We start from the raw sequence: 57,671 nt of genomic DNA, 5'->3' as shown, positions 1-57,671 counted from the left end.
TCATGCCATAACTTGCAGCGTTTCCATTAGCGCCGTACCCTCCCATCATGCCATAACCTCCGCCGTTTTCATTAGCACCGTAGCTCCCCATCATGCCGTAGCCTCCACCGTTTCCATTAGCACCTGGAGAAGTAGTAATATTCGAATTATTATTTGGGGAATGCGGTGTTGTAGTTGCTGGTTGAGGAGTCCCAGGTTGATTATTCTGTTGCGTCGACTGACTTGTTGAAGGAGAACTGGAATTAACTGTGCCTGTTCCAGTGGTATCAACAGAACCTTGATTTTGAGTTGTCGCAGCGATCGGTGCTAATCCGGCAACGGATCCAGATGTTAGTGCAAAAGCCGTACCTGAAAGCGCCATTATACCTGCAATTGAGAGTCCTACAATCCATTTTATCTTATTCATCATTTTTCCTCCTTAAATTCGCTCAATAACATTTTCAAATCTACCTTGTCTTTATGTCTCAAAGTATATCGAATCAATTCGATTTTGCTGTGAATGAGTTGTGAATTTCTCATGAATTTGATACTCTGATTGATCATCGTTTTAACTATTTGAGGAGCACTAGTTTTATCCTTGTCGTATGATAAAACCACCTTACTAGACAACAGATTAACATTGACCTCATTCACGCCTGAAATGCTCCGCAGGGATCTTTCCACTTTAGCCCCACAAGCGGCACAGGTCATACCTTGCACGGGCAAGCTTATCTGAACAAGATTCTTATCTTCCATCTTTGCAACCATAATTCTTCACCGCCCATTATAAATAAAAAACCTTTGCCCCTAGTCGAGAAACAATGAACCGCAGCTTTTGATCCCTTCTATGATCTTTGCATACCTTGTTAGGTGTCTCTCACACAAGCCATAATTATTAAAGAGCAGTGTCTCCTGTGGAGCCACTGCCCTTATCTTCTAATCATTTACCCTCTAAATCCTGTTTTCGACTTTGATATTCAGCGGAATCTATCTCGCCACGCGCATAACGTTCCCGTAAGATGTCTAAACCACTATTTTGTCTGCCAAACCCTCCTGTATGAACTCTCAAATTGTTGTGACGAAAGACATAGATTGCTAGTAGAATTATCCCTATCCCGAAGATAAGCGGCATGATTAACCCCATGATTCCCATCCAACCATAGCCGCCTCCATATCCACCGTATCCATAACCGTTTCCCCAGCCGCCCATCATGTTTCCCCAACCACTCATCATATGAATTCCTCCTTGAAAAAAATATTTAAATCTAAGACCGTGGATTTTGACTTCTACACCACAACATGAACCTATACTACCTCTTTTTAATTGATATTGTCTGTTTTTGCTCCGTCAGTTCACGTTTCCGCTCAAGGTATTCCTCACTATTAATCTCACCACGTGCATATCGTTCATTCAATATATCTAGGGCAGAATCAGAATGAGATTGATGATTTATACAACATGACCCTCTAGTTTTTGAAGAATCAAACATATAATAAATAAGGATGGCTATTAGGATTAACCCAATCATCATAATTAAATCTCCCCTTTAATAATTCGATTTTAAGGACAATGTGCTACCAGCACCCATCATGTTTCTATTCATATTCGTGTTTGAGTTCATTAACGTTTGATGTTGACCTGGTTGAAAAGTTTGCCGCATGAAGTTTTGCATTTGACCCATCCATCCGCCACCTTGTCGATGGGTCTTCCGGCTAGGGTTGGTAAAGTCATAAGCCCTACAACTAAAGTTGCGGTTCCTACGATTGCTATTTATTGAATTTTTTTATTAAATATTCCTCCCACATTTGAATCATTATAGTTCTGCTACATTTGATTTACTGATTTTATGTCCTTAGTGTAACCTAAGGATACGATCTTCTCATGAAAAAGTTGTGAATTTCTCATGAATAATAAGGAAGTAAATTGAAATTAGCCTTTTTCCTACGCTCAACTCCCCTTCATCCTTTTCAACAGCATCTTGTCTGGGTTTGTACATCTCAAAACCAATAACCAATTTGCGCCCCATCACTATAGTGGACATGACAGCACCACTAGCACCACTATGGAACAATGAGTCTTACCTTTGGTGTTTTTCAAGCATTCTGAACAGCTTTTCCTATTGCTCCCGAAGAATTTGTGCCATCTATAGCGACCACCATATATCCGTCAATAGTTCCGTTTTCAAATGTCTTATTCTCAACTGCCATTTTTACTCAGCAGGAACTGAACCATCAAGTGGTCTAACAAATATACACAGTTTCCATTTTTAACTGCCACATCGGCACCTGCCCAATAGTCTTCCTTAGTAAACAATAAAACAGCTACTTTTAGCACATTGTCTCCTCCTTGCAAATCCTTGAATAGTCCATCCCATGGGAATCCTGTACCTGGACAATTTGCTTTGTTCACACTGTCAATCCGATAATGGCCGATGATATTATCCTCATCCAGAAGCTCACAGGATTAGATTTATCTAAATGCCCTAATTGCGGATCAGAAAAACCCAAACGGTTTTTGAGCTTGGGTAAATCTCCCCCTATCGCTGTCCAAACTGCATGTATTTAATAAAGTGCCCTGTTATGGGGGGAAATATTTGATCATTATGCCAATGAAATACCTTGGTGCTAGACCAAAATATTTAGAAGGTACAATTACCATATTGTTCCATTTAACCCGCACTAAACATATTATGGATTGTCTCTTAATAAAGGAGGAAAAGTCAATGGCATTTGGTGGAGCTGGCGTTGATGGTGCTTGTACCCCTAATTTTTTGCCCGGTATATGAGTATATGCTAAAAACTGGTCGTCTTTTGCCTAAGTTCAATTAGTTATAAAGCAAGAATAGTTGACTAAATTAAGGACAGCGCGTTAATGTATTTATAGTTTATTAATATGACTCATATAAAAGGCTACCACCTTAACAAGATGATAGCCTGCCTTGTCAAATCCGTTTTTAGAAAATTACACCTAAAGCAATAAGAATTAAAATAGCAATTGCGATAATTCCTGCACCAACGCAACTACCACCGCTAACTCCCCCCCCATAACCGTACATTGATATTTCCTCCTTTCAAATTAGAATACTAATCCCATTGCGATAAGCAGAAGAATAATTACGACGACTATTGCGATTCCTGCGACAAGGCCATGACCTGTTACGCGAGCCGCTCCATCAACACCACCGAAAGCCATTAGCATTTCCTCCTTTATTCAGAGATAGTACATGATATGCAATAGCTCGGCTATATGGTACAATTTGGGAGAGGCAACTTGACTTTCCTCGGGGAAATAGTTGACTAAACTCATGATTCTTGATCATCAAACTTAGTTCATTAAAGCTTTTTATCCGAAGCAAAAAACCAAAAAGCACAGGTATTATAACTTGACCTGTGCTGTAAGTTGGGTTAACTCTTCAAACGTTTTATAAAAATCATGCTCAACTTCAATAATACTTGTATACCTTGGATTGACACCCATAAGCTTTTTTAAAAATACTAGTTCCTTTGGAAGCAATTGCAATTCGTCATACCAGGGGCGCTTCTTGAATCCTTTGAGTTCAAAAGAAGAGTAATATAGGTGCAGAAGGAAGTCTCCCAAAAATGCGAAATCCATATCTGCCCGGTATTTCTCGTTATTAATCCAACGAGCAAGCCCAAAATCAACAAGGTTAACTTTTTGTCCATCATATAATGTATTTGGTACCCTTATGTCTCTATGGACTATGCTCTTTGAATGCAAGTACTTTAGAATTTCGACAAGCTGGCATCCTATTCTGTATATCTCTTCTCTTTCAAACACGTACTTGTCAAGATATATAATGTCCTCAAACGTTCTACCTTCCTTAAATTCAAGAACATAACCGTAGAAGTCCTCACGCTCAATCTTCTTAATAAACCGGGGAACGCTCTCATGCTGAATGCTCTTTAAGATTTCTTCCTCATACCGGGCCTTTGCACCAGCTTTCTTAAGCATTCCCCTTTTTAGTTGCTTGAGTATATACGATTTCTGACCATCAGAAACCAGATAGCAGATACCAAACCGGCCTTCTCCTATTGTTTTCTCGATAGTATAGTCTTCTGCAATCTGCTCTGACGGCTGATATTGTTTGTTCCCACTCCTATTAACATAATGAATTCCACAATTCCTTGCTAAACTTTTACTGTGATTAAATCTAATTACTAAAATACACTTCTGAGATTCCACTTTAAATAGTTGCGCACAATGGATTGATGTCATCAAACGCTAGCCATTAATGCAAAAAAATCAGAGTGCTTTGTACAATGCTTGTATTTACTCCCTGGAAGTAGCTACATAAGAAATAAAATAAGTCAAGAATGAATACTTTTAAAAAATGCATATTTAATAAACTCAAGGGAATTATGGTGCTGATATGTCTCAACGGGTCCATGAGGCATAGACAATGACAGCAAAGAAAATATTAAAAGCACTATTATAACAAGCAATTTATTTTTATGTATGATACTCAAGCAACATAAATTCATAAAATAACATCTCCAATTTATAAAGAAAACTTGGCTAACGCCAAGCCTCAGCGAAGGCGGTCGCCTTAGTTGCCCTGATATGATCGAGGCTGTCAAGTAGCCCCTGTCTATTTGAAATTTGATGGTTCAGAAGTTCGATCTACCTTCGCCAGCCTTAGTAGTAGTAGTATGGACAAAATCATAATTCATCAGTGGTGCCGCGTAGCGGCATGGGGTTTCTGACTAGTACAAAAATACCTGTGGGACTATAATTTAAAAGAATTAGTCCCACAGGTATTTTATCCTGCTGCCAGCTCTTTTGCCAGCCCAGCCCCACACACTTCAAGAAAGTGTATCGCTTGCTCTATTTATAATATATATAATTGCTGTAATTTTTAAGACTATATGTTAAAAAAATCAGTTTGTCAATATTCCTTTGACTTCACAAATTCAAAGGAATGACGTCTTTTTTTGAAAAGTGTCATACTTTTGCCATAATTTCATGACATGCTATAGCCATCTGGCTAACATACTAAAGTAAAAGGACCTCGGCCATAATCAATGGAATAATAGCAGTAGTAGGTATAGCCGGTGCATCTTACGCTAAAATTTGAACTCTACGGTGGAGAAATTATCAGTTCTCAAGGAGAGATATGCCAGTGGAAAATTGAGTTCGATTGAGTCTACAAAATTTGAGGCGGAGTGTTTATTTTGAAAAATGCAAAAACAGGTGTGATTCTATCATTTCTTGCTACAGTTACTCTAATTCTTGTCTTATCTTTTTTTGTTACGCAGATTTTCGGTGGTCATTCTGAAAAAGCGCCCGTTCCAAAGTCTGTTTCGGTGGGTTTAACTATGACTATTTCGGAAATATCAGCAATCAATAACCTGAATCCTGAAACTGTGATGGATGCCCTTAAAGTTAAAGATCCTTCTAATTCCTCAAAAACACTGAAGGAACTCAGTATAAGTGAAAAAGATGCTAATGATCTGATTATTAAAGAACTAAATTTTGAGGGTGAAGAAGCCTCAAAAAATGCGGTACTTATTGGTACGAAGTTTATTTTTTGGGCTGTGTTTATGGCAGTTGCTTTCGTGCTTCTAAGGCGTGGTAAGATAACGCCTACCGTCAGGAAATATATGTTATTTGCATCCTTTATTATTTTCGGAGTAATTTTAGGTCCAGAACCTAATTCAATGTCAACGGTAAAGGATATAGTCTCTGCTTATGCAATCAAAGGGATCTTCTTTCCGCCTAGGTTAATTGCCCTTTTAGTCTTCCTGCTTGTTGTTTTTTTAGCAAACAAATTCATTTGTGCTTGGGCATGCCAGTTTGGTACCCTCCAGGATTTCATTTTCCGATTAAATAGGAATTCAAATGATAAGACTGGTGTATTTAAGCAATATAAAATTCCCTTCGCAGTTTCAAATACGATTAGAGTGGTCTTCTTTTCTGTATTTATAGTCATCGCTTTTATCTGGCCTCTAGACATTATTGAACTAATCAATCCCTTTAATATATTTAATCCTGCTGTCCTTACAATAATTGGAATAGTATTTATCGCCGTTATTTTAATAGGAAGTCTCTTCATTTATAGACCCTGGTGCCACTTCTTCTGTCCCTTCGGACTCGTTGGGTGGATGGTTGAAAAATTTAGCTTCTATAAGATTAGGGTTAATTATAAGACCTGTATAGCCTGTGGAGAATGTTCAAAAGCTTGTCCCTCAGAAGTTATGGAAGCGATCCTGAAGCAGAATAAAATAACTCCAGACTGTTTCTCCTGTGGGAGTTGCATAACTGCTTGCCCGACAAAATCAATAGAATTTAACAAGGGTCATAGAATACCAATACCGAACGGGAAGTTTAAGGCCACTAACCATTGAGGACATTGATTATTTAGAGACTAAGATGGTTGAATAAAACTAAAGGAGTTGCTTTTTGTGAAGAGAAATAAAATGATCAAGTTTTTGAGATGGGGTTTAATGGCCATATTTGTTGTGCTTATAAGCATTGCGGCCTATCTTCATCAAGTATTAGGAGGAGCAAAGGCACCCTCAATCCATGCATTATGTCCCTTCGGAGGTCTTGAGAGCCTCTATCAGGTCTTCACAACCGGAAGCTTCATCAGCAAAATATTTGCAGGAACCCTGACGTTGTTCATCATCACGCTAATTGTTGCAGTTCTCTTCAGACGAAGTTTTTGCGGCTTAATTTGTCCCTTTGGTGCAATTCAGGAATTCTTCGCAAAACTGGGCCATAAACTCTTCAAGAGAAAATTGATCATGCCTGCTTCTATCGATAAGCCTTTAAGATATCTCAAATACATAGTGCTTGTGGTTACTGTTTTTTATGCGTGGAAGACAGCAGGCTTATGGATGGCACCCTATGATCCATGGTCCGCTTATGCGCATCTTCCTGAAGGATTGGAAAGTGTGTGGAAGGAATCGGCAGTAGGGTTAATAATTCTGGTTATTACTGTCCTTGGTTCCTTGATTTATGACCGTTTTTTTTGCAAATATCTTTGTCCCATGGGGGCATTTTACGGAATTATAGGTAAAATAAGCCCCATTAAAGTAGTAAGGAACGAAAGTCTGTGTATTGACTGTGGACAATGCACTAAGAGTTGTCCGATGAATATTGATGTCCAGCACAGTTTGAAGGTTACGACGGCAGAGTGTCTGAATTGTCAGACCTGTGTTCTAAATTGCCCCAAGGCAGGCGCTCTAGCTCACCAGATTGGTAATAAGACACTAAAGCCATTGACGGTAATCATTCTTGTGGTGGTGCTGTTCTTCGGTTCAATAGTTGCTTCACAAGCTTTAGGCATATATCAACTCACTCCAGCATCACTAAAAACGGGTGAGTCCATTAATTATGACGAAATCAAAGGGTTTATGAGTATCAAGGAAGCTGCCGAGTCAACCAAAACAGATCTAAAAGAATTTTATGTGAAATTCAAAATTCCTGAGAACGTTCCCGCAGAAACTAAGATGAAAGAAATATCCAAAGTCTCTGAAGGGTATGATTTCGATCAAGTTAAAGCATCTCTAAACACTCAATAACCCACATTTCCTATAAAAGCCCTTCCATTGTAACTAATTTATTTTAGTATGGGAGGGTTTTTCTCAGTTATTCCGTAATTATTAGATTAGGCTTAATAAATCGATTATAAAGTATTAATTATTAATGACCAGCTAAGAGTTCTTTCAATAAAACGATTTAATGAGCGCTTTATTGAAAGAAATTAAGCCCAGCGAAAACATCAGTTCAAGTACGCCTCGAAATGCTGATAATCATGCTATGGCTAAAACTACGGATAATTCAAGTAATGCTGAAAGGAGTAGAGTTAGTGGAAAAAGGCAAAATTCTAATTGTGGATGATGATCAGAACATTTGTAAATTAATGAACCTATATTTAAAAAAAGTTGGATATGAAACTTCCATCTGTCATGATGGTAGCACTGCGATGGACCTGATCCAAAAAATTAAGGTGGATTTAGTTTTACTGGATTTAATGATTCCTGTGATTAATGGATGGGAAGTTTGTAAGCTTATTAAGCTTGAACAAAATATTCCTGTGATTATGGTCAGTGCCAAAGATATGGTGAAGGATAAGCTTACCGGATTTGACGCTGGAGCGGATGATTATATTGTTAAGCCCTTTGATCCGGAGGAATTGGTGGCTAGAGTGAAGGTTAGGTTAAAGTCACGGTCTCCTGAAGAAAGAGACATAATGGAACGTATTATTACGATTCACAATCTGGTGATTGACATGAATCAGTATCAAGTCAGTATCGATGGGCAGTTGGTTGACTTTAAACCTAAAGAGATTCAATTACTTTGCTTTTTGGCTAAAAATAAGAATATCGTCTTTACAAGAGAACAACTTCTGGAAAAAATATGGGACTATATGTATGCGGGAGATACCAGAACTGTGGACGTCCACATCAAATGCCTCAGAGAAAAGCTCAAGAATGCCTCAGGCGGCTGGGAAATCAAAACTGTCTGGGGGGTTGGCTATAAACTGGAGGTCAAATCGGATGTTTAAAAGTATATTTAGACGTCTGTTGTTTACATATCTCCTGATTACTATTTTCGTGATAACCTCAATGACGTTAATAGTTGCTTCCATCTATAAAACCACCGTTTTCGAACAAAAGAGAGATAACCTCGAGTCGGTAGCGCAAAGAGCCAACCGTTTAACCCAGGATTTATATGCCCAAAATATTTCTGAGAAAGAACTCGATTCTGCTATTAATGCTATGGGATACAGCACAGAATCTGTCATATATATCCTGAAAATTGATAAGCAACTATTTGAAAAGCAGGAAGAACTTTTACTGAGTGGTTTAAATGAGGAATTTATTGTACAGGACCTGATGTTGGTGCTGGAGGGCCAGAGAGTTTATAGAGAAAAACTGTATTCAGAGGGATTTGGCACCTATGTTTTGTTAATAGGGTATCCGTTGATAATCAACAGAACGATAGAAGGAGCGATCCTCTTACTTTGTCCTATCAGCAACATCAATCAAAATATTGCCCATATGAACCTGATCATCTGGAGTGTAGCTGTCGCTATGATCCTTGTGAGTGTACCGTTTATCTATTTAAACTCTATGAGAATCTCTAATCCGATCAAAGAAATGGAAGCGGCAGCTCGAAAAATGGCAACCGGAGAATTAGTCGATCACACGTTGATTGCATCCAACGATGAAATTGGCAGGCTCTCCATCTCATTTAATGATATGAAAGATCAGCTTGAAAAGACTGAGATAATGAGGCGTGAGTTGGTTGCCGATGTTTCCCATGAACTCAGAACGCCCTTGACCTCGATTAATGGATTTGTTCAGGGAATTATCGACGGCATTATTGAACCGGAAGACCATCGTGAGTATATGCTCCTGGTTCAGGAAGAAACAAAGCGTCTAATTCGTTTAACATCTGATCTTTTGGATTTGGCCAAGCTTCAATCCGGTGGAATAGAACTACATAAAGAACACTTACACTTATTCACGCTAGTCGAAGGTGTTTTGACTGAGTTCGGTAATCAAGCTACGAATAAGAAGCTACAAATGACAAATCAAGTTTCCTCACAGCTTTATGTAACGGCTGATCCCTCCGCTTTAAAACAGGTGTTGATCAATATCATTAGTAATGCTATCAAATATTCATCAGAAGAGGGACAAATTTCCATTGACTCTGAGCACGATATCAACAATGTCCGATTAGTTGTTTCTGATAATGGCATCGGTATTTCAGAGCAAGATTTACCTTATATCTTTGAAAAGTTTTATCGTTCCGACAGAGTTCGGAACACAGACGATAAAAGTACAGGACTGGGATTATCCATTGCTAAAAATTTAGTTGAATTGAACGGAGGAACCATATGGACTGAAAGCATAGAAGGAAAAGGAACTTCAATCATATTCACTCTGCCAGTGTAAATTAAAGTGCTTGGAAAACTGAAGTTTTACAGTTCGTTTACAATTGATCCATTGGGATTTTACAACTTGCTAATAGACTACAATTAATGAATTGATCAACCAACCTGCAGAGAGTCTGCTAAAAAATTATGAATCTGGGGGTGGATTATGAAGAGATGGATTACCCTACCGAGTGTTATCCTGGCGTTAGTCCTTTTCGGCTGTGTGGCTTGCGCTAAAACTACAGCCCTTCCCTTATCAAAAGTAGTGTCAGAAGACCAGTCGAAGATTTCTGAACGTGAGAAGGCAACCGGAGATAGTTTAGCTGAGGACATTAACCATTCTGAAGATTCGCGGCCACTTGCCGTTGTTGAGCAGCAAGCGAATGAAATGAACGAAAGTTCCGCCATTATCCCAAAGTCTAACAATATTAATACAGATACTCCTAAACAGCAGACATTAAATGAATCAAACGGAGGCATCACCATCATTACAAAGTCAGACAATGTTTATACAGATGCACAAAAAATCCAGACGCTAAATGAATTGACGGGAGAAATTGATAAATTAATTGAGAGTCTTAAATCTTTAGAGGATGTGCAGTATTTAGAATTAACGTTTGACTGACAAAGGAGAGATTAGAATGTTTAAACTAAAAAATATCTTAATAATTTTAATATCATGTATGCTCATGTTAGGGGCAGGTAGAATAACCTTCGCAGTCGGACAGTCAGGCAGTGGATCTCAGAGTGATTCCTTACAGAATAAAAGTAGTAGCAGCGGACAGTCAACTGAAAAGGTAAGCGGGCAGACAAATGATCAGGGTAACGGACAGACAACACAAAAAGGCAGCGAGACTGAACAGGTGAAAGGCAATTCAGAAGCATTGCAGGCTGGAAAACAGGAATTCAATCGCAACAGAGAACTGATTAGATTGACTACGGAGGAAACCACAAGGGTTAAAGCACAAATCGAAGATTGTTCGGAAGATTTGAAACTGCACATTCAAAACAGGCTACTCGATCGAGGTAATATAAGTGCGGGGGAAATGACAAGGTATAAAGCGATGATTCAAATTCTCAGTCAAGAACGAGAAATCTTGAGTGTGCATCAAGGTAAGATTCAGGAACAGTTAGCTTTACTGTGTCAGGCAAGGCTTCAGGGGGATATTGAGGCAGCAAATACATCGATGAATAACATTCGGGCAGAGCAACAACTCAGACTACTCGAACTGGCAAAGATCTTGCAGAATTTGAAAAACTTTTCGGTAAGTAATTGATGAGTTCGTCTGAAGCTTTCTTGAAAATCAATGTTTAGAGTTAGTTTCAGTACTTGTATCTCCAACTTGTTCATGGGTTAGTAAATTAGTAGGAATTTCTTTAGTCATGTGTTGGTTATTGAGCTGTGCTTTGCGTTTGAGTCTTAGCACTCTCCATAAGGCTAATAACAACATAATTAAAGCCCCTATAAAAGCAGAACCTAAAATAATAAGAACCAGAGGAACGTCTTTAGTAAGCCAAAAAAGTTGAATTGCCACTGGAGATGCATTTTGCAGGGCGAAAATTGCGATAAGTAAGGCAAATATAAGGGCTAAGATGAGTATGAACATATTTGGTAATCCCCTTTTCTTTTTTTGGACAATTTCGACAGCTGTGTAATAAATTCCTGCTTTTACTTAACGGAAGTGCAGAGGGGTTGTAAAGAATCATGCTCCACGCTAAACTCATCCCGCTCCTCTTCCGGGATCCCATGAAGGATGAGCGCCTGGGTGTAAGTCAAATTCGTCACCAGTGACGAATTTGGATTGCCGAAGAGCTGCATCAGCCTGTCGGCCGTTCGCTGGGAGTAACTGACCGATTCCCGCAACCACTTGCCCCATTGTCCATGGGGAAGCAGGTCCTTGGCCTTCTTTACAGCTAGAGAAACTCCTTCCACAGTTATTGCTAGCAGAGTGCGTGGTGCACAAGAAAATGACCCGGCGGCTTAATGGACCACCGTGCCTTTGCACTTTATACTATACCTTGCATGTAGAAACAGGTGTTCAGGCCAGCCTGGGTGACCTTCATGTCCTGACCAGCGCCGGTCCAGTGTACCGATTGGGTAGGTATTCCCTCTACATTGATGCTTAGGTCGTACTTTAAGCTATCGGCGATGCTATCGGAGATGGCGGCTACCACGATTTGGGTGACTGCTTCTCCGATGGGGGTTAAAAACCAGAAATACCAAGGAATGTCGGCATCGTGTTCGCCGTGTGGGGACGGATCAGGATTGAAGCGAACGTTTTGGGTGTTGGGATCAAAGCTCATTGTGTTTTTAATGTCCAGGGTAAAGGTCATGGAAATACCTGCATAGAGATCACAGTCTCCCTGGATGGCCGTTCTCAGTTCTCCTCCTTCGATGGATACCTTTAGATGTTTAATCTTAGGATAATACCAGATAGCCCCTGATTTAACCTTCTCGGTAGGAAACTTGGCGGTGTTTTGAATTTGATGATCAGTGTCCGAGAATGCGAAGATGTCGGGCGAGGTTCCGGGATACATCTGCGGCATCAGAGGGAGGATAACGTTTTGCAGGAAAAGGTCCCCTGAGATCAGATAACCTGCGTTTAACTGAGTAGAAACGGGGAGGATAGCCGGGTCGATCTTTCTTTCCAGCTTACTGATGTCACGGTTGTTATTCACCGCAAGAATGCCCAGGTAACCGGGTTTGGTCTTGTCTTCACGGTCTGCGTAGACAAAAGTACATTGCGCCGGGGTCAACCAACTGTTCGAATCGGGTTTGGCAAAGTTGATCTCGGCAAATACGTACGTGATCTGGTTAGCATTGGCGACCATCCAGCGAGCCATCCCCTCCAAAAAAAGACTGCTGTAGGTTTGACCCAGCTTACCTTGCGGGTCGACTACAGTAATGGGTACGACCAGCCCCTCTCCCCCCGGAGTGCCTGATTTGACCGCTTGCTTGAGGTTCATTCTAAGTTCTTGGGTCGTTGTTTTAGTGGTAGAGGGTAAAAGGTGCATATCTACCTCCACCACCACCGCTACCCCGGCCAAATCTGCCGGTTTGGAGGATTCCAGGGCAATTGCGCCACTAGTCACGGGCAGTTTGAGGTGCAAAAGGCTGCCCGTCCCCCCATTCACCACCATCCAGGGGCTGAATTGACCGCTCATATGGCAACCATCCTCACTGTAGTCAAAGTTCTGAGGCAGTTGGTTCCAGGAATTGCTGAGCGTCTTGTTGACCTGGTCGCTATTCAGCGCAAAAGCGGTATCCCACCCGAAGTTATTCATATCTTAACCCGCTTTTTGCATTATGGCTTGCAGTTGGGCAGGACTGTCAGCAAAATTGGGGTCACCCAATAGTTGGAAAGTCCCGTTTATCCGCGCGTCGGTTAGTGTAAAGTCAGCCGAGGTAGGCCATTTAATAGGATTGGTGGCCGCGGAGACGAGCGGATCGATAGGCGGCATAGACTCAGCCGCACCTTTGGCAATGACCTGTTCAATGATAACCGATATGGAGGAAATCACCCCGGCTACAATAATGACAATGATGGCGGTGATAATGCGGGGAAGCAGGTCGTCTAAGACGGCACCGACCGCGACACCGATAACCGCTACAATAATTGCGGCGATGGCCTCGGTAATAATGACCCAGTCATCAGTATGGGTATAACTGCTCACTTCCGGATCTTTGACCTGTTTGTAATCCAGGTATTGTTTTGTGACACCATTAGCCGTTGTGGTATGCAGCTGAATGGTGTCATGGGTAATTGTATCCACATAAGCATTGATACCGGGGGATATATTGATGGTGGTTTTCATAGTGGTCTTGATTTCTGACGCTTCCAGAATGAGTTCAAAGCTGGTTACATAAGGAGTATAGGTGATGGCTCCTTCTTTAACCCCCTCCATCTCCAGCTTAACGCCTGATTTATTTACGATACTGGTATTGTTATTAGCCATTTCAAAGTCGCTGGCCTGAGCGTTTACGAAGGCGCCAGGCAGGCCGGGCAGGACGATGTATTGCATAAACATCGGAGTGCTGATCATAAAGGAGGAACGTTGATCAGTGGGTATGGCCGCTGATGACAGTTGATGGGCCAAACCCGAGGGATCATGGTTATCGATCATGCATAGTACACCGAAGAAGCTGCTTTCCTCGTCCGGGCCACTGCTGCAAGCATAGCTGCTCCAGGTGGGCTGCAGCCATTGGAAAGAGCCGTCAGATCCGTCGGCCAGGAGGTTTAAATTAGCAACCGCAAAGACCTGGTTAAAACTGGACAGATTGAGATTAAACCATATTTCGAGAACACCTTTCATAATAGATTCGATGACCATGCCGGGATTCTTACTGGCGAAGTTCAGACCGGTCACTGATACCGGGGGAGTTAGGAGATCGTCGCTGGTAGTTCTCAATTTCAGATCATGTAAGGTTCCGTCTTTGCTGGGCGTTATGCCTTTGACTGGGGGAGGTACAAAATCACAGTTTACTTCAATGGTCGCCACATCTCCGGCCATATCATAAGGCTTGCCATTGCGAGTCATGGTCCCTGTTTTGATGGGAACAGACATGTGTAGGTTTTTTCCGTCGCCACTGGTGGTAAGCTGCCAATCACCGAATACGCCAGTAATCGTAATATCATCATCGGTTTCCGGATCGAGATAATGCTGGCTGAAGTCGGCAGGCGATGATTTCTGCAGTCGGATAGCGCTATTTACATCCTTGATGCGGATGGCAAATACTGTGTCCCAGCCGTTGGTATCGGCGGGAATCACCGCAGTGGCGTTGGCGGCCAGAAGACCATCATTTTTGGAATACTTTCTGATTAGTCTTTCATCTAGCTCAGGAAAGCGAATAATCGCTCTTTTGTGCAGGTTTATATTTGTATCTATCATGTTCGACCTCCTGTTATCATAAAAAATCATTTAAGAAAAAGATAAGGTATCTTGATAACGCTTAAGTCAAGCCCTGGGATTAACTAGCCTTTGAATGGGTGACGGCTAGTTGCTCGAGCTGATCAGCAAAGTGCGGGTCGCCGGTGAGCACAAAAACCCCGTTAATGTGCGCATCGGTTAGTGTAAAGTCAGAGGTCTGGGTGGGCCACTGAATGGGATGGGTGGCCGCATAGATCAGCGGATCCACCGGGGGCATGGCTTCAGCCGCACCTTCGGCGATGACCTTATCGATAATCACCTGGATAGCTGCTACGACCGCTACCACCAGAGCGACGATAATGCCGATAATGACCCGGGCAACTACTTTATCGATGAGTTCTCCCACCACGATGCCTACCACGGCTGCGATTAGCCCGGCAAGGGCTTCGGTAATATAAATCCAGGCCGCAGTTTCGCAATAGGTGGTGATTTCAGTTTCTTTGCCGGGCGCGTCAGCATAATCGAGGTACTGCTTGGTGATGGTTTGTCCCGGGTGATCAGGGTCATCGACCGTTACATTGTTTAATACAATAATCTGATGGGTGATCATATTTGAATGAAGCACTTGCAGAGGAATATTTTGAAAAAGCCCTCTCCGTAGGATTTGACGAAGGGTATATCAGAAGTTTTGTTGATGAGCTTGATCCGATGGTCCTGCTATTGAAATTATATATCGAGGGGCATAATGAAGAGGATAGGTTGGCAGCCTATGCCCAAGAACTGCTTAGCCAGACAGAAGACGCTGTCAAGCATTCGACGTTTATAGTCAGCCCAAATACATTTGATAAACTTCTAACTTCCACGGAACTAAAGGTTTTTAATTGTATCCTCAAGGCCTATGATAACACTGAGATTGCGGCAGAATTAGGAATAACGATAAGGACAGTCAAAGCTCACACTGGTAGTATTTATCACAAGCTGGGCGTAAATAATCGTTTACAATGTCTAAAAAAATTTAGGAACATCTGAAATTCTGCCACATCTTGCCTCCCTGAGTAATTGCCTAAAAAAGTATTGATAACTTCCGTTGGAGTGAGACCTGCAAGATCACTAAGGCGTCTGCAACAGAAACACGGGTGTAGGAAAATGCTCTTCCTACACCCGTGTTTCTATGCCTATTTTGCTTTTTCAGCCACATATTCATTGAATTATCAGACTTTTGTCCTTTTTATGTGGTAATATTGACTTAATTCCTATAAAAAAATCGCCGAGGTGCCCCATGACTCAAACTAACTTCAATTTGGATTTCGAAAGCTTTCAGCTCTTGCTTCTGGAGATGGCGCAGCAGCGTTCGGTCGATGAATTGCTGCAATTGGTTACATCATCTCTGGCATCGACCTGTAACGTGGCCCTGGCTAGGGTCTGGATGATCACCCCAGGGGATATTTGCAACACCTGCAATGAGTACGCAGCCTGCCAGGATAGAAGCCGCTGCCTCCACTTGATGGCTAGCCGTGGGCTCTCCATAGACAACACAACCAACTGGAACACAATCGAACACGGTGCCTTTAGGCGCTTCCCCATCGGAGTACGCAAGGTTGGCCGGATTGCATCATCGGGCCAGCCCGGCAACGTCTCAGCCATTTGCGGTAACTCTGACTGGATTGCCGATAGGGCCTGGGTGAAAAAAGAGCATATCGCTAGCTTCGTCGGTCAGCCGTTGATCTTCAAAGGTGAAGTCCTGGGTGTTCTGGCAATGTTTACGCGCATTGCTTTAGATCAGGGAGCGCTCGGGCTGATGCGTATGATCGCTGATCATTTAGCTTATGCGGTTTCCAATGCGCGAGCCTTTGCCGAGATCAAACGTCTCAAAAGGCAAATCGAGAATGAAAACGCTTACCTGCGTGAAGAAGTCAATATCGCCCAGTCCTTCAACGGTATCATCGGCAAAAGCAACGCCCTCCATGAAATTCTACGGCAGATCGTTCTTGTTGCGCCCCTCGACACCAGTGTGCTTATCACCGGGGAATCGGGCACGGGTAAGGAGCTCATCGCCAGGGAGATCCACGCTAGAAGCAAGCGGGTCGGGCATCCGATGATCAAAATTAATTGTGCCGCTATCCCCAAGAATTTGTTCGAGAGCGAATTCTTCGGGCATGTTCGGGGTGCTTTCACCGGAGCGCACAAGGATCGGGAGGGATTTTTTCAGATCGCCGACCGAGGAACGCTATTCTTAGACGAGGTCAGCGAGATCCCCCTCGAACTGCAGGGTAAGCTTCTGCGCGTCCTGCAAGAAGGTGAATACCAGCGCGTAGGCGAGGAAAAAGTCCGAAAAGTCGACGTGCGCATCATTTCCGCTACAAACCGCGATCTCGGGCGAGAGGTCACAGCGGGACGCTTCCGTGAAGATCTTTACTACCGCGTTAATGTCTTCCCTTTCCTTCTGCCTCCACTTCGTGACCGCAAGGAAGACATATCGCTTTTGGTCAACCACTTTTTGGCTCTTACCTCTCGAAGAATCAACCGCCCAAAGCCTCCCCTCACCCCATCGGATATTGAGTCCCTGACCCAATACGACTGGCCCGGCAATATCCGTGAACTCCAAAACGTCATTGAGCGGGCGGTCATTACGTCTCATTTGGGGAAGCTGGACTCCGGTATTTCCTCTATAACCCACTTGGGAGTCAGCCCCACTGCCCCCAGCGTCCACACCAAGGGTCATATCGACAAGCGCAGTATCCTAACTGATGCCGAAATACGTCAATTGGAGAGAGAAAATATGATTAAGGCGCTTAGGGTCTGTAACGGTAAGATCTACGGGCCGAGAAGCGCAAGCGAGAAACTTGGGATTAAGCCGACCACTCTGATTTCGCGCTTGAAAAAGATGGGGATCACTCTTGACGATTGGCAGGGCCGCAATTAGTCTCGCCCGCGCCCAAGCAAATCGGTTTTTGACATTCCCAGGCACCATCTCGTCTAAGTGAAGTGATTTAGGCGCTCCCTCGCTTACAACTAAAACACAATGACAGCAATGAAATTTCGTTGACAGCAACGGACTATCGTTGCTGTCATTGTGTTTTTCTTTTCAAGAAACTTCGTGTCCACCTCTCATTGTTGATTATTTTCACAATAAATGACTCTGGCATATCAATTGCATTGTTGTAAACACAAGGGGGGATCATGATGCCGCTGATAAAAGTAGTGGCATAGCAATTGCACAGGGCACCTGTTTAAATTGCTACCTTTAATTAAGAGAGGAGTAACGCTATGGGAGACAAGAAACATTCACAAACGCATGGTGCTGACCAACACCATCACGATCACGATGACCACCACGCTGACCACCATCATCATCACTACGATAACGATTTCACCGATTATATGGCCGCAGTTACGGAATATCGCAGGTCCTTCGCCAGCAAAGTTGACGTTATGTCCCAGGCTCCTGATCCCGCAGTGAGGGAAATGGTTGCCTATATGGATAGTAAGGGCATTGAAAACTGTTTTGACCGTTTCGACAAACAGAAACCCCACTGCGCTTTTGGATTAGCCGGTGTCTGTTGCAAAAACTGCTCGCTCGGTCCTTGCAAGATAACTGAGAAGTCTCCACGGGGTACCTGCGGAGCGACTGCGGATCTCATCGTAGCGCGTAACATGGCCCGCGCGGCAGCTGGAGGTGTGGCAGCGCATGGGGCGCGCGCCCGTGAAGTCATGCTAACTCTGAAAAAGGCTGCCTCTGGAGAGATCGATCTCCCTATCTTGGGTAAAAACAAAGTGCTTGGCGTTGCCAATATTTACGGCCTTGAGACCGAAGGTAAAACCGTTGAAGCTTTGGCCGGTGAAATTGCGGATATTTTGCTCGAAGATATGAGCCGTACGGTGCCTGGCACGCACCGAACCCTCACTGCAGTAGCCCCGCCCGAAAGGCAGAAGGTCTGGAACGATCTCGGGATAACTCCGATCAGCTCGTATCACGAGGTTTTTGAGACCTTGCACGCGACCACGGTTGCAACCCAAGGAGACTGGCGTAAAGCGATGGATCAGTTTATGCGCTTAGGTATCACCTTTTCCATGAACAGCGTGGTGGGCGGTTCCATTGCCAGCGACTGTCTCTTTGGCATTCCCACGCGAAGCACCATCAAGGCGAACGTTGGTGCGCTGAAAAAAGACTTTGTTAATATAGCCATTCATGGTCATGCTCCCATGCTGGCCACGGAAGTCATCAAAACGGCCCGAACCGATAAATTCGTCACAATGGCCAAGGAGGCTGGAGCCCAGGGTATCCAGTTTTACGGAATCTGTTGTTCCGGCCTGTCAACCATGTACCGCCTTGGCGGAGTCATTCCGCTCTCCAACGCTAACGGCGCTGAGCTGGTAGTGGGCACAGGCGCGCTGGATCTTTGGCTGGCTGACATCCAAGAAGTTTTTCCGGGTATCATGGACGTCGCGAACTGCTTTAAAACAGTGGTTGTCACCACGAACGAATCCAACCGCCTGCCGGGGGCGGAACATATCGGCTACAAGCGAGATCTCTCCGATCTGAATCGACTTCCGGAATTAGCCGACAAAATTGTAACACGCGCGATCGAAAGCTTCAAAAACCGCCTGGACGTGAAGAGGCATATCCCTCCCTACGAAGTGCAAGCAGAAGTGGGATTTGGTCTTGAGTACCTCAGCGAATACTATGGTGGAAGCGTCAAACCCATCGCCGACGCTCTTAAGGAGGGCAAGATTCTCGGCATCATCAACTTGGCTGGATGCACAAATACCCGCATCGTGTTTGAGAAGGCCATAGTGGATGTTGCAGACATCTTGCTGAAGAATAACATCCTTATCTTTGCCAACGGTTGTGCCTCCTTTCCAATGGCCAAGCTTGGTTACTGCTCGGTCAAGGGACAGGATAAATGCGGCAATAGTTTGCAGGAATTTCTCGGTTCGGATATGCCCCCGGTCTGGCATTTCGGCGAATGCATCGATAACGCCCATGCCGTGGGCACGTTCGCTACCATAGCTGGCCTGCTCGGCCATCCGATCAAAGATTTGCCCTTTGCTGAAGTGACGCCCGAATGGTCCAACGAGAAGGGCGTAGGCGCCGCCCTTGCTTTCCGTATGCTGGGGTTCGATTCCTACCATTGTGTCCATGCTCCGGTGCAAGGTTCTAAAAAGGTGATGGATTTCCTTTACGGAGGCACAAGAGAACTGCTCGGTTCCTGCATGAACGTTGACCCGGACCCAGAAAAACTTGCCCAGATGATCATCTCAGACTTTAAGGCTGCAAGAAAGAAGCTTGCTTGGGACGTTTAGCCCTCTCATTTCAAAGCCCAGGGAAGCCGTTGCTCAGGACATGTCGGTCGAAACACGCTAACTTGCCTCATACAGGCGGCAAGAGTCATTAACCCAGGTGGGCACAGTGCTTTGTCGTGCCCACCACGAACTTGCAGTCGAGCCAAAGCTTTGCATGGAGGGGAGGGTGCATAAGTGCCTAAGAAATTGAATTCGGTGCAGATAAGAGTTAGGTCCATTTGCCGAAGAGAATTTGAGAGGGACGTTTACCGACCGGGAGTCATTTCGTTGTCGCGCATCGTCTGGGGCTCGCTTGGCGGCAGCATATTGCTTGCCATCATCGGTATTCTGTCCAAAGTCGCAGGGATAGCAGTGCTCTTTCCGCCTCTGGCCGCAACCTGTTTTATCAATTCCAGTTGCGTGTACTTGCGTGTGGCTCGGCCTAAACCGGTCATTGTCGGACATTTTGTCTCATCCTTCGGCGGGCTGGCGGGAGTTTGGACCGGAGAATTGTTGGCAGGGGGAACTGACTTTGTTATTCCGGTTAAACTCAGTCTAACGATGCTTTACGCTGCATTGCTGATGCAGGTTTTTGACGCCGATCATCCTCCGGCGGCAGCCACCGCTGTCTTTCCAGCTATTTTACCGTTGCCCATGCCCGCGCAGCTTTTTCCCCTATACATGGCTTGGGGAGCAACCATCACCGTACTTTTCACCCTCGTCTGGAACCGGGTTTGGTTCGAATTTCCGGCTAAAGATGACGACCATTGCGTTAAATATGCAGGGCTGTATATGGAAAAACCGCAGGTATGGGGCACGGCTTTATGCATGGTTAGCATGGTCTTGATGAGTTGCAAGCAAGTTGCGTCGTCGCTCTATTCGATCGGGCTTTGGGGCATGACACTGGGCGTCTTGCTTCTAGGGATGCACCATATTGTGGTTGCCCTGGTAACTTCGAAAACTGAGAATCACTAGAGGATCGGTCCTTCTAGGCGCGCGACTTTTAACATCTTCGGGTGTGGCATTATGAACCATGTTCCGATAAATAGCGAGAAGCAATAATGGACATCTCCGAGATGGTGGAATGCTTGTTGAGTTGGTTAAAGGTTGAGGTTGTCTTCACTATTGTTAATTGGACCACAACATTTCTTATATTTTTTTCCGCTGCCGCAAGTGCATAATTCGTTTCTTCCTACTTTAAAGTTCTTGTTTATTTTATCATTGGGTGAATTAGTAGAGGGAGTTAGATGCTTATATAACTGTGCAACTATAGTTTCGGCTGTTATTGGTCCCTGTTGGCCTTCTAAAGTTAATGTTATTATTATGGTAATGATAAAAAGAATAATTTGAATGAGTTGATAGATATTTTGACGGGTTTCAGGCAATAGATCGGCTATAGAAGTTAATTCGGGAACTTCTTGTTTAATCTGTTGCCTAATCTCATTAATACCAGATTCTTTATCCTGGTAAGTACGCAAAATTAGTGATAATTTGTTAAGTTCATCGATCGTTTTATTTGGGCCAGTTAAAAGTTCAATTGTGTGACCGATAAAATTGTAAATACCTGATGGAACTTGACCGAATTCTCCACAAAGTGGACAACTACCGCTAATATCATTGATTTTATCCGTTAAATTCTCCACAACGTTACCTGAAGGGAAGATTGTTCCACAAGAATTACAGAATATTGGTAGATTGATCATTTTGGCACACCTCTTCAAAAAATGATTTAAAAGAATGGTAGGATAATTTTGGTGACCTTGCAAAAACGAAGGACAGCCGGATAAAAACATGCATACATATGCATACATGAAGTGTTTTTCACTTTCTTTTTCAACAATTATACTATTAGTATAGGACAAATACACCATTACTCTGACAAAATTTCGAATCTTCATTATTATCGATGTCATCCCCAGCGAGAAATACTCAATGCTTCGCGAACAACATCGAGAAAATAACGGTCATTGTATCGGAGCATAAATATGGAACCTGTCCTCTATGGGGCTGCCAATTGACCAGAGAATGCCAAGGACGTATAAGTCCATCAATTTTTCATGGCTTTCGATAAATATTTAAACCGATTTTTATATCCTCTTTGTCTGGTATTGACACATTTCCTTCAGTCGAACTAATAATAATACTTTTTCCCGAAGCAGATTTCCCAAATTCCTTTGAAATATCAACTGTTATAGTCAATATATTGCCAGCTAATTTCATTTCACAATTCTTCATGTGATATCCCTCCCCATTCAACCAAATTCATTTCTCGCTTTGCTCGCAACTTCTTATCAATAAAACTTAGATTTTCACTAATATAGCACTGAGCCAGTATTCGCCGTCTTTACCGGCCCTACAATCTTTTGTTTTATATAACTCTAAAATCCTTAATTCCGGCAATGTCTCGATCATTCTCGAAAAGGCATTTTCATCATAGCAATTGAAACTTCGGCCATCCTTCTTGTAAACCATGTTACCATACTTGAAAGACATATAAAATACGCCGTCTTTGCAAAGCATATCCACAAGTCTCTGGAGAACGCCTCTTATTGCTTCTCTACCAATATGTAAAAGGGAAGCACAAGCCCAAATACCATTAAACTTATCTTCGAACATAACATCCTCAAATCGAGCATGATGAACGGATAATCCAGTTAATTGAGAGCTTAGATTGACCATAGCATCGGAGGCATCAAATGCGTCCACTTTGTAGCCTTTAGTGTGAAAATAAAGGCTGTCCCGACCCGAACCACAACCAGCATCAAGAATGCGACTGCCTAGTATTAGGTGCTTTTCAAATCGCTTGTAGTGTTCGCTCATATCCGCATTGACGGTATTATTGTAAAAGTCATGAGCATTTTTGTTATAATAATCAATCACTGAGTTTACCATTTTCTTATACTTCTTATGAATGATTTATAGAAAGCATCCGTTTCCGGATTGTATCTCCATTTCCCTTCACTTATTGACAATCCCCATATTAACGACTTACTAAATTTGGCAAGCTCTTTTGGAGGGATGGATGTCTTTTCTTGGGTTTTCATTTATCAATCACTCCTTGTTTCTTAGTAGCTGTCGTTCAGTCCCCTTACTTTAGTTCGCTGTGATTAACCTTGTATTGATAAAGACTAAATTCATATACAAAGACACAAACGAAAGCCCATAAACCAGTGACAGTTAAAGCGGTGACCATAGTGCTAGGGGCGTGAATCCGAAGATAAACAGGGCTAATTGCCAATAGAAACATCAGAACAGCCTCGCAGATTATTATCAATATTTGACGAAACCTTGTTTGGTTTCGCCCAATTAAATATCCTAAGAAAACATAAAAAGAAAGGGCCGCTACTAAAAATCCTGAACTTGGGGCTTGAAGGGGTATAAGATTTGTAAAAATGTCAACACTTTCGCCACGAAAGAGAAACCTGAATAAATAGTCAATAACTGCGCCTCCTCCCCATGCCATTGCCAGAGGCAGCACATGCGTCCAGAGTTTAGTCCTGATCCTTACAAGAAACACTGCTAATGAGAACCAAAGCATCAATATCATATGAATTCCGAGACTATTAACCCCTCGCATCACATTAATAACCAAAGGCCATGAAGTTGCTTCCAACAAAGATACCACGAAGTTATCAAACTCCCCAACTTCATGGAAAACAAGATCCTGAATCAAACCCATCAATATGATAAAAAGTGTCGTAAAGGACAAAACTCCAACCAGCACAATGAAACGTTGTTTACCTAGGGACTGGTAATGGCTTAGTAGAATTGACAGTTTGTTTTGTAGCCATGAAATTACACAATCATGATTCTTATAGAAAAAGAAGAAAATCAGAATGAACGCTACGGTAGTTATCCCCAAAATACGAGAATAACGATGAATGATTGGCATTAGCGTTTCCCATTGACTACCTAGGAGTCTGCCAAGCGTTATAAACAGGGTCGTCCATAAAATAGCTCCCAGATAGGCAAAGAATGCAAAGTTGCGGTAACTCATTCTACTCATACCTGCAACATATCCAGAGATATGACGCATACCAGGTATAAAGTAACCAACGGTTAGGAGTTTCCTTCCATGACGCTGATACCAGCTTAATACTTTTTCTATCTTTGAGCTTCCAGCATGTTTTTTGAGAAGCACTAAGACTTTACGTTGAAAGAACGATCCTAACAAATACTCAATGGTGACTGCGGTACAACAACCCAAAGCTGCAAATAAAATTGCTAACACAGGGTTTAACTGACCTGAATAAGTTAGAAAACCAACAAACGTCATAAGTAATTCATCAGGAATCGGAAGCCCTAAAATAGAAATACAAACAATTAGATATAATCCAGCGTAGCCGTATTGCGTAATATAGTGGAAAAGAAGCTGAGATGTCATGATGACTCCTTTCACCCAGAGGTAACGTCAAGTTTAAGACGCTTTCGACGTTTATAATGTCTCCAACCCATAGTTAATGCTAGCCCTAGGCCAGTTAGCCCCATAACAATGAGAAATACTAAACCTATGAGTGGAAGGCTAACCAAGGCGACAAATAATGTGGATTGAGCTAAACACCTGGTAATAGCAGGGTACTCCAATATCCTTGATGACAATACCTTGGTTCCAATAAATTGCATAACAGGAATCAGCCCAAGAACCGCTAAAACGATACCCAAGATGATAAGGAGAGCTGCCAACGGAATACCAAACACCGTCAGGGTAAGCAAAACTGCCAAAGATACGAGTAACATTAAAAACGCTGTGCCTATCCCAAATAAACGAAGAAAAGCTGCAGAAAGTAAGTTTTCAGATGAGCTTAAACGGTTTCTCATGCAGTAACCCAATCCAGTAAGGAAAACGATACCTAAAAGACTAACCACTACTCTTAGAGCCCAGATTCCCAAGAGAATGACTCCCCCAAGCAAGGATTCATTAAGTAGCTTTTCCGAAAAGTTGACCTCAAAGACTCCCGTCTTGGGATTTTTTAAGGCTGAATTGTAAACATGTCCACCAAGGTCAATGACCAAATCCACTTGGGCTGTTGGTTCCAAATACACATTGCCGTTAATCACAAGAACAGCATCGGTCACATTTCCGGCAATTCGTGCGTCCGTCCCAACGCTAAGAACCGTTTCAACAGAATGACCGTTGAGGACTGTAATGGGATACCCCCCCACCTGCGTTATTATCTCATCGGCTAAAGTATGCTTAGGTAAAAAGAACAGTAATACTGTGATTATAATTATTCCTAGGCCATATCTACGCCTGAATTTCATAAAGACACCTCTTTAAAACGGCTACCCCGAAATAATACTCGCATTGTATAAATACCCATAATACTTAAAAAGAAAAATGTAACCCCAATTCCCCAACTGGTTGCCGTTGGCAACTGCATCAATAGAACCGTTTTTACCCGCCAAAAAGCATAACCGGTTGTGTAGAACAAATGAACGATTCTAAGAATGAATGGTGACAAAAGAAGAAGCGGACTCCCCATCAGAACTAGAGTAATGATCGTAAAAACTCTCTGCTTGCTGATTCTTGCCTGTTCTCGCTTGATGGAGATAAGAATACGTTGTTCTAAGTCAATCGGTATAGGAGTGATCTCAAGTGATTGCTGAACCCTTTCTTGAAGCATCTGAAACTCCCTCGCCATGTTCTGGCAATTCTGACAGGAAAGTAGATGAACCCTAATTTCTTCATACTCAGTCTCACCCAATTCTCCGTCAATGTATTCTGAAATCCGTTCCAAAGATTCTTGACATTCCAACGTTACCACTCCTTTATAGTTCTCCTGGAGAGAGGGTTTTTCTTAATTGAAGCCTAGCGGTGTGAATTCTTGACTTTACTGTCCCAACTGGAACCCCCAAAATATTGGCGATTTCTTCATAACTATACCCTTCCCATTCTCGGAGCACTAGTGTTTCCCGATACTCAATATTGAGATTTTTTAAGGCTCCCAAAATGTCTAGGTGCTGATCCCAGTGTAGGGAAGTATCGTGGAACCCCAAATCAAGTTCTAGGAATGGGGTAGGTGTCGGCTCCTGTTTTTTTATGTGGTCTAAACAACTATGAGTGATTATTTTCTTAAGCCAGGAATTAAAGGCATGTAGATCATTCAGCTGCGATATGGAACGGTGAATCTTTAGGAAAATCTCTTGGGATACATCTTCCGCCTCAACTGGGTCGTGTAGAAAGGCAAACGCTGTGCGATAAACGTAAGGTGTATAAGACTTTACGAATATCTCAAATGATTCTTTATCCCCAGCACGAACTTTAGCAATTAATTCATGGTTAAACTCTGCCACAACATGATACTTTCCTCTCGTAAAATAAAATAGCGGTACAAGGGTTTCCTATTACCAATTTCAAGCACCTCATAGCCTATCTTAAACCCCTTCCACAGCTCAATTACCGTCTAGCTTTAAATTACTGTCTGTAACCACACAATATCACGTTTTCCTCAATGCCCAAAACACTTTGACCTTCTTTGCTTCTTGATACCTTGTTTTAGCGGGAGCGACGTCGCCACAACCAATAAGTCAAAGCCAAAAATGCGACTCCTATTATCAAACGATCAAACGATGAAATAATGGTTTAAGCGAATTCCAGTTCTTCTAATTTTGCCCCAATAAGATCAAGATAAAACACCACGGCAAAGCACCCAAAACTGTATAGGTTGCCATTCTTATAGGAAAGGTTCCTTAGAGTTGCGACGAGCGTAGCGGATACGAGATTAAAATGTCCCAGATAAACCATGATTTAGGGCCTTAACATAAAAGACGAAACAAGAGGTTAAAAAGTTCGCGAACTTTTTAACCTCTTGTTTCGTCTTTTAGAATGTAAGGAGGTATAAAACATGAACTCGTTTGATCTATTCGGTTACCATTTACTCAATCAGTTTGCAGGACATCTCCATAGTTTTGACATCATCATGTCATTTTTCGCTCAATATGCCTTGGAACTCTATGCATTGTTATTTGTAATTGCTTGGTTCACTTTACCTAAAGCAGATACAGATTACCGTCATGCCCTACTCGTCATGGGGTTATCTGGTATTCTGGCGCTAGTGTTCAATCTCATTATTTCCAACATTTGGTTTAGGCCACGTCCTTTTGTTACCCTTCCCAAAGGCACATTTACACAGCTTATCCCTCATTCGGTAGATGCCTCATTTCCCAGTGACCATGCTTCGGGCAGTTTCGGCTTTGCCGCAGGGTCTTGGAATAAAGCACCTTTTTGGGTGAGAGGTAGTTTTACACTTCTAGCTATTCTAGTGGCAATTGCCCGTGTTTACACAGGTGTGCATTGGCCGACAGATGTGCTCGCAAGTGTTATAATAGGTGTTGTAAGCGCTAAAATCGCATGGCTAGTTAACCCGATATTTAGACCCTTTTCTAATCTAGCGGATAGAATATTCTGTTATGGGAAATACGCTAAAGGGAATTCAAATTAAGCATCAAATAACGCTCTCATGCACGAGAATCTGTTGATGTGACCGACATAACGGATAATAGGAACCAGTTCAAATCAATATAAGATTTGGAGTATTTATCATGGAAAATAAGAACCTATCAACAATAATTAGTGAAAATGGTACGATAGAAAAAAAGATTTTGGGACTTGAACGGAACATTTTCTTTGTTGGAATTACTAGTTTTTTAACAGATACTACAACGAAAATGATTTATGCAATCATGCCGTTGTTTTTAATGACCTTAGGAGCAACAAAGACTGAACTTTCATTAATAGAGGGAATCGCAGAAAGCACTGCCTCCGTTCTTAAAGCTTTTTCTGGCTGGTGGAGTGACAAAATCGGAAAGAATAAGCCTTTTATGATCATAGGCTATGCATTGACAGCGATACTATCACCATTTTTCTCGATGGTTACTTCCCCACTGCAAGTTCTTTTTGTTCGATTTACTGAAAGGGTTGGTAAAGGGATTAGAACTGCCCCGCGAGATAGTTTGATCGCTGGTTCTGCTGTTGATAACACGAAGGGGAAGAGTTTTGGCTTTCATAAAGCTATGGATAATAGTGGAGCAATACTTGGCCCCCTTTTGGCTTTTGGAATCTTGTCATTTTTTCCAGGTAACTACCGTAAGGTATTCCTATTTGCCGCAATACCGGGTTTATTAGGATTGATTTCAATTATCTATTTTGTGAAAGAAGCAAGTAAAGATAAGCTGGAACGCTTAGGTAGGATTACTTTAAAGGATTTTTCACCGAAATATTATGCTTTTCTTGGGATCATATTTATATTTACCCTTGGCAATTCGACAGATGCTTTGCTACTTATTAAAGCTAGTGATATTGGAGTCCAGGATGCTTTTATTCCAATTATGTATCTAATCTTTAACTCCGTTTCAGTGATCTTTTCTATTCCTGCGGGTATATTATCGGACAAAATAGGCCGGGAAAGACTAATAATATTTGGGTATTTACTCTATTCGTTCATATATTTTAGTTTTGGAAAAACACACAGTCAAACTGTACTTGTTATGCTCTTTGCTTTATATGGTCTTTATAGTGCGGCAACCGATGGCATTCAGAAGGCCTTGGTTTCTGATCTGATTGATAAGAAAAAAAGAGGCACAGGCCTTGGACTGTATAATTGTCTAGCAGGAATAACATTACTACCTGCTAGCGTTATTGCAGGTCTGCTTTATGATCATGTCAATAATAGTGCACCGTTTTACTATGGGGCAATTATGGCTTTCATTGCTGCTATGTTAATGCTGATATTCTATCGGAAAGGTAACAATATTGTCCAATAGAACTATGAATCGAATATCTGTTATTCTTTCAGATTTCTATTAAAGTTAAAACTGACTCGCTTTCAAGCAAGAAAAATCAATGTACTCCCCTTCATCCTTTGAAACGGCATCTTGTGGTCTTATGTATTACGCATAGTTAAGCCTTTGGCAATCACCGATTGCACTACTGTAGCACATCAGGTACCGGCAGGATTCTTTGTTATACATTTACATCCAGTGTTAGCTCCTGTATGGCTTTTAATATCATTTAAAGTAGAGCAACATTTTAGCTCAGCGACATGGTAAAGAATTTCTTCTTTCGTAACATTTGCACAATAACAAATAGGAATAGGGGAAGAAATATTATCTTTAAACCAAATCTTGTTTATTAATTGCTCTTGGCTAATTACCTTTCCGTCTTCGGTATAATAACCAACCTCGCATTCTGGGGTTCGACATAGAAAAAACTGCTCATCATGTACTGAAATATTATTTTTCACCTGATGCTCTACTGTAATTTTCGTTACCTTTTGACCCGGATCTCCACATATAGGGCAAGGATTATCTGCTTTTGTATTTACGCTAAGTTCTAACAATATTCATCCCCCCACAGTCACTAACGACATCGACACCTTAAAAACCAGCGAAATCTAACCCTAGGTCACTTAAGTCCTCATTTCGTTTAAGTTCATATTCTATTTCAAATTCGAAGCGATATATTCCTGATCCGCAACGGGTTCCATCCATTCAACTATGCCCTTTTGAGGATTCGTGCTAATGCAAGATGCGTAAGCCAGCTTTCACGTAAATTATTTATTTATTCATTCATATTTTTCTAATCCTTCTTTCTTTTTAGCTCTTTTTCTTTTTCAACAACTACATTTTCATAGACTGAAATCTTATAATTTAGGCGTTTCAGTGTTTTCTGCATGTTCCCCATTCTTGCTACTAACTGTTTACGCTGCTAATTTAAGAGTTCTTTTCTAGCCTCTATGGTTTCATCACCCTGTTGAAACAGCCCAACATACTCAATCAATGCTTCAATCGGAAGACCTGCATTTCGCATACATTTGATAAATTCGACCCACTTACAGTCTTCTTCCGTATAATCTCTGATTCCGCCTTTATTGCGGTTCACACTCGGAAGCAGTCCGATGCGTTCATAATAGCGGAGTGTATCCTGCGAAAGTTCGAACTTTTTACTAACTTCTGTAATTGTCATACGCGATTTTACCTCCTGACATTCGATATACTAACAGTTAGAGTTGGCTCCAAGTCAAGTGCTTTTTTTGCAACTAGGTGGCCACCTTAACGCTGTTATTCCTACCTGCTGCAACACTACAGAAAAAAGCGGTTAAAGCTATGATGCTTTATAAATAGTTTTGCATATGAATTTCAAAATGCTCGTTTTGAAATTGAAAATTACATTCCTTATTATAAGAAAGGGAGATGAACCACCAAAAGTAAAAGCGACAAAACGATAATATTAAGATTATCAAATCCAAAGTCATTATTTAACTTTTGTTTAATTGAAAATGCAACTATCTGCAACTATCGTGTATCGGTAGTTAGAGAAATCTTAATTTGCCGTTTTTGTTGAATTTATATGATTTGTAATCTCTTGATTGATCAATTCCGGATGCCACCAATGAATGGCATGCGTTGAATCTTTTACAATAATTTGTTTACTTTCAGAAGACCAATTTTTTAATCTTGCTTGATTTTCACTCTCTGATTTATAACTGTTGTATTCCCCAGATGTAAATATTACAAGAGGAATATTATTGATATAACCATTTTCCTCCACTTTTAAAGCGTTTGCCTCTTTATTCTTGGCTTCATTATCTTGGTCTCTATCAAAACAATTTTTGAGAAACATAGCTTCATCAATTTTCATAAAATAATATCTTAGCTTTCCTGGAACTAAGGCCAAGTTATTTCTCGCAGATGCCAGTGGCGTTGAATAATAAAAATTTGGCACGACAGTAAATAAGAGTCTTGATATTCCGCTTTTATTTAGCAGGATAAGTGAATTATGGTAAACTGAAGCTTCTATTTTGGCTAATAATGACGGTTTTACCATATGTGTATACATGTCAGGGTTTGAGCCATCCAGTAAAACGACCCCGTTAACTTCATTTTGATACAATTGAGCAAATCTTAACACTTCAAGTGAGCCTATCGAATGTCCGACAAGGATATAAGGAGGCTTTTCTCCTGATTTTATCAATAATTCATGTAATTCTTTTGTTATAGTATCAATATCTCTTGGAGTATTAGAGGCATCACTCCATCCATATCCCGGTCTATCATAAACAACTACTCTTGTATGTTTTGCAATCTCACTATAGAGTGGATAGAAATCTATATAGGGACTCGGTATTGCCCACCCAGAAGCAAATACGACTGTTGGACTGTCGTGTCCTTCTGCGAAAATATGCATATTATGTCCATCGATATTGATTAATTGACCTGGTGCTTTAAACTCTCTGCTGTCAAGATGTTCTCCGAGTTGTTCGTAAATTATTCCTAATATTATTAATATTACTAAAATCCCAAAGATGTATTTTACCCTCCGGTGGATTATTCTCTTATTTCCTATTTTATTTACTTTTACTGGTAGTTTCATTCGGATATCCTCCTTAAAGATATTAAATAATTACTTCGGTAACTACTATCGAATTTAACCTAATATCAGAGGTATACACTTTTCATTATAGGTTGGTTTATCCCCTGTCTACATTTGAATACCTCATTCCTGAATATATTTAGAATTAATCCAATAGCCATTAATTGAATGATAAATTGGGTTCCCCCGTAGCTTAGAAACGGAAAACCCAAACCGTCAATTGGAGCCAACCCCATTGTCATTTTACATGTACAAGCTATCCCAGAAGATAATTAAATACATGCTGTCACAATGTAAATTAAACTATCTAACGGTTCCCGCGATGGATTCCATGTAATCACGTAAAAATTCAACGCCGTTTCGGATTTCTTCCGGCTCCAGATGCCCGTATCCGATGATAAGCTTGCTCTGAAGCCTTCCTTTTTCGATACAATGGATTTCCGCAGGGGTTATATAGATACCGTTTTGCAGGCAGCGTTTACGGAACGTCTCATCAAAACACCCTCCCGGAAAATCTATTGCAATGTGTAGTCCGGCGTCATCGCCGTAGGCCATCCATGCACTGCCAAAGGCATCTTTCAGCGATTCCATCAGAACCTGCCGCCGCTGCCCATAAATCCTGCGCATTTTTTGGACATGCCTGTCCAGTTTGCGCGTTCGTAGAAATTCAGCAAGTGCCGCCTGCTCAAAGGGTGGGTTTTGCACATCGGTATGGGTGCGTATTTCGCCCCATTGCCTATGCAGTTGTTCGGGCAGAATGACATAACCAATTCGGAGTGCCGGAAACAGCGATTTGCTGAAGGTTCCAACGTAAATAACATGCTGTGGATCCATCGCATACAGCGGGGCGATGGGTTCTCCGCAATACCGGAACTCGCTGTCGTAGTCGTCTTCCAAAATGTACAGACCGTTTTCTCTGGCAAAACGAATCAGCGCTGCGCGCCGGGCGGCGGGCAGGATTCCGCCCAAGGGGAATTGGTGTGACGGCGTAACATAAATTGCGCAGGCATCCCTACCGTCGGGTAGGTATTGCATCTGCATTCCCTGAGAATCCACGGGGACGGGAACAATCGGGCATCCTTTATATAAGAACGTCTGAAGCATGCCGCTGTGGCAGGGGTCTTCCATCAGAACTTTTTTGCCGTTTCCGCATAGCAGGTCGCACAGCAGATGCAGAGCATGGGTTGCGCCCGCTGTGATAAAGATATCGTCTGAGTTCACCGTAAGGCCGCGGCTTCTGAAAAGCCAGGCGGTTATTTCCGAGCGCAATGCGGGAAGACCTTGCGGACCAGTATATCCGTACATCTCAATCGGCATTTCCACAGAAGCTTTATGAAGCAACTGTTGCCATAAAAAATGCGGAAATTGCCGCAAATCTGGTCTTCCAGTCCGAAAGTCCGCTTTTAACGTCTGCTTGATCAAACGATTCTCGCGAGGCACAAAAGGATCAGATTTGTCCATATATAAGCCCGCCGCAACCCGCGTGGCGGCCCCTTGACGGTTTATGACAAAGCCTTCTGCAATCAGCATTTCATAAGCCTCTCCGACGGTGTTTCGGGATACGTTTAGTGCCTTGGACAACTCCCGCGTGGATGGCAGAGCGTCGTTTGATTTCAGCTGTCCGTTCATGATTCGCGTTTTCAGTTCCTGATAAATCTGTCGTTTTAACGGCTGTTCACTTTTCCGGTTTAATTCGATTCCCCACATACTGCCTCCAACTGGTCTAATATAATCCGCGTTGAACTGGCACTTCACCTATACCAGTCTGCTTGGTAAAATTATACCATTCATCCAAGACAAAGCAAGGCATTATGAAGGGAAGATTGAAGTTGAAGAAATGGAAAGGGCCGGTTTATTTATTTTTTGCATTTTCGCTGGCGGGAACAAGCGTTATATCCGCAAGATTTGTTTCCGAAAAGCTCGGAACATTTACAATTGCATCCGCAAGCCTTTTCTTTGCGCTTCTTTTTTTGTTGCCTGTCTGCGGAAAAGAGCTGATGGAGAACCTGCGCAAGATATCCGCAAAAGACTATGTCCTAATTTTGTTTCAGGCCATATTTGGTATTTTTTTGTTTCGCATGTTTCTGCTGTACGGCCTGTATTTTACCAGTTCCGTGGAAGCAGGTGTTTTGACAGGAGCGACGCCCGCAGTGACGGCGCTTCTGGCGATGGCATTATTGAAGGAACCGGTAAACGGAAAAAAGCTCGTGGGGATCATCGGCACGGTGGGTGGCATTCTGATGATACAGGGGCTGTTGAGTGCCGGAAACGGTTTTTCTTTGAAGCATTTTGGTGGGAATATGCTGGTGCTCTGCGCGGCGGCAAGCGAATCCACTTTCAATATTTTCTCGCGTATTTTAGTCGTCAAGACCGCATCCAGTCAAAAGGGACCGATCAATCCGCTGGATCAGACTGCGCTAGTATCGACAATCGCATTCATTCTCTGCCTGATCCCGGCGTTTTTTGAAGATCCCGTTCAGAGACTTTGCGAAATTGGGCTTCTGGAATGGCTGGCGCTTTTGTGGTATGGCTTATTTGTGACGGCGCTGGCTTTTGTTTTCTGGTACGCTGGAATCAAGCGCTGCAGAGCCTTTACCGCCGCAGCTTTCTCGGGTATGATGCCTTTTACATCCCTGCTTTTGTCGGTAATCATATTGGGTGAACACGCCGGAAGGCAGCAATGGTTGGGTGGAATTCTTGTCATATTCGGCATGGTTTTGATCGGAACCGGCGACATTTCTATCAGAATGACAAAAGCGCAGGAATTGAAAAATGGAGAGGAGATGGCGAAATGATGTCTATGATACAGAACGAATTAGGAGTTAACGCAACGGATTGCTCTCTGGGTATCCTGATTATGGAGGGTGTACAAAATACGGCCTGCGGCAACAGACTGGCTGCAATAAAACACGATCTTGAACATTCGCTCAGAGAAAAATACGGTCATGCAACACGGGGTGAGTTGAAGGCGCTGCATCCCATAGATACTTATGTTTTATACTATAAAAAGTTCGGCCACACCTATCATGTGCTGCCGCAGTTGGAGTCGGTCATCAAGGGGAAAGCGATTCAGGATGGTTTGCCTTTGGTCGAAGCGATGTTCTTGGCGGAGCTTAAAAATATGCTCCTGACAGCCGGACACGACTTTGATCAAATAAAGTCCCCTCTGAGATTCATTGTTTCGACCGGACAGGAAAGCTATGCTTCTCTAAATGGCAGGGATGTAACAACTATAGACGGCGACATCATGATTTCAGATCAGCTGGGTATTATCTCCAGCATCCTTCGAGGCCCCGATCTGCGAACTGCCATAACGGAGCAAACAAGCCGTGTGATTTATACGGTATATGCGCCGTCAGGGGTGGAGGAACAGGTGATATATCAGCACTTAAACGATATTGAGTCTTATGTTCTAGAATGTTCCGTGAAAGCGGTTACCTGCTTTAAGCATGTCTTTCAGGAATGAGATTTGTTCTGACGATAAAATATTAAAAAAGGCAATAACAAACCTTGAAAACAAGTTTGTTGTTGCCTCTCTGTGTAAAAAGCCCTATTTTTTTTAAGTTTCTTTTGAAATCAATTTATTGTCATTATGTGATCTTAATAGATATCTTTAATATGGTCGTGAAGTTCAGCTGAAACTGGAAGCATATTCGTGTTCATAGCATTTTGACATTGGCTTACCTTTACAGTGGCGGGCCCGCCCGGGACTTACACCCGGTTCCCTATTCTCCCTTTGACAGGGCACCTAAAACAAACCATTCTTAATAATTAAATTATATTCATAAATGGATTGTGTCAAGGATATCAATCCTCGATAGGACTGCCTATGGACCAGAGGATGTTAGATAACAGTTGTTTTTTATGTATAAAAACATTAATTTTTGGAGGTTACCCAAATGAAACTTCACTCTTATAGGTCGTATCTTAAAACAATAATTTACTTTGAGTTTTTTACTCTCCATAACGGGTAGCATTCGCCCTAAGCAGTGAAAAGCTTGACTATGTTGCGTTCGGACTGTCTATTAATATTCTAAAATTTTAAAATACTTCCTTCAAAAAAACATAAAACTAAAATCGCAATTACCGTAATTATAAGTAATATAAACTGAATGAAACCTACATGAATTGTAATTGTATCATTATAACTAGAATAGTTTTCATTTTGCATCCTGTTTGTAGTGGTTTTAATAGAATTTGAATTTGCCAAATATTTATTTGCATAATAAATTTCATATTGATCTTCAATTTCTTCATCCGGGGAGTGTCTTGTTGGAAAGATTAAAATTTTAGCTGCCATTTAAACAACCTCATTCAACTTAAACTTTTGTATTTATCAAGTAATTTCTGAATTTATTTCAAGGAGAATCCCCCTTTTATGGAGGACTTTCTGTATTTTTTATTATATTTAATTCGGCTTGGTTTGTAAAGATAATGTATCGATTAATTTTAAATATAGCTATAATAAATTAAGTAATAATATGAATACTTGTCTGCGTTAATGCTTATTACTTATCCAAACTTGATTTTATTATATTTTACAGTTAATCTGTTTAATTTAAAGTGAGGTAATTAAGTTAAACCTACCAATATGCATTCGATAAAACATACAAAAAGCCACCTTCAACGCCGAAGAGCGACGATAGCTGACTAATGTATGTGATTTTAAGGTTTGTGCGACCCCTTATCACATCCTTGGAACGGTAATATTGATTAATCTCTACTATTTAAGGAACTTATGGATAGTTCCTTCACCTTCAGGCTTGACGCAGTACTTGCATAACCCTAGGCAACGACACTTAAAATCAGATATGCTAGCGAGGTACTTTTGCATATCTGTCATAATATATTGCGGTAACCTATCTACCCCTGATCTACCGACTTATCGTTAGTGTATGTTACGGTGGCACATTAATAAATGTTAGCCACTTACGCGATTCAAAATTGGCCGATGCCAGATTTTGGCGATTCAGTGCCATTAGCTCCCTGAGCCTGAGCCGCAGTGTTTTGACGTATCCAAGGCATTTGGCATTGTGTTTCCACAACCCTAAGGCGAGTGTGAAAATTAATGCTGCAAATAAATATTTTGCCTCCTCTAATGTCCATTCTCTTTAATAATTAATTCTCTTTTTAAAATACTTTTCCTTTAGGAAAATCGTGGTTAGATGCTTACCAGAATTCTACTTTACCGGAATATTGATGACCTCATTATACGTCTTGACATAAGTCATACGCTGGACATCAAGCTCAAGCTTTTGCCCTGTTCCCGGAAAATGCAGGGTTCGCGTATGAACAATCTTGCCTGATTTTCCCTCTGCAATTTTGTCATAATGATCATCCTGAGTATTATTCAGGCTCACTCGTCTCCCATCTATAAGAAGGTAGACTTTTGTTAGCACCACTCCATCCTCACTGCTCAGGGTAATACAGGTATCACCCTCGGAGGGATAGACTTTCTTGATTTCGATGGTTTGCCCAAGAATGCTGAGAGCAGGAGTATCCGAACCGCGCTTAAGGGTAAAACTCTGGTTTACCTGGTGATCCGTACCCAAGCTGACAAGCTTGATCTCCAGCTTCTGAAGATCCGTAGGTAGAGCATCATAATCTTCGTTAAAGATTATCCCTTGAAGGCTTGTGCTCATTCCTCCCCCTTGTTTAGCGAGCTCCTTGCCGTTAGCATAGAGTCGTGAATCAAAAGAATCCGGAGAGATATGCGCAAGCCGATCTTCACCGCTTAACTTCGCTTCCGCAAGCTCCAGAATATTCATCACTGACCCGTCAATAACTGTTTTCGTGGGTGAAGCGAGAATGGAATTAATATGAATCTTACTTCCATCTACATCAAACGTTTGATTAATGTCCTTTTTCAGGGTATATCCCATGGCCGTGTTTCGATCGAGCGTAAAAGGAATATTGCCGTTATCCATCGTCCCCTTCTCCATTATGCTTACCGTTAATGTCAGGTTTTTTTCGAAGAACTTTGGGGGGGCAAAACTTGTTACGGATTTGATTTCAGTCTTATCCGCACTGATTTGTCCGGTACTGTTATTTTCCATGTACTCTCCAATCAAACCTTTGATGGTCATCCTCGGCATCATATCCCCCTGATCCACGTTTCCTGCCGGATCTTTCAGGGTGCTAAAGAGCAGAAGTTGATTGCTGTCCAGCATTACACCGTCCAGAGTCAGGATAAAACCGTTCTTAAAGGTATAACTCTTACCAATGAGTTGTCCCTTTCCCAATTCATTCAGTTGCTTCAAAGTCCCGTTCATAATCTGGTCATAGCCCAACAATTGCTTGCCGTAATATGCCAGGGCATCATAATTATAGGCAATCAGGGAAAAGGCCACGAGAACCGCAGCAATACTCAACTTCCATCTCTGCAGCGGGCGCCGGGGAACCCTCCGGTTAGCCAGAGCACTTCTCAGCCTTGTTTCTAAATCATCGGGAGCAGACAAACGATCGATTTCTGCTTTTCCTTCTTCAAACATATCCTCAAATTTGTTCAACCCACTCACCTCCAATACTTCGCTGCAAGAGCCTGAGTCCTGTATGAATCCGTGATTTCACCGTTCCCAAAGGGATATTCAGGATCCGGGCAATGGATTCGTAATCTAGGTCCAAATAAAAGCGCAGTTTAAGTACCTCCTGCTGCCTTTCGCTTAATTTAGCCCAATGCTCCTTCAGCGCGCTTTGTTCCTCCTTTTCGGTAAACACATCCTGATAACTTCCTTCCGGAACCTTTTCCATAGCAATAACCTTTTTCTGCTTGCGTAAAGTGCTGTGGCAGCAGTTAACCAAAATGGTCTTGCTCCAACTGTAAAAGGAGGCTTCGTTTTTTAGACGCCTAATGTTCTCAAATAGAAGCACGATCATATCTTCCATTGCGTCCAGCACATCCTCTTTGTTCCCCATATAAACATAAGCCAGCCTGTAGAATTCTTCACTTTTTGCCATCACCAGTTGGACTAAAGCCTCTTGGTCGCCTGCTTTTGCCCGTTTTACCAGTTCTTCCAGATCCACTTTGTCACCTCACTTCAGTCGGTTCTAAAAGTAAGAGTATAAACAACGGTGAAAAGTTCATAAAGAAAACTTGTCTGGCGCCCGAAGACACTGTCTTCGCACGTATTAGTCATTCTGTCAGCCATAGCGAAGGCGGCAGCCTAGTTGCCCTTATGCTTAGAAAGTAAATACGAAAGGTTATACTTTCTGATAGTATAAAAAAGCCAGTGTGAATTCAAATTCTAGTCCTTCAAACAAATTTCAAGTTGGCAAGTACTTCTTCCGTCACTATTCCCACGGCATGGTGACCGTCATTCATGTCCATCACAACAAAAAGAAGAGCCTCAGACTCTTCTCATTGAAGATCATTTATCCCCCTTTTTCCCTTTACCCTTAGGTTTAGGATTCAGCTTCTGACCGGGGTTTAGAGGTTGATCTCTTAAGCTTGGGACATTTGGATTACTGCCAGGGTCTCTTTTATTACCAAAGATGCCAAATGCACTAGGATCCCAAGGTTCCTGGTAACCCTGAGGTATCATAAATTCTTGCACAGGGGTATCTTTTAAGGCCCTGGAGAGGACTTCGTAGAATACAACAGCTGGTCCGGAACCTCCAGAAATCGTTAAATAGTGGTTCTGGTCAGTTTTATCATAGCCCATCCAAATTGCGGCAGTAAGCTCTGGAGTGTAGCCAACGAACCACACGTCTTTTGCTCCTTTGGCGATACCCGAAAACTCTTGCGTATGGGGGAGTTCAACAGAACCAGTTTTGCCTGCCGTTGGACGTCCTAAAAAAGCATTTTTCCCAGTCCCATTATTCACGACATTTTCAAGCAGTTTGGTCATTGTATAAGCATTTTGAGGGTCTGTCACTTGAACTGACTCTGATTTAGCCTGGGCAAAAACGTATCCGTTTGCCGAGGCTATTTTGTCAATTGCATAAGCCTTATTCATAGTTCCAAGATTGGCAAATGCGCCGTACGCTTGAGCCATTTGGAGCGGGGAAACACCAGTAGTAAGTCCCCCGAGGGCAAGACTTAAAGTACGATCATTCGTCGTTAATGGAAGGCCGGCCCGCTGGGCAAAGGACATTCCCGAGTCTAGGCCGACTTCATTAAGGAGCCAAACTGCCGGGATATTCCAAGAGTTTTGGAGAGCGTTTTCCATGGTAACCTGTCCCCGATACTGATAGTCATAGTCCTTGGGAGAGTAACCATTAATATTGAGAGGGCCATCATAGAGTAGAGAGTTTGGCGTATAACCTTTTTCCAGAGCAGGACCATAGACTGCTAAGGGTTTAATGGAAGAACCGGGTTGCCGCTTTAGCTGAGTCGCATGGTCAAAAGCTCGGAAGACGCTCTGTTCACGATTGCCAACGAGTCCACGAATCCCGCCATTATGCTGGTCGATAATCGCCATACCGCTTTGAACAATCTGATCGGGTTTCCCTTGAGGAAAATATTGATTGTCATTATAGACATCTTCAGCTGCTTGTTGAACCTTGGGGTCCATTTCTGTGTAAATTTGGAGGCCGCCAGTCAGGAGCTGATCCTCGGTAAACCCGTATAATGAAATTGCCTCATCTAAGACATAATTGACGTAAGGTTCGAATTTCCCGCTAAGAGTATCAAGTACTCCTTTACGAAGGGTAATAGGTGAAGAATGTGCTCTTTCATAGTCTGCTTCCGAAATATAGTTTTGCTCTTTCATTAAGGAAAGAACTACGTTGCGGCGTTCAAGGGCTTTCTCTTTGTCTTTGACCGGATTAAAGAGGCTTGGGGCTTTAGGAAGACCGGCAAGCATTGCTGATTCTGCCAAATCTAAATCTTGAACGTTCTTCCCAAAATAATACTGGGCTGCATTCTGGATTCCCCAACGGCCCTCGCCAAAATAGATTTGATTGAGGTACTCTTCTAGGATCTGATCTTTGCTTAACGTCAACTCGATCTTAAAAGCGTAAGCTGCTTCCTTCAATTTTCGGTTCAGTGTTTTATCCGTAGGCAAGAACATATTTTTGGCTAACTGCTGGGTAATGGTACTTCCGCCTTCAGAAAAGTTCCCGGAACGCAAGTCGTGCACTAAAGCTCGAAAGATAGACCAAATATCAACACCTTGGTGTTCATAAAAACGACGATCCTCGGTGGCAACAATCGCCTGCTGCATTGTCTTAGGTACCTTTTCAATGGGTACTGGGTCGATTTTCGAAGAAGAAAGTTCGGAAACTTTATTTTCATACCTGTCATAAATATAAGTGGGTTGTGCGAGGGGGCTTTGGAGTTTACTCACATCTAAGGTTGAAACATAGATAGAGAACCCGCTTATAAAGAGGATAAGAAGGGCTGTAAGGCTGATGAAAACCCTTTTCCAAAACTTTGACTTCTTCCAAAAATGTGTCGAACGGATTCGGGCAGTTCTCTTTTTGACTAAAGCAAAACTTGTTTTCCCCAGAGGCTTGATGACTTTTATATTGAGGGCTTTAGCGTACTTGAATAAGGTACTTCCGATCTGAAACAGAAGAGCTTTCATTTGTTTGTTCATTAAGATAAGATCCTCCCCTTTTGACAGACACGAAAAGAGCCACCACATCAGATGGCTTTTCAGTCCATTTTATGATACGGGGTAAGAACTTATTTTTAGGGGGTAGAAGTTCTCTATAAACGGCCTTTTTTTATTTACACCGAATAAATCATATGTACCTTCCGTTGCCCTTTTCGTTATGAAAGATTACAAGAGAATACAAAAAAACCAGACCTTCCAATGGTACGCTCCCCTTTGTTTCTTTTGCCTTTAGCCCAATTATACTGATATAATTTTGCTATATTAAAAAATATTTAAATGGAGGGTCATATCATGAGTAAAATTATCGCATTTATTGGTAGTCCAAGAAAAAACGGGTATACCTCTAAACTAATTCAGGAAGTAATCAAAGGAGCTCAATCAAAAGGTGCTGAAGTAAAAATCTACGACCTTAACGACGATGGTATCAAGGGCTGCCAAGGCTGTTTCTATTGTAGGAGTCATGAGGGCTGCGCAACAAAAGATTATTTACAACCAATGTACGAGGATATTAAAAATGCTGACGGTGTAATTTTTGGCTCACCCATTTATTTCATGCAAATCTCAGGGCAATCAAAGCAATGGCTTGATAGAATGTACCCTATGCTTGTAGGCACTGGATTCCCATTCCAAGCTCGTTATCCTGGAAAAAAAGCAGTTACTATTTTCTCACAAGGAAACGAGAACAAAGATGCGTTTCAAGCCACAATCCAGTTCGTCAATGGCACATTCTCTATGTTCGGTTGGGAGCTTACAGATAGCTTGCTTTGTTCACATACAGGTTCGCCTAATTTCAAGTTATCGGGTGAATTATTAAAACAAGCATTTACCGCTGGAGAGTTACTCTCAAAGTAAAATATAATTCCTATAGCATTTTCATTTTTGCTGAACAGCTGGAGCTTCTCTTCAATTTGCGCAAAATTAACAGGAGAGTTCTCCTGCTAATTTTGCTGCATCTTACAAGCTCTGTAATTGCTTGCTTATGATATCAAGCTTGCTTTCAAGGAACGCTTTTTGCTCTTGCAGCAATTCCTTTTGTGTTTTGGATACGGTTAAGTCTGCTGCAAAATTTCTATGGCCTCTTCTGGAACCTAATCCTTGTCCTAATCCAGTAGTGCTACGAACAGCCTTTGTTCCCTGGCAATAGGCTAAACCTCTTCCGCTCGCCACTCCACGTTCTGTTGGCCCTGTTCCATCTCTTCCTGGCAAATTTATCGTCTCCTTTATAATTTTTTGGCATATGCCCTTTATAAGGCTATTATTGCATGGTTTTGAACATATGTCAATAACCATAATGTCTTTATAGATTTCACATCAAGCTTATATTAAAATAAAAAACCGCCGACTAAGATGCATGGGCACCTCAATCGTCGGTTGGGTTTCATTATTACCTCGCCATATTTCGATTAATATCATTTTTCATTGATTATAACCCATAATCTCTTGGCAATGGGCCTGGATCACTTGATGAAGATACTTTTCTAATGTCCATCCCACAGTATTTTCAGTTTCTCTTTCATAAACCTGTTTCATAAGTTTAAGTACTGGTTTTTCAATTTCGAGAAATTGCCGTTTATTAACTCCCTCTACAGAAGGTTCAATGGATCGTACTGCTTCTATGACACCTTTAGATTTTTCTACGGTAGAGATGTCTAGAGTATCCTGACGATGACCATTGGTCAACTCGCTTAGCTCTTCTGTAAGTCTGGTGATTTCAAGTATGTTCTCTACAAAAAATATAAGTTTTTCGGAATATTTCATATTACCATTTATTACGTATAAAACATTCAATGCATTTGAGCATGACGTAGAACTTAACTTAATAATATTATAATGAAAATCTAGACGACTAACCGTAGTTCCAATATAATAGATGTTTTCTAATTCATCAAAGGTGACTTTAGAGCTTATCTCAAAATCTTGATCCTTTTGACGTATGAAAGTGTAACCATCGGATGGTAATATATTAAGGAATCGACATAATTTTAGAACGAATTTCTTAAATTCACCTTTATCAAAGAGTTTGTTTTCGTATTGACGTGTAACTTCTATACTCACTATGCGTTACCCTCTTTCTCTGAACTTATAGAGAATTAGCTTTCTGAGTAGAGTACTAGTTGTAATTTTTTGCACCAAGTATTTTAACCATCTATACGCTCTTGGCAACGCAACTTGATCACTTGGTTAAAATACTTGTCAAATGATCCAACCGAATTTTCAGTTGCCCTTTCATAAACCTGTTTCATAAGGTTAAATAATGATTCTTCAATTTCAAAGAATTCCCGTTTATTAGTTACCTCATCACTATCTAAGGTCAACTCGCCAGTCCCTTGTTCACTGAGCCTTGTAAGCTCCAAAGTGTTTTCTGTCAAGAATACGATGTGCTTAGCATTTTCTATATCACCCTTAATATTGTACGTAATATTCAAAGCATTCGAGTACAACTGAAGTCTAAACTTTATAATACTAAAACTAGAATGGAATGCAAGACTACTAATTGTCTTGCCGATCTCCCAGATATTCATTAGGTCGTCGACTGTAGATCTTGTCTCAAAATTATTATCTTTTCGGTGTATTAAGATAAAAAGGTCGGTTATCGATAAGTTACAAAACCGAGCTATTTTTTGAGCAAATTGCTTAAATTGACCTTTGGGAAAGACTTTATTCTCATATTGACGTTCGACATATGTAACCTTCACACATATAGCCTCCAAGATCTTAGTAAGTTAATGTTAGTTTCCCATTTTAATAAAAATGTTACTTATAATATGTCCTTAAATCGTTCCATCCACCATTCCCAGTAGGATTTATCATCATAAGATGGCTCATTTGCATTATCCGTATTAGTCTTCAAAATACCATATCTCCCTGCATTCTTTTCCCCGCAAAGAATTTCGTAAGCCTCTGTAATTAATTTGAATTTCTCCTCTATGCTTTTATCATCTCGATTACGATCAGGGTGGTATTGTTTAGCTAATTTCCGGTATGCACTTCGGATCATGTTCATATCCGCTGCATCCGTTACTCCGAGTATACTTCTGGCTTTTTTTATGAGTTCAACTGTTATCATACAGCACCCCGATCATTCAACTTCAATGACAGGCTTCTCATTGTTATAATCAGTTTCCTCTGAGCTCTTTAATTACTTTGTATGAATAGCAAGCAGACTATATGTTTGTAATATGTAGTAACTCCTCCCACATTTAATTCAATTGTCTTTTGGCCGTAGTATTAGGCTTTACTTACATCAAATTCCGTTTTATATCCTAAGCCCAAAACCAAAAGCACAGGCAAAATCACTTGACCCGTGCTCTAAATTCGGTCCCTGTACGAATGCTGATGGCACTGTCGGGGGTTTTATCCTTTTTCTGATAAGTAAAAGTAAAAACTTAATGCTATGCCACTATTCCACTGTACCGCGTGAAATAAAATAAATCAATGAAAAAATTGCTTATCCTCATCTACTAAACCCAAGGCAACTTCTATTAAGGCAGTGAGATGCATCATTTTCATACCAAGTTTGTAATGCTTATTCATGTCAACAAACTGATCCATGCAGTTATGGCAAGGGATGCATCCAATTGTCGCACCAGTAGCCACTAGTTGATCAACTTTAGGTTTGGCTTTAACCATACGCATTGCTTTAGTTTCAGCGACGGCTCCCGCTCCCCCACCAGCTCCACAACAAAAGTTATACTCCCTGTTAGGGAACATTTCACGAAAATCCATTACAGTATTACTCAACACATAGCGTTGAGGCTCAACAATCCCCTCTTTACGAACCGTATTACAGGGATCATGTAGGGTTACTGGGATTGTATTTCTGGTCTTATCTAGTTTTAATGTGCCATCTCTAATCCAATCTTCATACAACTCCATTATATGGCGAACAGGGAGCTGTTTGCCTTTCCAGTAATCACGAGCAAATACTCTGGTCGATCGGAAAGCATGTCCACATTCTGTGACGATAATTTCCTTAGAGTTTAACCTCTCAGCTTCTTCAAACATCGGGCGTGATATTTCAGCGAATTCATCGTTTTTGCCTGTGAACAAACAAATATTAGTAGCATCCCAGCGCTTAGAGCTAATTGTAAAGTTTGCTTTGGCGGCGTGGAAAACATTTAGTATACTTTGCAGATCAGCTGGATAATGTTTAATCTCCCGAGCATTGAATCCAAAAAAGAAGTCTGCATTAGGAACATCTAACGGAATCTTATAAGTCGGATCCTTCAAATCTTCCTGCATCATTTCTTCAATCCATTCTAATGTCTCCTCATACTCAATTTGTTCGACACCCATCTGATTACCTGTTCGTATATGATCATCCGCAATAACTTGCAAATAACCGGGTGCCCTTTCCACTTTTCCTCGGAAGGCTCTTGTGAGTGCGTTCATATTTACTCCCATTGGGCATTCCACCGTACATCGATTACACATAGTACAATTCCAGATAAAGGGATCATTTTCTGCTTCTTCTCGCATACCTAGAGCTACTTTCCGTATGAACTTACGAGGGTCTTGATCATTATGAAGATCACTATAAATACAGCCAGCCGTACACATACCACAAGTAAGGCAATTAGAAAAATCATAGCCATTCAATAATTCTGCTATTTCATCACGTAAGCTCGAATCTAAACGTTTAATTCGTATTGGTTCCTCCATCTTACGATCCCCTCCGACATTAAATTAAAATTCACTCAGCAATTCTCTTAACTGGGCCATTAAAAATACTAGGCCAGATTGTAGCGAAACGTAATTGCCATTATGTGAATAGGCTAATCGAGTTGTTTTGCTAACACTGTGCTAAGAAGAATTATGATCGGATAGTTTCTGAAAACAGTATAAAAAGCGCTATTCCTTAACTGCTTTGTAGGACACAATCTGGCCAGGAGAGCATTCTTCATTCAACTCCACTCGAAATATGTACTGAAGCGAAAAAAAACATCCTCCTTTACCTAGTTAGAACTTGCTATTTAATGGTAATACAGTGTGCTGGGCAGCCCTCAGCAGCCTCTTTGGCGGCTGCCTCATATTCACTCGGAATGGGGTTTGTGTAAGCTACTGCTAACCCATCGGCCCCCATCTTAAAGACCTCAGGACAAAATTCGGGGCAGGATTCACATCCGATACACTGGTCTTGGTCTACTTCAGCAATCATATTGTATCCTCCTTAAAATTATTTTCTCTTTGAACAAAACTTCTACAGGATCCGTGCCTAATTTGAGCCGTTACAACTATTACCATTATCTGAAAATACTTCCTCGTCTTTATTGGCATATGCCCTTTATTGACTTGAATTATACTAACCATTTGAACATATGTCAATAATCTTTTGTCTCGAGGAATTGAGTCTTTCTGACCGGAAATCCTAAGCAAAAAACCAAAAGCACAGGTATTATAAACAGATTAGAAAAATTGAAACCCCTGCACCAAAGATTGCTCTTTGAATACGGGGGCATTAGTAAAAAGTGACACCGATTATCACCCGACATCATATAGTGGAGCAAAAAGTGAAAGACGGTGAACGAGGTGAAACTAGCAGTAGAAATTTATGCTCACAAACCACTCTCAATTAATCCGGATACATATTTCCAAACTGCTCTATGGACTGACGGAAAGATTATTCCTGAATCATTAGGACTGGACGTCTATCGCTTTGCAGCTATTGTTACCAGTGACAAGCGACTATCCGGAATAGGCCGTCGGCTAAACTACAATCTCAATTCTTTTCCGGCGGGAATGGGTCCTATCGAAGCCCGTCCTGCCCAGTACTTATCCCTAACGAACATACCGGATGACCTATCTTTGTCAATCCATACAAATTCAGTCCTCAATGCCGATGTATTGGTGGATAATTTAGGACTGCGTCTTCTAAATGAATACGGGAACCACTTTAATATACCTTTATACCAGACTGGTTTAATCATGTTCGGGGATGAAGATAATTGTTGTCACATCCCTCTTTCTTCCTTTGTTCAACGTAAGTTATTTAAGGAAGTCTCCCAAAAACTCTAAAGTAATCAGGAAACATGTTGTCATTTGTCATTAGAAAAATAACTGACCGAGTAATCCTGCGATTAAGCCCGTACTAATAAGTTTCATAACAGCTCCTATTATTGCAGCCATCATAGCCTCTCGCTCGCTCAGATCAGTACAGCCGGCCCACACCGCTGGAATTTGCCCGAATATGACGGAAAAAGGGAATCCTGAACATGCCAGAACAAAAGAGCCAATTACGAGCCGCGGAGCTACTGCAGCAGGATTTGCGGCCAAAGTAGCCTTTAATGTTCCCATAGCTAAAGTAGGCGAAACAAGGACAGATATTATGCCTGTAGTTGGGTCAATCGAGAGAAAAGACAGCATGCTCGTCAAAGCTGACTTTATAGGCGCCCAAATTCCCGCAAAGTCTAGCCCGCCGATGATCGCATATATAACAACTCCCGCCGGGATAATCAGCAAGAACAGTACTTCAGCCCCTTCCCGGGCAGCGCCAAAAATCATCGGTAAAAACGCTGTTTTTGGGGTAAACCTCGGCAACTCTTGGAGCGAAACTGCTTTGGCATCACGGTATATCGTAAGACGGAGTAACGGCGGTACGATAATGAGGGGGAGGAAAACAGTAATGAAAACGACAGGAAAAACCTTGATCCCCACGGTGGTCATCGCCAACAGCCCAAGCATAAGAGTGGAAAACGATTGCTGGGATTGAACCATCGTTGCGACGGCTATCTTCTGCTCGTCTTTGGTAGCACCAGCTTTAACCAGGATCGGTCCAGCAATTCGACCTGCAGCATTGATATCGCCTAAAATGTTATACACAGCAGGAATAACCACGGCGGAGTTTACCCGGAAATATTTCATAATTGGCACAAAAATCCGGATTAGGGCATCGGTAAAACCAAGCCGCTCTAAAATCCGGCCAGTCATCACGCTCACTATGATTGCAACCCCGACCGTAGAAGGTGACCAAACTCCATTATTCCAATTGCCAAAGATAAATGCTTTAAAAATAGAATAGGCATTATTGACCATTGCATCAAAAACTCCGGCAATCGTATTTGGTTTAAAGAACAGACCAAGCATGAACATGGCTACTAGAACCAGTCCAACATATTCGATGGCTGTCATCACTCGTTTTGGGGGAGCGCCCTGTCCTGGCGACCTTTTATTTTCTTCCAGATTAACCATAATTCTTTCCTCCTTACTTATTAATCAGATATTTCTCCACAATCATATCCGCATAATTTTGGATAGCTGTTGAACCAAACTGTCTCAGAGGCGTTGATGTACAACGTTCCCTAAACATTACCACTTCAACTTGGGGTAATAATTTATGGAGAGCAATAGCCAGCGGCAACCCATTTTCATAAATTTCTAAAGAGTGCGAGTTGCCCACGATAACATTAAGTCCAAATTCTTTGGCCTTGTCGATTAAAGGATGTTGGTCCGGCACCCGACTAATAGAGGCCAGCAAAGTGTCAATTTCCGGATGTTCTCTCATGGCCTGGGCAAGATGTTCCGGGCTGAAACCGGTATGAGGAAAAATATGTAGGATAGTTTCCACCTCACTGTCGGATTGACCACAGATTATCTTTGCTCCAGCCAAAACATTAGTTTCTGAGATTGCGGAGCAGTGGCGAACATCTTTCTCTAACTCCAGCATTTTTCGATCTTCGTCCATTCCCATTAGTGTTTCTAAGCGTAATAAAATGTCTTCCAGACATCTTACTTCTGGCAATGCTTGCCCGACATACATAATGTTGCCAGGAATCCCACCATAAGCGATCTCTGTCTTAAATGCTGTATGTCCATGCAGGATAGCTAAACCTGGATGTAAACCATGAAATGCTTCATGTAATTCAAAGGCGCTAATACGATATAGCCCTAAATAATTCTTGAGAGTCACTCCTCCGCTGTTTGCAGCATCGGCAATAGGATGATGGGCAACTATGGCATCGACTCCAGTGGCTGCGGCAAGTTCAATTGCGGACTCGGTCAAAGTCATAAGCACGGCTAATTTTCTGACCGGTTGGTCGATTTGTCCAAATACCAAGCCCGGTGTCTCCATCACGGCCTTTCCGGGAATGTTTGAGGATTTGATGACTACAAAAGGATTTTCACCGGAAAACATTTCAGCTAGACTTAAGGGAACCCGTCCGCCGGAGATAGTGTTTAATGCTGTTAGCAAATCCCTGTTTGTAATATTGTCACTGTTCACATTTGTCCCTCCAAGATTCAAGATATGTTGAGTTCAAGAATTCTATAAAGACTCTATAAAGACTCTATAAAGACTCTATACAGCCACCTCCTGTCTTTTATGTTCTTCCCCGGGAATATAAAAAACCGTCAGCTTAAGCTAGAGTGATGCTAAATTAAACATCACTTAGTTCTTAAACCGACGGTTTTGCGGGCTCCAATAAGGTTCCCTCATCCGAACGATTTGTAGCTTCCCGACCGGCCTGAAAACGAATTCTCACGTAATTGGGCCAATGTTTCAAGAAACATATTTTATATTTTTCTCACGCTAGGTATCAGATAATTGTTCATGCAATACGATCACGGTTGCAGCAATTTCTTGCTCCGGATCATAATCTTTAAGTACAGAAATAACCTTTAAGTTAAGCTCAGATTCCACCATTGTTTTAAGGCGTAATTTATTTAAGTCTAACAAAGCGACATCAGCCATTCTTGTCACTGAGCGGTTAATCTGATCCAATGCCCGCAAACCTGGCAGACGACGATGTTCGGCCAAAATAACAATCTTTTTGCCAACTATATCAACCCGTAACCGTTTAACACCAATCTCATACATTTCCTGATTTACAGAATTATAAATTCGCATTACAGCTTGTTTCAACTCTGTGAGGGTTTCAGCCATGATATAGTCCCCCCCATAAAATATCTGTAATAATTATATCAATTCATTCGACATAATTTATCTGTTTCCTGCATGACATAAGTAATTTGACCAATATTTTCAAATATTGCTAACATTTTATTTTTATTATGCTTATGTTGTTCGCCCTACCTTAATCATCGCTATCATTCTTGTCGTTTACTCTCTTTATTATGGCTATAATCAGCGAAATGAGTAAACCAACGGCCGATATAATAAAGAGAATTAACGCGGAATTGTCGTTTGTATCTTCAACAGCGGATTGTACTGATAAATTTCCGAAGAGGTTAAAGGAGGCTATTGCAACAATAACAGAAAAGGCTATCGCTATGATCAGAGATATTACAGCTTTTCTGTTTTGAGCTTTTGGTGGTAGATATGCGTTTGCTGCTATTGTTCTAATAAGATATATACCCATGCAAACCATAATGATTACCATAATGTTTGCAGGATAATTAAGCCAGCGAATTCCTACCCCGTAAAGGCCGAAATCAAGAAAAAGGGCATAAAACATCAGCAGGAACATTTGATTGCCAATGCTGTTACGTTTTTCTCTTTGCATTTCGTCCAGACCATTTTTATTGATTCGCATACTCATCATCCTCCCAAAAAAGTTGGTCAAGGGTTTTACCAAGAACCTTGCAAATAAAGGTTACGAGAAGATAAGCTTAGAGGCGTTAGGAGGGACAAATCTAATCCAAACACTGTCTCCAATTGGTCAGTTTTATGTAGTTGTTAGCGAGATAATTATTTTAACGGTAAATTCTGAATAGGAATTGCTAAGGCCCGGACTTCTGATTTACCATTTATTCCGATATTCGTGCTGGCAAAGATAATCCCTACCGCTTTAGCTTGATTATCTAAGACCGGGCTACCGCTATTACCAGGATTAATGGGAATATTGATATCAAATACCGGGGTTGAGCTATTTGTTAGATAATGAAATTGTTCTACTTTTCCTCTTTGCGATATCTGTTCGAACCCTAATGGATTGCCAATAATGGTCACGGTTTCGCCACTTTGTATCTTGTCTTTGAGGTTAAGTGCTATGGTAGGAAGATCATTCCCGGCAAACTTAATGATCGCTATGTCTACATTTGGGATGACCTCATATTGTGTGGAGTAATACACTCTTCCGTCACCAAAGCGGATAGTAATCGTACTAGCGTCGGCTACGACATGTTGATTAGTTATTATCATACCTGTCGGGGAAATATTAAAGCCTGTGCCCTGTTTGACCTCTGTATTCAAAAGACTCTTTGTAACCGACGCCTCGATACTTACTATGGCAGGTTTACATTGCTGAACGATTGCGTCTTCCTTTAAAGCCCTATTCTGATCTAAAAAATCTAGTTTATGTGAGAAGAGATAAGGAAAATTGGGTACAGAAAAAGCTATGAATGCTAAGATAATCAAAATGGTTATTGATTTTCTAAAATAGCCGGGTTTCTTGGTGCTCACTATTTCATCGTCTTCAAATTGTTCTTCGTCAGTTTGATGATTGATTAATTCGTCATCGTTCATTATTGCCGCTTCTCTCCTTCACCCTACGGCGGATGTTATAAAGCTTTATACCGCCGAGCGGAGTTGTTCAGCTCATCATGCCCATCGGTTGCCTCATAGATGCTGAAACCTTCATTTTTAAATAATGTGCTTACAAGTTCTCGAATGTGATTATGTCATCAACAATCATTATCCTGTTCATTGATACATCACCTCCAGTATATATCTTTCAGTTTATACCAGCAATGTAAACGGAGTATAAATGTATAAGCCACTTCATTAATGTCTGCTGCATTGGTTAAAGAAAGAACCATTATCCTTCAAGTAAAAATTAAGGGCCTTCACGTAAACTCGTGAAGGCCCTTAATTTTTAAGCAGTAGGGAAAGCACTATTTTATAAACTTATAAATTGTGATTTTTAAGTGTAAACGCAACATGGATAAATCCTTTAATGGCCACACTCATCATGGTGCATATGATCATTGCATACAGAGCCATTGGATTTGAGCATACCTTGCAGATACTGTTCTGAAGCAGCTTTTGCACTGCCTTTGGCACCTGTAATAACCTGAATACCTTTCCCTTTGAAGATTTCGATCGCGCTGCCACCCATGCCGCCTGATATAATAACATTTACTCCCATGTCATTTAAGTAATTAGGTAAAAATCCAGGCTTATGTCCGGGATTGGGTATAGACTCACTTTTGACAATTTTGTTGTTTTCAGCTTCGAAAATATTGAAATTCTCACAATAACCAAAGTGCTCTGTAACCATTCCATTCTTACTTGCAACTGCAATTTTCATTTAGTTCACTCCTTTAAAATTTTACAAGTTGATGGGTTATTTCCCCATCAAAATCTTTAGGTTTTTATCACAAGCTGCTAAAATTGTTTCGTTTTTCATTGAGGATTCTCCATTATATCCGTTCTTGTTTTTTCGTTGTAATTGGTGATTGCATTTCGCAAAGCACTTACTCCTAGATTAGAGCAATGAGCTTTAGTTTCCGGAAGTCCATCAAGTGCCTTGATAATATCCTCTTCAGTAATGCTTAAGGCTTCATCTAAGCTTTTTCCCTTAGCTAATACAGACGTCATACTAGATGTAGCTATCGCTGCACAGCAACCAAACACAAGATAACTGACCTCTTGAATGATATTGTTTTGTACTTTTAAAAATATGATTAGTGCATCTCCGCAGGAAGGATCTCCATAGATTCCCTGGGCATTGGCATCAGGCATACTATAGGCATTTTGGGGACTTTTAAAGTGTTCCATCACTTTCTCAGAGTAAATAGTCATTCACCTCCATTAGCGTCTTCCATAAACCTTCTGTCACATCTATGTCTGAGGCAACCACCACAACCGCATGATTTTTCGAGACCATCACAAAGCTTGTAATCTCCGCCCTCGATCCTTAATACTTTCCCCCTTACTAACGATTCAGCAAGTTTTTTCCTTGCGTCATTATAAGTGCGTTGAACGGTTGTGCGGGCGACCTTCATTTGATCAGCACACTCTTCTTGCGTAAACCCTTCTAAGTCAATCAATCGTATCGTTTCATACTCATCAACAGTCATATTAATAAAATGCTCTTGATTAATCGGAGCGTTGAGTGGTCCAAATTGGTTGCTTTCCGGTAAGCAACACACTTTTCTCCATTTTCTTGGCCTTGGCAGAATTCTTCACCTCAGTTTGCGGCTAAAGTAGCAGGATCTCTCACCTGTCACGTTAGCTTTATTTATAAGTTCTCTAGTTGCTTGCTTATAGCGTTAAGCTTACTTTCAAGCTCTTGCAGCAATTTATTTGGGTTTTTTGATTCATTTTGGTATGTTGTCATATGCTCCCAGCAAAGCCTAGGCATCTTCCGTTCATTGTTGAACGTCTCATTGATCCGTTCTATCGCTTCTTGGCATACTAATACCTCCTCGTAGTTATTGACCTATGCTATTTTAAATACATTATACTCAGTTTTGAACATATGTCAATTATTATCCTCGTATTATTTTTTCCTTTCGTATTTCCCTTTCTTCTAACAAAGAAAATTACTGTTCCCATTGTCGTTGGCTGAGCTCAAGCTACTATGTTGGAAAGAATCGAAAACAAAGTAGTATATGAATAAACCATTCATGGAGTCTTTGGAAGATAATTCAATATACTATAACAAAGTTTGTCGTGAATTTATTTAGTAATTTGTTAAATTTACTACTAAGGTTACAACAATTAAAAAGACCCTTCGAGCCCATGATACAAACGGACTCGAGGGGTCTTTCTACGATATGCTAATTGAAAGCGCATCTCAAATTACATCAATCTGTGGCAACACTGGAAAATAACTTGACCTGTGCTATAAGTTTGACTAACACCAACCAAACGCTAAGTTAAGTTAGGAATCCCCCTCTACCCTGGGGTTTTGCTACCTGACCGCTACAAACGTTCATGAACTAGCAGTGCCAAATGCCTTCCAACAGATTCTAGGATAAACCAAATCCCAAGCAATTACTTTGATGTTTTCAATCGAGTTTTAGCATAAACTGCTGCCTGGGTACGACACTTTAATCCCAGCTTACCGAGAATTTGGCTAACATGTTTTTTAACAGTATATTCGGTAATGAATAGTTCCTTGGCAATAGCTTTATTATTAAGTCCTTTGCTTAACTCTACCAGAACTTCCAGCTCTCTAGACGTCAATTGTTCGATATTATCCATTTTTTCTTTTTTCATTACAATTTCCATGATAGACGGATCATAATATCTTCTCCCTTTACTGACCAACCGCACAGCATTGACTATTTCTTCTGGCATTGCATCTTTAAAAATATAACCATCGACGTTCATGTCAGAAGCGCGCTTAAAGTCATTGGGGTCTAATGAAGACGTTAAAATAACTACCTTGCAATTTTGATTAGAACGTCTTATTTCCGAGATAACGTCAAAACCGCACTCATCCTTAAGTTTTAAGTCAACAATAATAATTTCTGGCTTACATCGGGAAATAACATCACGCGCCTCATTAACGCAGGAAGCTTGTCCTACAAACTCAAACCCCTCTTCTAAACCCATAACGGCCATAAGGCCCTGTCTCGCTAACGGATAATCATCAATCGATACAAACGTCATGATGCTACCTCCTCAAAAGTTTTTTTGTGATCTTGAAGTCGTCATCCCACATATACTCTTAGGTGAAAAAGAAATGTCGGAGAGCTTATTTAGTTATCAGAGTGAGACGTCGCATGATCTCTTAATGGAACAGCTACTTCCATTTATTGAAATATTTGAGAAACTTAGAAGGACAAATCTCCCTGTCCTTTTCAAAGATTAAAATTACTTATCATTTTCTACTATCCATTGTTCATTTCGATTAACTAATATTAAACATCTATTTTTTTCATATATTGTTACTTACTATTATGTATGTTAAAATTACCTTATAAGTAAAATGATATAGGAAGATGAGTAAGTTTACAATGCATCTGTCCTGAATGGCCTATAAAACGGTCTGAATAAGTTGGTGATTTCAAAATGACAAATATTCTACTACTAGAAGACGATCTTATTTATTCTGGTTATTTAATAAATTTGTTATGCCAACGTCTACCCTACATTATTGTGCGGCATGCCCAAACCGTTCAAGAAGCAAAAAATCTTGTCCAAACCGAATCCTTTGATTTGCTCGTACTTGATGTAGATTTAAGTAATTCAAAAAACAGATTTATCGGGCACATTGAAAATGGTATTGATTTTGCTGAATATTTTAGAAAACTTCCAGGTAATGCGTTTACTTGGATTGTTTTTGTTAGCGCCCATACTTCTTTTCTTTCAGAGTCATTTTCACGCTCACATTGTTACGATTACATTATTAAACCAATTGAACCAAACAGTTTTATCGGATTAATTGAAAACCTCTTAACGTATAAGGTCTTCCCAATCTCTGAAAAAAAATATCTTTCGATAAATCGTCGGAATTATTTATTGCGAATTAAAGCTAGTGATATTGACTTCATTGAGATATATGGTAAACAAAGTACAGTCTATACTAAAGATATTCAGCATGTTATTTCACGTTTTCCTCTTAAAGAAATTTTTAAACAACTACCAACAGAGAATTTTATCCAATGCCATAGGTCTTACATCGTAAATAAAGATAAAATATCAAATATTTTTCTTGAAGGAACATGTTGGTTTTTACGTCTACACAACCGTTCGGAAGTCATTCCTGTTGGCAAGTCATACACTAATGTAATTTTAAATAGACAATACGATTTAATCGGAGGAGACAATGAATTTTGATATATTTATTTTCGACTCTATTATTTGGTTACTATCGCTTCTGATTGTTATACAACCATTTAATAATGATAAATCAACAAAAACCTTTTTGAGATTTTTGTTGATTTCATTAATAATCATCTCGTATGATATTCTTATTTTTCTTATCGACCCATTAGCCTGGCAAAGTACATTTTTCACGCTATTAGCATTCTTATTAACAATTCTTTGCTTAGCATTTGCGTTAAAAATTGATTTTAGTACGGCTATAATCTTATCTGGTATTCATTTTATAATATTTATTATAACGGAGACTATTTCTTATTCGGTACTTAAGTTAATTATCCCTCATCAAACACTATATGATAGCATGCTAGTTATCAGTACATATATAGTCATAATTGTAATTATAATTTTAATCAGAATTACAGTTCTTAGAAAATTTTATAAGATACTTAAAGAAAAAATTAAAAACCTTAAAAATTATGCAATAGTTGTTCTAAATTGCTATGTGATATTTTCCTTTTTAAAAGAACTAGCTCATAAAAATAATTCATTTTCATTATACGCAGTTTCTATTTTAATGGTTATTATCAGCAGCATTTATCTTGTTAAAGAGCTTATGGACAACCGCAGTTTACAAGGCCTGATCCTTTCTCATCAAAAACTGATTGAAGCTGTGCAGCCAATTATACAGGACATTAAGAGCAACCAGCATGATTTTAGGAATCAGCTCAATGTAATACGATTACGGTTGTGTTCCGAGGTTGATTTCGCAAAGACTTCGGAACAATTAGACGAGCTTTTAGAGGAAATGACTCTTGTCGATTCTTTTACTTCTTTTGGTGGAAGCAGTGTTAGCTCACTTCTTTACTTGAAAAATAAAGAAGCTATATGTAAGAATATACAATTTGTAATTAACCGACCTCCCTTTTCAGGCTTAAGTCACCAATTAACCGAATATGAACTGATCAGCGTCCTTTCTAATCTAATAGACAATGCTATCGAAGCCACCTCCCAATTTAGCGGAGAGAAAAAGGTTATCGTGTCATTTAAACCTGATGAAAACGGAACTCTTATTTCAGTAGCTAATACGGGGAATAGTATATCTCCCCACACGTTATCGAAGCTTTTCAAACGAGGCTTTTCCACTAAATGCTCCGAAGAAAGTGAGAAACACGGTTATGGTTTATATAACGTAAAGAAAATTCTTGATCCGTATGGTGGAAGGATGGAGGTTCTTTGTGAAGCGAATGTTACTACGTTCCAATTCCACCTTAAGCTCGCTGCTTCTAATGCCTCTTGAAAAAATTTTGATCAGTTTCTTTTAATGAGCAAACCTCGGGTTCGACAGTCTGTAGGCACGAGAAGTGCCTCAAACCCATGTGGTGCAAGGGTTAGAGGCACTTGTGGATAATTTGCCGTGTGTCTACGTTTTTGACCCCTGAAAAAGTGAAATATCCTGTATTTTAGCGGGTTCCGGGATTTTCAACAAAAAAAGAATTCTCTTTTGACCTTCGGTTATCTCTGTTCTTTGATAGACCTTTCCGTCCGTCGATTCATACTCAATCAGATGCATATCTTCCAGTTCCGAGCGCAATTGGGGCCAGGTCTGATGGGTGTTAACCTCTGCAATTCTAACGAGGAGAAGAGATAACCAACACAGGAGGACATGAGCTCGTATCCGTTCTTCTTTGCGGTGATAGACAGGCCTTAGTTCCAGCGTGGTTTTAAGAGTTCGAAACGCTCGTTCAACTTCAAGGAGTTGCTTGTAGCCTAAGGCAACATCTTCCACGGAAAGGGTATCATCCGATGTGCGGATCAGATATCTCCCATCGAGATGCTCCATCTCTTTAACCGCTTGGTTATTGATCTTGAAATTTCCTTTAGAGTCCATCTTGAGATACTTTTTGTACGTGATGTGACTGTTAAGGCGGCAATGGGCTTTGGAGTGAGCGCTTCCATCCAGTTCTTTAAGCTTAGCAAGCTCCGCTTTGAGTTTCTCCAGATGCTTTTCACGCCTTGCAGCATCCCGT

General features: G+C 41.1%; 59 protein-coding genes, 5 pseudogenes and 2 riboswitches (1 of these 66 running past the window's edge). Of the genes and pseudogenes, 20 read left to right on the top strand and 44 right to left on the bottom strand.

What is annotated here, in order from left to right; translation table 11 throughout:
* The 5 genes and pseudogenes from DSBG_RS11100 to DSBG_RS24330 form a co-directional block, all read right to left on the bottom strand.
* A protein-coding gene (locus tag DSBG_RS11100; protein WP_141694296.1) for a hypothetical protein crosses the window boundary here: on the bottom strand, window positions 1-409 show its 5' portion. Its footprint begins 47 nt before the window's first position; the window shows 409 of its 456 coding nt (coding positions 1-409); its start codon is at window positions 407-409; its stop codon lies beyond the left edge, outside the window.
* Entirely contained in the window at window positions 406-747 is a 342-nt protein-coding gene (locus DSBG_RS11095) for a cation transporter (protein ID WP_068964392.1), read from the bottom strand. Before DSBG_RS11095 ends, DSBG_RS11100 begins: the two co-directional genes overlap by 4 nt.
* Before the next feature lie 172 nt (window positions 748-919).
* Entirely contained in the window at window positions 920-1,213 is a 294-nt protein-coding gene (locus DSBG_RS11090; RefSeq protein WP_083236829.1) for an SHOCT domain-containing protein, read from the bottom strand.
* Window positions 1,214-1,289: 76 nt separating this feature from the next.
* Window positions 1,290-1,469: an SHOCT domain-containing protein gene (locus DSBG_RS11085; protein ID WP_348980970.1), complete on the bottom strand. Its 180-nt coding sequence runs from the start codon at window positions 1,467-1,469 to the stop codon at window positions 1,290-1,292.
* A 723-nt stretch (window positions 1,470-2,192) separates the two neighbouring features.
* Window positions 2,193-2,425 (bottom strand): annotated as a pseudogene (locus tag DSBG_RS24330) (N-acetylmuramoyl-L-alanine amidase); the annotation flags it as partial.
* Here DSBG_RS24330 and DSBG_RS24325 point away from each other — a divergent pair.
* Window positions 2,417-2,545 (top strand): annotated as a pseudogene (locus DSBG_RS24325) (FmdB family zinc ribbon protein); the annotation flags it as partial. The pseudogenes DSBG_RS24330 and DSBG_RS24325 sit on opposite strands and share 9 nt — an antisense overlap.
* Before the next feature lie 28 nt (window positions 2,546-2,573).
* Window positions 2,574-2,765 carry a hypothetical protein gene (locus tag DSBG_RS11080; RefSeq protein ID WP_068964390.1) on the top strand — a complete coding sequence of 64 codons (192 nt, stop codon included), beginning with the start codon at window positions 2,574-2,576 and terminating at the stop codon, window positions 2,763-2,765.
* A 590-nt stretch (window positions 2,766-3,355) separates the two neighbouring features.
* Here DSBG_RS11080 and DSBG_RS11075 read toward each other — a convergent pair.
* A complete protein-coding gene (locus DSBG_RS11075) occupies window positions 3,356-4,114 on the bottom strand; it encodes a protein kinase family protein (protein WP_242877558.1) in 759 nt (252 codons plus the stop codon).
* Between the two features lie 628 nt (window positions 4,115-4,742).
* Window positions 4,743-4,838: riboswitch (NiCo riboswitch) on the bottom strand.
* A gap of 334 nt (window positions 4,839-5,172) precedes the next feature.
* Here DSBG_RS11075 and DSBG_RS11070 point away from each other — a divergent pair.
* From DSBG_RS11070 to DSBG_RS11045, 6 genes are all read left to right on the top strand, one after another.
* A complete protein-coding gene (locus tag DSBG_RS11070) occupies window positions 5,173-6,345 on the top strand; it encodes a 4Fe-4S binding protein (RefSeq protein ID WP_068964389.1) in 1,173 nt (390 codons plus the stop codon).
* Between the two features lie 57 nt (window positions 6,346-6,402).
* Entirely contained in the window at window positions 6,403-7,524 is a 1,122-nt protein-coding gene (locus DSBG_RS11065; RefSeq protein WP_068964388.1) for a 4Fe-4S binding protein, read from the top strand.
* A 287-nt stretch (window positions 7,525-7,811) separates the two neighbouring features.
* Window positions 7,812-8,510 (top strand): response regulator transcription factor, encoded by a 699-nt coding sequence (locus DSBG_RS11060; RefSeq protein WP_176716250.1) that lies wholly within the window; start codon window positions 7,812-7,814, stop codon window positions 8,508-8,510.
* On the top strand, window positions 8,503-9,906 hold the full coding sequence (locus DSBG_RS11055) for a sensor histidine kinase (RefSeq protein ID WP_068964386.1): 1,404 nt from the start codon (window positions 8,503-8,505) through the stop codon (window positions 9,904-9,906). Before DSBG_RS11060 ends, DSBG_RS11055 begins: the two co-directional genes overlap by 8 nt.
* A gap of 147 nt (window positions 9,907-10,053) precedes the next feature.
* The gene (locus DSBG_RS11050) at window positions 10,054-10,512 is read left to right on the top strand and encodes a hypothetical protein (RefSeq protein WP_068964385.1); all 459 of its coding nucleotides are present in this window, start codon (window positions 10,054-10,056) and stop codon (window positions 10,510-10,512) included.
* A 16-nt stretch (window positions 10,513-10,528) separates the two neighbouring features.
* Window positions 10,529-11,164, top strand: coding sequence for a hypothetical protein (locus DSBG_RS11045; protein ID WP_068964384.1), 636 nt, complete (start codon window positions 10,529-10,531; stop codon window positions 11,162-11,164).
* 27 nt (window positions 11,165-11,191) lie between these two features.
* Here DSBG_RS11045 and DSBG_RS11040 read toward each other — a convergent pair whose 3' ends face one another.
* The 5 genes and pseudogenes from DSBG_RS11040 to DSBG_RS11025 form a co-directional block, all read right to left on the bottom strand.
* Window positions 11,192-11,494 carry a LapA family protein gene (locus DSBG_RS11040; RefSeq protein WP_068964383.1) on the bottom strand — a complete coding sequence of 101 codons (303 nt, stop codon included), beginning with the start codon at window positions 11,492-11,494 and terminating at the stop codon, window positions 11,192-11,194.
* A 95-nt stretch (window positions 11,495-11,589) separates the two neighbouring features.
* Window positions 11,590-11,811, bottom strand: a pseudogene (locus DSBG_RS21800) (DUF3102 domain-containing protein); the annotation flags it as partial.
* An 83-nt stretch (window positions 11,812-11,894) separates the two neighbouring features.
* Complete coding sequence (locus tag DSBG_RS11035; protein ID WP_068964382.1) at window positions 11,895-13,172, bottom strand: TULIP family P47-like protein; 1,278 nt, start codon at window positions 13,170-13,172, stop codon at window positions 11,895-11,897.
* Window positions 13,173-13,175: 3 nt separating this feature from the next.
* Window positions 13,176-14,777: a TULIP family P47-like protein gene (locus tag DSBG_RS11030; RefSeq protein ID WP_068964381.1), complete on the bottom strand. Its 1,602-nt coding sequence runs from the start codon at window positions 14,775-14,777 to the stop codon at window positions 13,176-13,178.
* A 79-nt stretch (window positions 14,778-14,856) separates the two neighbouring features.
* Complete coding sequence (locus DSBG_RS11025) at window positions 14,857-15,381, bottom strand: TULIP family P47-like protein (RefSeq protein WP_141694295.1); 525 nt, start codon at window positions 15,379-15,381, stop codon at window positions 14,857-14,859.
* On the opposite strand from DSBG_RS11025, the gene DSBG_RS11020 reads away from it, so the two are divergent.
* The 4 genes from DSBG_RS11020 to DSBG_RS11005 all read left to right on the top strand — a co-directional run bounded on the left by DSBG_RS11020 (window position 15,369) and on the right by DSBG_RS11005 (window position 21,014).
* A complete protein-coding gene (locus tag DSBG_RS11020) occupies window positions 15,369-15,785 on the top strand; it encodes a helix-turn-helix domain-containing protein (protein WP_068964379.1) in 417 nt (138 codons plus the stop codon). The genes DSBG_RS11025 and DSBG_RS11020 overlap by 13 nt on opposite strands.
* A gap of 250 nt (window positions 15,786-16,035) precedes the next feature.
* Complete coding sequence (locus tag DSBG_RS11015) at window positions 16,036-17,679, top strand: sigma-54-dependent Fis family transcriptional regulator (RefSeq protein ID WP_068964378.1); 1,644 nt, start codon at window positions 16,036-16,038, stop codon at window positions 17,677-17,679.
* Between the two features lie 344 nt (window positions 17,680-18,023).
* Window positions 18,024-20,060 (top strand): anaerobic carbon-monoxide dehydrogenase catalytic subunit, encoded by a 2,037-nt coding sequence (locus DSBG_RS11010; RefSeq protein ID WP_068964377.1) that lies wholly within the window; start codon window positions 18,024-18,026, stop codon window positions 20,058-20,060.
* 267 nt (window positions 20,061-20,327) lie between these two features.
* The gene (locus tag DSBG_RS11005) at window positions 20,328-21,014 is read left to right on the top strand and encodes an HPP family protein (RefSeq protein WP_242877556.1); all 687 of its coding nucleotides are present in this window, start codon (window positions 20,328-20,330) and stop codon (window positions 21,012-21,014) included.
* Window positions 21,015-21,139: 125 nt separating this feature from the next.
* Here DSBG_RS11005 and DSBG_RS24320 read toward each other — a convergent pair whose 3' ends face one another.
* The 7 genes from DSBG_RS24320 to DSBG_RS10970 all read right to left on the bottom strand — a co-directional run bounded on the left by DSBG_RS24320 (window position 21,140) and on the right by DSBG_RS10970 (window position 26,333).
* Window positions 21,140-21,742 carry an SEC-C metal-binding domain-containing protein gene (locus DSBG_RS24320; RefSeq protein WP_068964375.1) on the bottom strand — a complete coding sequence of 201 codons (603 nt, stop codon included), beginning with the start codon at window positions 21,740-21,742 and terminating at the stop codon, window positions 21,140-21,142.
* A gap of 352 nt (window positions 21,743-22,094) precedes the next feature.
* The gene (locus DSBG_RS10995; protein WP_068964374.1) at window positions 22,095-22,274 is read right to left on the bottom strand and encodes a hypothetical protein; all 180 of its coding nucleotides are present in this window, start codon (window positions 22,272-22,274) and stop codon (window positions 22,095-22,097) included.
* 66 nt (window positions 22,275-22,340) lie between these two features.
* On the bottom strand, window positions 22,341-22,931 hold the full coding sequence (locus tag DSBG_RS10990; RefSeq protein WP_068964373.1) for a class I SAM-dependent methyltransferase: 591 nt from the start codon (window positions 22,929-22,931) through the stop codon (window positions 22,341-22,343).
* Between the two features lie 196 nt (window positions 22,932-23,127).
* A complete protein-coding gene (locus tag DSBG_RS10985; RefSeq protein ID WP_068964372.1) occupies window positions 23,128-24,423 on the bottom strand; it encodes a DedA family protein in 1,296 nt (431 codons plus the stop codon).
* Between the two features lie 11 nt (window positions 24,424-24,434).
* A complete protein-coding gene (locus tag DSBG_RS10980; RefSeq protein WP_068964371.1) occupies window positions 24,435-25,301 on the bottom strand; it encodes a hypothetical protein in 867 nt (288 codons plus the stop codon).
* The gene (locus DSBG_RS10975; RefSeq protein ID WP_068964370.1) at window positions 25,298-25,795 is read right to left on the bottom strand and encodes an anti-sigma factor family protein; all 498 of its coding nucleotides are present in this window, start codon (window positions 25,793-25,795) and stop codon (window positions 25,298-25,300) included. Before DSBG_RS10975 ends, DSBG_RS10980 begins: the two co-directional genes overlap by 4 nt.
* A 13-nt stretch (window positions 25,796-25,808) precedes the next feature.
* Window positions 25,809-26,333, bottom strand: a complete 525-nt coding sequence (locus DSBG_RS10970; protein WP_068964369.1) for an RNA polymerase sigma factor — start codon at window positions 26,331-26,333, stop codon at window positions 25,809-25,811.
* A gap of 551 nt (window positions 26,334-26,884) precedes the next feature.
* Between DSBG_RS10970 and DSBG_RS10965 the strand changes: the two genes are divergently transcribed.
* Entirely contained in the window at window positions 26,885-27,481 is a 597-nt protein-coding gene (locus DSBG_RS10965) for a phosphatase PAP2 family protein (protein ID WP_068964368.1), read from the top strand.
* 100 nt (window positions 27,482-27,581) lie between these two features.
* Complete coding sequence (locus DSBG_RS10960) at window positions 27,582-28,802, top strand: MFS transporter (RefSeq protein WP_242877554.1); 1,221 nt, start codon at window positions 27,582-27,584, stop codon at window positions 28,800-28,802.
* 179 nt (window positions 28,803-28,981) lie between these two features.
* Here the strand turns inward: DSBG_RS10960 and DSBG_RS10955 are convergent.
* The 5 genes and pseudogenes from DSBG_RS10955 to pdxR form a co-directional block, all read right to left on the bottom strand.
* Window positions 28,982-29,377, bottom strand: a pseudogene (locus tag DSBG_RS10955) ((2Fe-2S)-binding protein); the annotation flags it as partial.
* Between the two features lie 239 nt (window positions 29,378-29,616).
* A pseudogene (locus tag DSBG_RS10950) lies at window positions 29,617-30,003 on the bottom strand (MerR family transcriptional regulator).
* Between the two features lie 357 nt (window positions 30,004-30,360).
* Window positions 30,361-31,410: an alpha/beta hydrolase gene (locus DSBG_RS10945; protein ID WP_242877553.1), complete on the bottom strand. Its 1,050-nt coding sequence runs from the start codon at window positions 31,408-31,410 to the stop codon at window positions 30,361-30,363.
* Between the two features lie 65 nt (window positions 31,411-31,475).
* The gene (locus DSBG_RS24315; protein WP_491005734.1) at window positions 31,476-31,646 is read right to left on the bottom strand and encodes an FtsW/RodA/SpoVE family cell cycle protein; all 171 of its coding nucleotides are present in this window, start codon (window positions 31,644-31,646) and stop codon (window positions 31,476-31,478) included.
* 67 nt (window positions 31,647-31,713) lie between these two features.
* The gene (pdxR, locus tag DSBG_RS10940) at window positions 31,714-33,117 is read right to left on the bottom strand and encodes a MocR-like pyridoxine biosynthesis transcription factor PdxR (RefSeq protein WP_068964366.1); all 1,404 of its coding nucleotides are present in this window, start codon (window positions 33,115-33,117) and stop codon (window positions 31,714-31,716) included.
* A 122-nt stretch (window positions 33,118-33,239) separates the two neighbouring features.
* On the opposite strand from pdxR, the gene DSBG_RS10935 reads away from it, so the two are divergent.
* The gene (locus DSBG_RS10935) at window positions 33,240-34,205 is read left to right on the top strand and encodes a DMT family transporter (RefSeq protein WP_068964365.1); all 966 of its coding nucleotides are present in this window, start codon (window positions 33,240-33,242) and stop codon (window positions 34,203-34,205) included.
* Complete coding sequence (locus DSBG_RS10930; RefSeq protein ID WP_083236820.1) at window positions 34,202-34,876, top strand: hypothetical protein; 675 nt, start codon at window positions 34,202-34,204, stop codon at window positions 34,874-34,876. Before DSBG_RS10935 ends, DSBG_RS10930 begins: the two co-directional genes overlap by 4 nt.
* Window positions 34,877-34,995: 119 nt before the next feature.
* A riboswitch (cobalamin riboswitch) is annotated at window positions 34,996-35,177 on the bottom strand.
* A gap of 266 nt (window positions 35,178-35,443) precedes the next feature.
* Here the strand turns inward: DSBG_RS10930 and DSBG_RS10925 are convergent.
* The 5 genes from DSBG_RS10925 to DSBG_RS10910 all read right to left on the bottom strand — a co-directional run bounded on the left by DSBG_RS10925 (window position 35,444) and on the right by DSBG_RS10910 (window position 40,949).
* Complete coding sequence (locus DSBG_RS10925; RefSeq protein ID WP_068964364.1) at window positions 35,444-35,710, bottom strand: hypothetical protein; 267 nt, start codon at window positions 35,708-35,710, stop codon at window positions 35,444-35,446.
* 638 nt (window positions 35,711-36,348) lie between these two features.
* Complete coding sequence (locus tag DSBG_RS23080) at window positions 36,349-36,516, bottom strand: hypothetical protein (RefSeq protein ID WP_176716249.1); 168 nt, start codon at window positions 36,514-36,516, stop codon at window positions 36,349-36,351.
* A 74-nt stretch (window positions 36,517-36,590) separates the two neighbouring features.
* On the bottom strand, window positions 36,591-37,919 hold the full coding sequence (locus DSBG_RS10920) for a DUF4179 domain-containing protein (protein ID WP_083236819.1): 1,329 nt from the start codon (window positions 37,917-37,919) through the stop codon (window positions 36,591-36,593).
* Window positions 37,906-38,433 carry an RNA polymerase sigma factor gene (locus tag DSBG_RS10915; protein WP_068964363.1) on the bottom strand — a complete coding sequence of 176 codons (528 nt, stop codon included), beginning with the start codon at window positions 38,431-38,433 and terminating at the stop codon, window positions 37,906-37,908. The genes DSBG_RS10920 and DSBG_RS10915 overlap by 14 nt, the downstream gene beginning before the upstream one ends.
* A gap of 344 nt (window positions 38,434-38,777) precedes the next feature.
* Complete coding sequence (locus tag DSBG_RS10910) at window positions 38,778-40,949, bottom strand: transglycosylase domain-containing protein (RefSeq protein WP_068964362.1); 2,172 nt, start codon at window positions 40,947-40,949, stop codon at window positions 38,778-38,780.
* Window positions 40,950-41,261: 312 nt separating this feature from the next.
* Between DSBG_RS10910 and DSBG_RS10905 the strand changes: the two genes are divergently transcribed.
* Complete coding sequence (locus DSBG_RS10905) at window positions 41,262-41,822, top strand: flavodoxin family protein (RefSeq protein WP_068964361.1); 561 nt, start codon at window positions 41,262-41,264, stop codon at window positions 41,820-41,822.
* A 102-nt stretch (window positions 41,823-41,924) separates the two neighbouring features.
* Here DSBG_RS10905 and DSBG_RS10900 read toward each other — a convergent pair whose 3' ends face one another.
* The 6 genes from DSBG_RS10900 to DSBG_RS10875 all read right to left on the bottom strand — a co-directional run bounded on the left by DSBG_RS10900 (window position 41,925) and on the right by DSBG_RS10875 (window position 46,128).
* Window positions 41,925-42,176: a DUF5320 domain-containing protein gene (locus DSBG_RS10900; protein WP_068964360.1), complete on the bottom strand. Its 252-nt coding sequence runs from the start codon at window positions 42,174-42,176 to the stop codon at window positions 41,925-41,927.
* Window positions 42,177-42,386: 210 nt separating this feature from the next.
* A complete protein-coding gene (locus DSBG_RS10895) occupies window positions 42,387-43,025 on the bottom strand; it encodes a hypothetical protein (protein ID WP_242877552.1) in 639 nt (212 codons plus the stop codon).
* An 83-nt stretch (window positions 43,026-43,108) separates the two neighbouring features.
* Entirely contained in the window at window positions 43,109-43,666 is a 558-nt protein-coding gene (locus DSBG_RS10890) for a hypothetical protein (protein WP_068964358.1), read from the bottom strand.
* Between the two features lie 62 nt (window positions 43,667-43,728).
* The gene (locus DSBG_RS24040; RefSeq protein WP_068964357.1) at window positions 43,729-44,037 is read right to left on the bottom strand and encodes a DnaJ domain-containing protein; all 309 of its coding nucleotides are present in this window, start codon (window positions 44,035-44,037) and stop codon (window positions 43,729-43,731) included.
* A gap of 365 nt (window positions 44,038-44,402) precedes the next feature.
* On the bottom strand, window positions 44,403-45,632 hold the full coding sequence (locus DSBG_RS10880; RefSeq protein ID WP_068964356.1) for a (Fe-S)-binding protein: 1,230 nt from the start codon (window positions 45,630-45,632) through the stop codon (window positions 44,403-44,405).
* 307 nt (window positions 45,633-45,939) lie between these two features.
* Entirely contained in the window at window positions 45,940-46,128 is a 189-nt protein-coding gene (locus tag DSBG_RS10875) for a ferredoxin (protein ID WP_068964355.1), read from the bottom strand.
* Window positions 46,129-46,490: 362 nt separating this feature from the next.
* Here DSBG_RS10875 and DSBG_RS10870 point away from each other — a divergent pair, with 362 nt between their 5' ends.
* On the top strand, window positions 46,491-46,985 hold the full coding sequence (locus DSBG_RS10870) for a hypothetical protein (protein ID WP_141694294.1): 495 nt from the start codon (window positions 46,491-46,493) through the stop codon (window positions 46,983-46,985).
* 30 nt (window positions 46,986-47,015) lie between these two features.
* Here DSBG_RS10870 and DSBG_RS10865 read toward each other — a convergent pair whose 3' ends face one another.
* From DSBG_RS10865 to DSBG_RS10825, 9 genes are all read right to left on the bottom strand, one after another.
* Window positions 47,016-48,158 carry a hypothetical protein gene (locus DSBG_RS10865; RefSeq protein WP_141694293.1) on the bottom strand — a complete coding sequence of 381 codons (1,143 nt, stop codon included), beginning with the start codon at window positions 48,156-48,158 and terminating at the stop codon, window positions 47,016-47,018.
* Window positions 48,159-48,171: 13 nt separating this feature from the next.
* A complete protein-coding gene (locus DSBG_RS10860; RefSeq protein ID WP_242877550.1) occupies window positions 48,172-49,188 on the bottom strand; it encodes a Nif3-like dinuclear metal center hexameric protein in 1,017 nt (338 codons plus the stop codon).
* A 306-nt stretch (window positions 49,189-49,494) separates the two neighbouring features.
* Window positions 49,495-49,848, bottom strand: a complete 354-nt coding sequence (locus DSBG_RS10855) for a Na-translocating system protein MpsC family protein (RefSeq protein ID WP_040411560.1) — start codon at window positions 49,846-49,848, stop codon at window positions 49,495-49,497.
* A gap of 151 nt (window positions 49,849-49,999) precedes the next feature.
* Window positions 50,000-50,458, bottom strand: a complete 459-nt coding sequence (locus DSBG_RS10850; RefSeq protein ID WP_068964352.1) for a hypothetical protein — start codon at window positions 50,456-50,458, stop codon at window positions 50,000-50,002.
* A 155-nt stretch (window positions 50,459-50,613) separates the two neighbouring features.
* A complete protein-coding gene (locus tag DSBG_RS10845) occupies window positions 50,614-51,390 on the bottom strand; it encodes a S1C family serine protease (protein ID WP_068964351.1) in 777 nt (258 codons plus the stop codon).
* A gap of 427 nt (window positions 51,391-51,817) precedes the next feature.
* Window positions 51,818-52,174 carry a NifB/NifX family molybdenum-iron cluster-binding protein gene (locus DSBG_RS10840; RefSeq protein WP_068964350.1) on the bottom strand — a complete coding sequence of 119 codons (357 nt, stop codon included), beginning with the start codon at window positions 52,172-52,174 and terminating at the stop codon, window positions 51,818-51,820.
* Between the two features lie 95 nt (window positions 52,175-52,269).
* The gene (locus DSBG_RS10835; RefSeq protein ID WP_068964349.1) at window positions 52,270-52,668 is read right to left on the bottom strand and encodes an iron-sulfur cluster assembly scaffold protein; all 399 of its coding nucleotides are present in this window, start codon (window positions 52,666-52,668) and stop codon (window positions 52,270-52,272) included.
* Window positions 52,665-53,045, bottom strand: a complete 381-nt coding sequence (locus tag DSBG_RS10830; RefSeq protein ID WP_068964348.1) for a DUF134 domain-containing protein — start codon at window positions 53,043-53,045, stop codon at window positions 52,665-52,667. Before DSBG_RS10830 ends, DSBG_RS10835 begins: the two co-directional genes overlap by 4 nt.
* Window positions 53,046-53,865: 820 nt before the next feature.
* Window positions 53,866-54,486, bottom strand: a complete 621-nt coding sequence (locus DSBG_RS10825) for a response regulator (protein WP_068964347.1) — start codon at window positions 54,484-54,486, stop codon at window positions 53,866-53,868.
* 402 nt (window positions 54,487-54,888) lie between these two features.
* Between DSBG_RS10825 and DSBG_RS10820 the strand changes: the two genes are divergently transcribed.
* Window positions 54,889-55,656 carry a LytR/AlgR family response regulator transcription factor gene (locus DSBG_RS10820; protein ID WP_068964346.1) on the top strand — a complete coding sequence of 256 codons (768 nt, stop codon included), beginning with the start codon at window positions 54,889-54,891 and terminating at the stop codon, window positions 55,654-55,656.
* Window positions 55,646-56,941 (top strand): sensor histidine kinase, encoded by a 1,296-nt coding sequence (locus DSBG_RS10815; RefSeq protein WP_068964345.1) that lies wholly within the window; start codon window positions 55,646-55,648, stop codon window positions 56,939-56,941. Before DSBG_RS10820 ends, DSBG_RS10815 begins: the two co-directional genes overlap by 11 nt.
* A gap of 123 nt (window positions 56,942-57,064) precedes the next feature.
* Here the strand turns inward: DSBG_RS10815 and DSBG_RS10810 are convergent.
* Window positions 57,065-57,671 (bottom strand): IS1634 family transposase (locus DSBG_RS10810; protein ID WP_141694292.1); only part of this gene is annotated, 607 nt, incomplete at its 5' end.

Source organism: Desulfosporosinus cupriresistens (assembly GCF_001707885.1).
GTDB lineage: Bacteria > Bacillota > Desulfitobacteriia > Desulfitobacteriales > Desulfitobacteriaceae > Desulfosporosinus.
This window is presented reverse-complemented; position numbering and strand designations above follow the sequence as displayed.

What these genes read in the sequence shown, in the direction of transcription:
- DSBG_RS11095 (WP_068964392.1), bottom strand. Translation starts at nt 747, where the DNA reads ATGGTTGCAAAGATGGAAGATAAGAATCTTGTTCAGATAAGCTTGCCC.
- DSBG_RS11090 (WP_083236829.1), bottom strand. Translation starts at nt 1,213, where the DNA reads ATGATGAGTGGTTGGGGAAACATGATGGGCGGCTGGGGAAACGGTTAT.
- DSBG_RS11085 (WP_348980970.1), bottom strand. Translation starts at nt 1,469, where the DNA reads ATGTTTGATTCTTCAAAAACTAGAGGGTCATGTTGTATAAATCATCAA.
- DSBG_RS11055 (WP_068964386.1), top strand. Translation starts at nt 8,503, where the DNA reads ATGTTTAAAAGTATATTTAGACGTCTGTTGTTTACATATCTCCTGATT.
- DSBG_RS11050 (WP_068964385.1), top strand. Translation starts at nt 10,054, where the DNA reads ATGAAGAGATGGATTACCCTACCGAGTGTTATCCTGGCGTTAGTCCTT.
- DSBG_RS11045 (WP_068964384.1), top strand. Translation starts at nt 10,529, where the DNA reads ATGTTTAAACTAAAAAATATCTTAATAATTTTAATATCATGTATGCTC.
- DSBG_RS11040 (WP_068964383.1), bottom strand. Translation starts at nt 11,494, where the DNA reads ATGTTCATACTCATCTTAGCCCTTATATTTGCCTTACTTATCGCAATT.
- DSBG_RS11035 (WP_068964382.1), bottom strand. Translation starts at nt 13,172, where the DNA reads ATGAATAACTTCGGGTGGGATACCGCTTTTGCGCTGAATAGCGACCAG.
- DSBG_RS11030 (WP_068964381.1), bottom strand. Translation starts at nt 14,777, where the DNA reads ATGATAGATACAAATATAAACCTGCACAAAAGAGCGATTATTCGCTTT.
- DSBG_RS11015 (WP_068964378.1), top strand. Translation starts at nt 16,036, where the DNA reads ATGACTCAAACTAACTTCAATTTGGATTTCGAAAGCTTTCAGCTCTTG.
- DSBG_RS11010 (WP_068964377.1), top strand. Translation starts at nt 18,024, where the DNA reads ATGGGAGACAAGAAACATTCACAAACGCATGGTGCTGACCAACACCAT.
- DSBG_RS24320 (WP_068964375.1), bottom strand. Translation starts at nt 21,742, where the DNA reads ATGATCAATCTACCAATATTCTGTAATTCTTGTGGAACAATCTTCCCT.
- DSBG_RS10995 (WP_068964374.1), bottom strand. Translation starts at nt 22,274, where the DNA reads ATGAAGAATTGTGAAATGAAATTAGCTGGCAATATATTGACTATAACA.
- DSBG_RS10990 (WP_068964373.1), bottom strand. Translation starts at nt 22,931, where the DNA reads ATGGTAAACTCAGTGATTGATTATTATAACAAAAATGCTCATGACTTT.
- DSBG_RS10985 (WP_068964372.1), bottom strand. Translation starts at nt 24,423, where the DNA reads ATGACATCTCAGCTTCTTTTCCACTATATTACGCAATACGGCTACGCT.
- DSBG_RS10980 (WP_068964371.1), bottom strand. Translation starts at nt 25,301, where the DNA reads ATGAAATTCAGGCGTAGATATGGCCTAGGAATAATTATAATCACAGTA.
- DSBG_RS10965 (WP_068964368.1), top strand. Translation starts at nt 26,885, where the DNA reads ATGAACTCGTTTGATCTATTCGGTTACCATTTACTCAATCAGTTTGCA.
- DSBG_RS10960 (WP_242877554.1), top strand. Translation starts at nt 27,582, where the DNA reads ATGGAAAATAAGAACCTATCAACAATAATTAGTGAAAATGGTACGATA.
- DSBG_RS10945 (WP_242877553.1), bottom strand. Translation starts at nt 31,410, where the DNA reads ATGAAACTACCAGTAAAAGTAAATAAAATAGGAAATAAGAGAATAATC.
- DSBG_RS24315 (WP_491005734.1), bottom strand. Translation starts at nt 31,646, where the DNA reads ATGGGGTTGGCTCCAATTGACGGTTTGGGTTTTCCGTTTCTAAGCTAC.
- pdxR (WP_068964366.1), bottom strand. Translation starts at nt 33,117, where the DNA reads ATGTGGGGAATCGAATTAAACCGGAAAAGTGAACAGCCGTTAAAACGA.
- DSBG_RS10930 (WP_083236820.1), top strand. Translation starts at nt 34,202, where the DNA reads ATGATGTCTATGATACAGAACGAATTAGGAGTTAACGCAACGGATTGC.
- DSBG_RS10925 (WP_068964364.1), bottom strand. Translation starts at nt 35,710, where the DNA reads ATGGCAGCTAAAATTTTAATCTTTCCAACAAGACACTCCCCGGATGAA.
- DSBG_RS23080 (WP_176716249.1), bottom strand. Translation starts at nt 36,516, where the DNA reads ATGGACATTAGAGGAGGCAAAATATTTATTTGCAGCATTAATTTTCAC.
- DSBG_RS10910 (WP_068964362.1), bottom strand. Translation starts at nt 40,949, where the DNA reads ATGAACAAACAAATGAAAGCTCTTCTGTTTCAGATCGGAAGTACCTTA.
- DSBG_RS10905 (WP_068964361.1), top strand. Translation starts at nt 41,262, where the DNA reads ATGAGTAAAATTATCGCATTTATTGGTAGTCCAAGAAAAAACGGGTAT.
- DSBG_RS24040 (WP_068964357.1), bottom strand. Translation starts at nt 44,037, where the DNA reads ATGATAACAGTTGAACTCATAAAAAAAGCCAGAAGTATACTCGGAGTA.
- DSBG_RS10880 (WP_068964356.1), bottom strand. Translation starts at nt 45,632, where the DNA reads ATGGAGGAACCAATACGAATTAAACGTTTAGATTCGAGCTTACGTGAT.
- DSBG_RS10875 (WP_068964355.1), bottom strand. Translation starts at nt 46,128, where the DNA reads ATGATTGCTGAAGTAGACCAAGACCAGTGTATCGGATGTGAATCCTGC.
- DSBG_RS10865 (WP_141694293.1), bottom strand. Translation starts at nt 48,158, where the DNA reads ATGGTTAATCTGGAAGAAAATAAAAGGTCGCCAGGACAGGGCGCTCCC.
- DSBG_RS10855 (WP_040411560.1), bottom strand. Translation starts at nt 49,848, where the DNA reads ATGGCTGAAACCCTCACAGAGTTGAAACAAGCTGTAATGCGAATTTAT.
- DSBG_RS10850 (WP_068964352.1), bottom strand. Translation starts at nt 50,458, where the DNA reads ATGCGAATCAATAAAAATGGTCTGGACGAAATGCAAAGAGAAAAACGT.
- DSBG_RS10845 (WP_068964351.1), bottom strand. Translation starts at nt 51,390, where the DNA reads ATGAACGATGACGAATTAATCAATCATCAAACTGACGAAGAACAATTT.
- DSBG_RS10840 (WP_068964350.1), bottom strand. Translation starts at nt 52,174, where the DNA reads ATGAAAATTGCAGTTGCAAGTAAGAATGGAATGGTTACAGAGCACTTT.
- DSBG_RS10835 (WP_068964349.1), bottom strand. Translation starts at nt 52,668, where the DNA reads ATGACTATTTACTCTGAGAAAGTGATGGAACACTTTAAAAGTCCCCAA.
- DSBG_RS10825 (WP_068964347.1), bottom strand. Translation starts at nt 54,486, where the DNA reads ATGACGTTTGTATCGATTGATGATTATCCGTTAGCGAGACAGGGCCTT.
- DSBG_RS10820 (WP_068964346.1), top strand. Translation starts at nt 54,889, where the DNA reads ATGACAAATATTCTACTACTAGAAGACGATCTTATTTATTCTGGTTAT.
- DSBG_RS10815 (WP_068964345.1), top strand. Translation starts at nt 55,646, where the DNA reads ATGAATTTTGATATATTTATTTTCGACTCTATTATTTGGTTACTATCG.